The sequence below is a fragment of the Terrirhizobium terrae genome (assembly GCF_030323265.1).
Taxonomy (GTDB): Bacteria; Pseudomonadota; Alphaproteobacteria; order Rhizobiales; family Rhizobiaceae; genus Neorhizobium.
The window spans coordinates 567,907-625,577 of the sequence record NZ_CP104991.1; the positions used below are offsets into that span (position 1 = coordinate 567,907).

53 protein-coding genes and 8 pseudogenes (2 of these 61 only partly in view) are annotated in these 57,671 nt (G+C 56.8%); 34 read left to right on the top strand and 27 right to left on the bottom strand.

Annotated features, from left to right (window positions below; translation table 11 throughout):
• From N7E02_RS30010 to N7E02_RS06700, 3 genes and pseudogenes are all read right to left on the bottom strand, one after another.
• Positions 1–281, bottom strand: a pseudogene (locus N7E02_RS30010) (PAS domain-containing protein); it reaches 846 nt to the left of the window's first position.
• Between the two features lie 61 nt (positions 282–342).
• A complete protein-coding gene (locus N7E02_RS06695; RefSeq protein WP_286578555.1) occupies positions 343–2,160 on the bottom strand; it encodes a PAS domain S-box protein in 1,818 nt (605 codons plus the stop codon).
• Between the two features lie 568 nt (positions 2,161–2,728).
• Entirely contained in the window at positions 2,729–3,244 is a 516-nt protein-coding gene (locus N7E02_RS06700; protein ID WP_286578556.1) for a DUF6428 family protein, read from the bottom strand.
• Between the two features lie 42 nt (positions 3,245–3,286).
• Here N7E02_RS06700 and N7E02_RS06705 point away from each other — a divergent pair, with 42 nt between their 5' ends.
• Together N7E02_RS06705 and arsK are read left to right on the top strand one after the other, a co-directional pair.
• Positions 3,287–3,646 carry an ArsR/SmtB family transcription factor gene (locus tag N7E02_RS06705; RefSeq protein WP_286578557.1) on the top strand — a complete coding sequence of 120 codons (360 nt, stop codon included), beginning with the start codon at positions 3,287–3,289 and terminating at the stop codon, positions 3,644–3,646.
• Positions 3,630–4,841, top strand: coding sequence for an arsenite efflux MFS transporter ArsK (arsK, locus tag N7E02_RS06710; RefSeq protein ID WP_286578558.1), 1,212 nt, complete (start codon positions 3,630–3,632; stop codon positions 4,839–4,841). Before N7E02_RS06705 ends, arsK begins: the two co-directional genes overlap by 17 nt.
• A gap of 4 nt (positions 4,842–4,845) precedes the next feature.
• On the opposite strand, the gene arsH is transcribed toward arsK, so the two are convergent.
• From arsH to N7E02_RS06750, 8 genes are all read right to left on the bottom strand, one after another.
• A complete protein-coding gene (gene arsH / locus N7E02_RS06715; RefSeq protein ID WP_286578559.1) occupies positions 4,846–5,556 on the bottom strand; it encodes an arsenical resistance protein ArsH in 711 nt (236 codons plus the stop codon).
• A complete protein-coding gene (gene arsC / locus N7E02_RS06720) occupies positions 5,549–5,974 on the bottom strand; it encodes an arsenate reductase (glutaredoxin) (RefSeq protein ID WP_286578560.1) in 426 nt (141 codons plus the stop codon). Before arsC ends, arsH begins: the two co-directional genes overlap by 8 nt.
• Positions 5,975–5,976: 2 nt before the next feature.
• A complete protein-coding gene (arsB, locus tag N7E02_RS06725; protein WP_286578561.1) occupies positions 5,977–7,035 on the bottom strand; it encodes an ACR3 family arsenite efflux transporter in 1,059 nt (352 codons plus the stop codon).
• The gene (locus N7E02_RS06730) at positions 7,035–7,562 is read right to left on the bottom strand and encodes an arsenate reductase ArsC (protein ID WP_286578562.1); all 528 of its coding nucleotides are present in this window, start codon (positions 7,560–7,562) and stop codon (positions 7,035–7,037) included. Before N7E02_RS06730 ends, arsB begins: the two co-directional genes overlap by 1 nt.
• 14 nt (positions 7,563–7,576) lie before the next feature.
• Positions 7,577–8,014, bottom strand: coding sequence for an arsenic resistance N-acetyltransferase ArsN2 (gene arsN2, locus N7E02_RS06735; RefSeq protein WP_286578563.1), 438 nt, complete (start codon positions 8,012–8,014; stop codon positions 7,577–7,579).
• On the bottom strand, positions 8,008–8,361 hold the full coding sequence (locus N7E02_RS06740) for an ArsR/SmtB family transcription factor (RefSeq protein ID WP_286578564.1): 354 nt from the start codon (positions 8,359–8,361) through the stop codon (positions 8,008–8,010). Before N7E02_RS06740 ends, arsN2 begins: the two co-directional genes overlap by 7 nt.
• A gap of 96 nt (positions 8,362–8,457) precedes the next feature.
• Positions 8,458–10,314, bottom strand: a complete 1,857-nt coding sequence (locus N7E02_RS06745; protein WP_374730624.1) for a heavy metal translocating P-type ATPase — start codon at positions 10,312–10,314, stop codon at positions 8,458–8,460.
• Between the two features lie 142 nt (positions 10,315–10,456).
• Positions 10,457–11,131, bottom strand: coding sequence for a universal stress protein (locus N7E02_RS06750; RefSeq protein ID WP_286578566.1), 675 nt, complete (start codon positions 11,129–11,131; stop codon positions 10,457–10,459).
• Between the two features lie 855 nt (positions 11,132–11,986).
• Between N7E02_RS06750 and N7E02_RS06755 the strand changes: the two genes are divergently transcribed.
• The 3 genes and pseudogenes from N7E02_RS06755 (at position 11,987) to N7E02_RS06765 (ending at position 14,634) form a co-directional block, all read left to right on the top strand.
• A complete protein-coding gene (locus N7E02_RS06755; RefSeq protein ID WP_286578567.1) occupies positions 11,987–12,391 on the top strand; it encodes a response regulator in 405 nt (134 codons plus the stop codon).
• Between the two features lie 112 nt (positions 12,392–12,503).
• Entirely contained in the window at positions 12,504–13,235 is a 732-nt protein-coding gene (locus tag N7E02_RS06760) for a CHASE4 domain-containing protein (RefSeq protein WP_286578568.1), read from the top strand.
• Positions 13,236–13,240: 5 nt separating this feature from the next.
• A pseudogene (locus tag N7E02_RS06765) lies at positions 13,241–14,634 on the top strand (putative bifunctional diguanylate cyclase/phosphodiesterase).
• Between the two features lie 570 nt (positions 14,635–15,204).
• On the opposite strand, the gene N7E02_RS06775 reads toward N7E02_RS06765, so the two are convergent.
• Positions 15,205–15,522 (bottom strand): ArsR/SmtB family transcription factor, encoded by a 318-nt coding sequence (locus N7E02_RS06775; RefSeq protein WP_286578570.1) that lies wholly within the window; start codon positions 15,520–15,522, stop codon positions 15,205–15,207.
• Positions 15,523–15,673: 151 nt separating this feature from the next.
• Positions 15,674–16,069 carry a DUF1236 domain-containing protein gene (locus tag N7E02_RS06780; protein ID WP_286578571.1) on the bottom strand — a complete coding sequence of 132 codons (396 nt, stop codon included), beginning with the start codon at positions 16,067–16,069 and terminating at the stop codon, positions 15,674–15,676.
• A 288-nt stretch (positions 16,070–16,357) separates the two neighbouring features.
• Between N7E02_RS06780 and N7E02_RS06785 the strand changes: the two genes are divergently transcribed.
• Together N7E02_RS06785 and N7E02_RS06790 are read left to right on the top strand one after the other, a co-directional pair.
• Positions 16,358–18,619: a methyl-accepting chemotaxis protein gene (locus N7E02_RS06785; protein WP_286578572.1), complete on the top strand. Its 2,262-nt coding sequence runs from the start codon at positions 16,358–16,360 to the stop codon at positions 18,617–18,619.
• A gap of 511 nt (positions 18,620–19,130) precedes the next feature.
• Positions 19,131–19,370, top strand: a complete 240-nt coding sequence (locus N7E02_RS06790; protein WP_286578573.1) for a hypothetical protein — start codon at positions 19,131–19,133, stop codon at positions 19,368–19,370.
• Between the two features lie 651 nt (positions 19,371–20,021).
• Here the strand turns inward: N7E02_RS06790 and N7E02_RS06795 are convergent.
• Positions 20,022–22,640, bottom strand: coding sequence for an ATP-binding protein (locus N7E02_RS06795; RefSeq protein WP_286578574.1), 2,619 nt, complete (start codon positions 22,638–22,640; stop codon positions 20,022–20,024).
• Positions 22,641–22,787: 147 nt separating this feature from the next.
• Here N7E02_RS06795 and N7E02_RS06800 point away from each other — a divergent pair, with 147 nt between their 5' ends.
• From N7E02_RS06800 to N7E02_RS06855, 12 genes and pseudogenes are all read left to right on the top strand, one after another.
• On the top strand, positions 22,788–23,291 hold the full coding sequence (locus tag N7E02_RS06800) for a response regulator (protein ID WP_286578575.1): 504 nt from the start codon (positions 22,788–22,790) through the stop codon (positions 23,289–23,291).
• Positions 23,278–23,961 carry an EAL domain-containing protein gene (locus N7E02_RS06805; protein WP_286578576.1) on the top strand — a complete coding sequence of 228 codons (684 nt, stop codon included), beginning with the start codon at positions 23,278–23,280 and terminating at the stop codon, positions 23,959–23,961. Before N7E02_RS06800 ends, N7E02_RS06805 begins: the two co-directional genes overlap by 14 nt.
• Before the next feature lie 56 nt (positions 23,962–24,017).
• On the top strand, positions 24,018–25,220 hold the full coding sequence (locus N7E02_RS06810) for a pilus assembly protein TadG-related protein (RefSeq protein WP_286578577.1): 1,203 nt from the start codon (positions 24,018–24,020) through the stop codon (positions 25,218–25,220).
• Positions 25,221–25,247: 27 nt separating this feature from the next.
• Positions 25,248–25,586: pseudogene (locus tag N7E02_RS06815) on the top strand (siroheme synthase CysG); the annotation flags it as partial.
• 534 nt (positions 25,587–26,120) lie between these two features.
• Complete coding sequence (locus N7E02_RS06820) at positions 26,121–26,780, top strand: hypothetical protein (protein WP_286578578.1); 660 nt, start codon at positions 26,121–26,123, stop codon at positions 26,778–26,780.
• A complete protein-coding gene (locus N7E02_RS06825; RefSeq protein ID WP_445344459.1) occupies positions 26,726–27,232 on the top strand; it encodes a phosphoribosyltransferase-like protein in 507 nt (168 codons plus the stop codon). Before N7E02_RS06820 ends, N7E02_RS06825 begins: the two co-directional genes overlap by 55 nt.
• Positions 27,233–27,235: 3 nt before the next feature.
• Positions 27,236–29,137: a hypothetical protein gene (locus tag N7E02_RS06830; protein ID WP_286578580.1), complete on the top strand. Its 1,902-nt coding sequence runs from the start codon at positions 27,236–27,238 to the stop codon at positions 29,135–29,137.
• Between the two features lie 171 nt (positions 29,138–29,308).
• Positions 29,309–29,779, top strand: a complete 471-nt coding sequence (locus N7E02_RS06835) for a hypothetical protein (RefSeq protein ID WP_286578581.1) — start codon at positions 29,309–29,311, stop codon at positions 29,777–29,779.
• On the top strand, positions 29,740–30,243 hold the full coding sequence (locus N7E02_RS06840; RefSeq protein WP_286578582.1) for a hypothetical protein: 504 nt from the start codon (positions 29,740–29,742) through the stop codon (positions 30,241–30,243). The genes N7E02_RS06835 and N7E02_RS06840 overlap by 40 nt, the downstream gene beginning before the upstream one ends.
• Positions 30,240–31,217 carry a hypothetical protein gene (locus N7E02_RS06845; RefSeq protein WP_286578583.1) on the top strand — a complete coding sequence of 326 codons (978 nt, stop codon included), beginning with the start codon at positions 30,240–30,242 and terminating at the stop codon, positions 31,215–31,217. The genes N7E02_RS06840 and N7E02_RS06845 overlap by 4 nt, the downstream gene beginning before the upstream one ends.
• A gap of 485 nt (positions 31,218–31,702) precedes the next feature.
• A complete protein-coding gene (locus N7E02_RS06850; RefSeq protein ID WP_286578584.1) occupies positions 31,703–32,176 on the top strand; it encodes a hypothetical protein in 474 nt (157 codons plus the stop codon).
• 148 nt (positions 32,177–32,324) lie between these two features.
• Entirely contained in the window at positions 32,325–33,107 is a 783-nt protein-coding gene (locus tag N7E02_RS06855; protein ID WP_286578585.1) for a PfkB family carbohydrate kinase, read from the top strand.
• Here the strand turns inward: N7E02_RS06855 and ybiA are convergent.
• Positions 33,058–33,609, bottom strand: coding sequence for a riboflavin biosynthesis intermediates N-glycosidase (ybiA, locus tag N7E02_RS06860; RefSeq protein ID WP_286578586.1), 552 nt, complete (start codon positions 33,607–33,609; stop codon positions 33,058–33,060). The two genes, N7E02_RS06855 and ybiA, sit on opposite strands and share 50 nt — an antisense overlap.
• A 49-nt stretch (positions 33,610–33,658) precedes the next feature.
• Between ybiA and N7E02_RS06865 the strand changes: the two genes are divergently transcribed.
• The gene (locus tag N7E02_RS06865; protein ID WP_286578587.1) at positions 33,659–33,988 is read left to right on the top strand and encodes a hypothetical protein; all 330 of its coding nucleotides are present in this window, start codon (positions 33,659–33,661) and stop codon (positions 33,986–33,988) included.
• Positions 33,989–34,250: 262 nt separating this feature from the next.
• Here N7E02_RS06865 and N7E02_RS06870 read toward each other — a convergent pair whose 3' ends face one another.
• The 5 genes and pseudogenes from N7E02_RS06870 to N7E02_RS06890 all read right to left on the bottom strand — a co-directional run bounded on the left by N7E02_RS06870 (position 34,251) and on the right by N7E02_RS06890 (position 40,471).
• Positions 34,251–35,138 (bottom strand): 3'-5' exonuclease, encoded by an 888-nt coding sequence (locus N7E02_RS06870; protein WP_286578588.1) that lies wholly within the window; start codon positions 35,136–35,138, stop codon positions 34,251–34,253.
• Entirely contained in the window at positions 35,135–36,118 is a 984-nt protein-coding gene (locus tag N7E02_RS06875) for a UvrD-helicase domain-containing protein (RefSeq protein WP_286578589.1), read from the bottom strand. Before N7E02_RS06875 ends, N7E02_RS06870 begins: the two co-directional genes overlap by 4 nt.
• A gap of 33 nt (positions 36,119–36,151) precedes the next feature.
• A complete protein-coding gene (locus N7E02_RS06880; protein ID WP_353622798.1) occupies positions 36,152–38,125 on the bottom strand; it encodes an ATP-dependent nuclease in 1,974 nt (657 codons plus the stop codon).
• A 325-nt stretch (positions 38,126–38,450) separates the two neighbouring features.
• A pseudogene (locus N7E02_RS06885) lies at positions 38,451–39,597 on the bottom strand (RHE_PE00001 family protein).
• 130 nt (positions 39,598–39,727) lie between these two features.
• Entirely contained in the window at positions 39,728–40,471 is a 744-nt protein-coding gene (locus tag N7E02_RS06890) for an ABC transporter substrate-binding protein (protein WP_374730634.1), read from the bottom strand.
• A 148-nt stretch (positions 40,472–40,619) separates the two neighbouring features.
• On the opposite strand from N7E02_RS06890, the gene N7E02_RS06895 reads away from it, so the two are divergent.
• The 3 genes from N7E02_RS06895 (at position 40,620) to N7E02_RS06905 (ending at position 43,952) form a co-directional block, all read left to right on the top strand.
• Positions 40,620–41,972, top strand: coding sequence for a diguanylate cyclase domain-containing protein (locus N7E02_RS06895; RefSeq protein ID WP_286578592.1), 1,353 nt, complete (start codon positions 40,620–40,622; stop codon positions 41,970–41,972).
• On the top strand, positions 41,969–42,970 hold the full coding sequence (locus tag N7E02_RS06900) for a putative bifunctional diguanylate cyclase/phosphodiesterase (protein WP_286578593.1): 1,002 nt from the start codon (positions 41,969–41,971) through the stop codon (positions 42,968–42,970). The genes N7E02_RS06895 and N7E02_RS06900 overlap by 4 nt, the downstream gene beginning before the upstream one ends.
• Positions 42,971–43,580: 610 nt before the next feature.
• Positions 43,581–43,952, top strand: coding sequence for an ArsR/SmtB family transcription factor (locus N7E02_RS06905; protein WP_286578594.1), 372 nt, complete (start codon positions 43,581–43,583; stop codon positions 43,950–43,952).
• Positions 43,953–44,301: 349 nt separating this feature from the next.
• Here N7E02_RS06905 and N7E02_RS06910 read toward each other — a convergent pair whose 3' ends face one another.
• The gene (locus N7E02_RS06910) at positions 44,302–44,580 is read right to left on the bottom strand and encodes an ArsR/SmtB family transcription factor (RefSeq protein WP_286578595.1); all 279 of its coding nucleotides are present in this window, start codon (positions 44,578–44,580) and stop codon (positions 44,302–44,304) included.
• 906 nt (positions 44,581–45,486) lie between these two features.
• Positions 45,487–45,696 carry a hypothetical protein gene (locus tag N7E02_RS06915; protein ID WP_286578596.1) on the bottom strand — a complete coding sequence of 70 codons (210 nt, stop codon included), beginning with the start codon at positions 45,694–45,696 and terminating at the stop codon, positions 45,487–45,489.
• A 241-nt stretch (positions 45,697–45,937) separates the two neighbouring features.
• Here N7E02_RS06915 and N7E02_RS06920 point away from each other — a divergent pair.
• From N7E02_RS06920 to N7E02_RS06925, 3 genes and pseudogenes are all read left to right on the top strand, one after another.
• Positions 45,938–46,136, top strand: a pseudogene (locus N7E02_RS06920) (transposase domain-containing protein); the annotation flags it as partial.
• A gap of 68 nt (positions 46,137–46,204) precedes the next feature.
• Positions 46,205–46,600, top strand: coding sequence for a VOC family protein (locus N7E02_RS29540; protein ID WP_353622824.1), 396 nt, complete (start codon positions 46,205–46,207; stop codon positions 46,598–46,600).
• A complete protein-coding gene (locus N7E02_RS06925) occupies positions 46,590–46,856 on the top strand; it encodes a hypothetical protein (protein WP_286578597.1) in 267 nt (88 codons plus the stop codon). Before N7E02_RS29540 ends, N7E02_RS06925 begins: the two co-directional genes overlap by 11 nt.
• A gap of 548 nt (positions 46,857–47,404) precedes the next feature.
• Here N7E02_RS06925 and N7E02_RS06930 read toward each other — a convergent pair.
• Both N7E02_RS06930 and N7E02_RS06935 read right to left on the bottom strand, forming a co-directional pair.
• On the bottom strand, positions 47,405–47,527 hold the full coding sequence (locus N7E02_RS06930; RefSeq protein ID WP_286578599.1) for a hypothetical protein: 123 nt from the start codon (positions 47,525–47,527) through the stop codon (positions 47,405–47,407).
• Positions 47,528–48,502: 975 nt separating this feature from the next.
• Positions 48,503–49,030, bottom strand: a complete 528-nt coding sequence (locus N7E02_RS06935; RefSeq protein WP_353622799.1) for an NUDIX hydrolase — start codon at positions 49,028–49,030, stop codon at positions 48,503–48,505.
• Between the two features lie 1,168 nt (positions 49,031–50,198).
• On the opposite strand from N7E02_RS06935, the pseudogene N7E02_RS06940 reads away from it, so the two are divergent.
• The 5 genes and pseudogenes from N7E02_RS06940 to N7E02_RS06960 all read left to right on the top strand — a co-directional run.
• Positions 50,199–51,383 (top strand): annotated as a pseudogene (locus N7E02_RS06940) (putative bifunctional diguanylate cyclase/phosphodiesterase); the annotation flags it as partial.
• A gap of 8 nt (positions 51,384–51,391) precedes the next feature.
• Entirely contained in the window at positions 51,392–51,829 is a 438-nt protein-coding gene (locus tag N7E02_RS06945) for a BLUF domain-containing protein (RefSeq protein WP_286578602.1), read from the top strand.
• Positions 51,830–52,275: 446 nt separating this feature from the next.
• On the top strand, positions 52,276–52,821 hold the full coding sequence (locus tag N7E02_RS06950; RefSeq protein WP_286578603.1) for a TetR/AcrR family transcriptional regulator: 546 nt from the start codon (positions 52,276–52,278) through the stop codon (positions 52,819–52,821).
• Positions 52,822–52,835: 14 nt separating this feature from the next.
• Positions 52,836–53,498: an MFS transporter gene (locus N7E02_RS06955; RefSeq protein WP_286578604.1), complete on the top strand. Its 663-nt coding sequence runs from the start codon at positions 52,836–52,838 to the stop codon at positions 53,496–53,498.
• A complete protein-coding gene (locus N7E02_RS06960) occupies positions 53,495–53,944 on the top strand; it encodes an MFS transporter (protein WP_286578605.1) in 450 nt (149 codons plus the stop codon). Before N7E02_RS06955 ends, N7E02_RS06960 begins: the two co-directional genes overlap by 4 nt.
• An 18-nt stretch (positions 53,945–53,962) precedes the next feature.
• On the opposite strand, the pseudogene N7E02_RS06965 reads toward N7E02_RS06960, so the two are convergent.
• Positions 53,963–55,040, bottom strand: a pseudogene (locus N7E02_RS06965) (DNA topoisomerase IB).
• Between the two features lie 126 nt (positions 55,041–55,166).
• Entirely contained in the window at positions 55,167–55,862 is a 696-nt protein-coding gene (locus N7E02_RS06970; RefSeq protein ID WP_286578606.1) for a DUF72 domain-containing protein, read from the bottom strand.
• A 128-nt stretch (positions 55,863–55,990) separates the two neighbouring features.
• Between N7E02_RS06970 and N7E02_RS06975 the strand changes: the two genes are divergently transcribed.
• The 3 genes from N7E02_RS06975 to N7E02_RS06985 all read left to right on the top strand — a co-directional run bounded on the left by N7E02_RS06975 (position 55,991) and on the right by N7E02_RS06985 (position 57,385).
• On the top strand, positions 55,991–56,206 hold the full coding sequence (locus N7E02_RS06975; protein ID WP_286578607.1) for a DUF3072 domain-containing protein: 216 nt from the start codon (positions 55,991–55,993) through the stop codon (positions 56,204–56,206).
• 146 nt (positions 56,207–56,352) lie between these two features.
• A complete protein-coding gene (locus N7E02_RS06980; RefSeq protein WP_286578608.1) occupies positions 56,353–56,817 on the top strand; it encodes a DNA-binding protein in 465 nt (154 codons plus the stop codon).
• Positions 56,807–57,385 carry a PIN domain-containing protein gene (locus N7E02_RS06985; protein WP_286578609.1) on the top strand — a complete coding sequence of 193 codons (579 nt, stop codon included), beginning with the start codon at positions 56,807–56,809 and terminating at the stop codon, positions 57,383–57,385. The genes N7E02_RS06980 and N7E02_RS06985 overlap by 11 nt, the downstream gene beginning before the upstream one ends.
• A 59-nt stretch (positions 57,386–57,444) precedes the next feature.
• On the opposite strand, the pseudogene scpB reads toward N7E02_RS06985, so the two are convergent.
• Positions 57,445–57,671: pseudogene (scpB, locus tag N7E02_RS06990) on the bottom strand (SMC-Scp complex subunit ScpB) (it continues 459 nt past the right edge of the window).

Below are 57,671 nucleotides of genomic sequence, written 5' to 3' on the forward strand. Positions count from 1 at the left end.
GATGCTGTCGCGGATTTTGCTGACCGTCTCCCGGTCCGTCTCGGCCCCTGCAGGAAGCGACAATTCCGTCCGATGATTTCCTCGTCGCTGTAACCGGTCAGCTTTCTGAATGCCTCGTTGCAGAAGATGATTGGATTATCGGCCTGGCTCGGATCCGTGACAATCATCGGCATGCGCGTGGCTTTGAACGCTGCCGCAAATGGGTCTTCGCTCACATGCCCGGCGACCAGACGGTCTCCTGCACTGCGCGCATCCCGCCGGTTTTGATCCTTTTCCTGCATCATAATCCTGATTGTGTTGCCCGATGACAGAAGTCGTGGCGGATGAATTCGTTCCTGTCGGCTATTTCGTAGCGTGCTGTGTAAGGGCGGCCTCGATTACACAGACGACGCCGGCAGCGTCATAGACGATTGCCGACGTACCGTTAAGCTCCGCCGCCAACAAGCGCTCGACCAGGCGAGATCCAAAACCCTTCCTGGTCGGTTGAGCGACCGTCGGCCCGTCTTTTTCCTGCCAGCGGAGGCTGAGAGCCGAGGTTTTGGGGTCATAGGTCCAGATGATCGACACCCGTCCTGTCGGAACGGACAGCGCCCCGTATTTGGCGGCATTGATTCCAAGTTCGTGAAGGGCGAGCGACAGTGTGGCGACAGCCTTTTGTGGCAGGAGAACCGACGGCCCCGAAATCTCGAAGCGCTCCGGCGGGTACGGCGCAACGGCTTGTTCGACCACCGCCGTGAGATCGGCACTCTGCCAGTCCCCTTCGGCAAGCAAATCATGGGCGTGCGCCATCGCGGAAAGGCGTGCTTCGTAAGCCGCGACAGCATCCTGGGTGTCTGTTGCCTTGGCCAGTGTTTGGCGCGCGATGGCGATGACAGTCGCAAAGACGTTTTTCACCCGGTGATGCAGCTCGCCGATCAGCACAGCCTGAAGCCGCTCCGCCTCCTTCTTCGCGGAGATGTCATGCGCGATTTTCGAGGCGCCAACAATCCTGCCGGCCGAGTCATAGATCGGTGAGACGCTGAGCAGAACGTCGACCAAACGTCCGTCCTTACGCCTGCGCTTCGTCTCATATGCATCAACCGGGTACCCTGCCCTGATCTGCTGTAAAAGTGCCGGCTCTTCATCGAGCCTGTCTTCCGGCACGAGCATCAGGACGGATTGACCGAGGACCTCCTCAGCCTTGTAGCCATAGAGGCGTTCAGCCCCGCCGTTCCAGGCCGTGATGTTCATGGCCAGATCGACGCCGAGGATGGCGTCGTTGGAGGACGCGATGATCGAGGCCAGTCTGCGTTCGGCTTCCTGAGCCTGCTTGCGCTCGGTGATATCGACCGAGATGACGGCAACTTGTTGGATCCGCCCTTTGTCATCGCGCAAAGCAGAGACCGTATTATTCACCCAGACGAGGCTACCGTCTTTCCGAACATAGCGCTTCTCCATGTCGAAGCTTTCGCCGGTCGTGGCGAGCCGGTTGAACAGGCGGGTCTGCTCGGGCATGTCATCGGCATAGGTGATGTCGGCAATGTTTTTCCCGAGAAGTTCGCCCTCCTCATACCCGACGATCTCGCAGAACCGCCGGTTGATGTGCAGGATCTTGCCCTCCAGGCTGCCCTGGCCAATGCCGGCGGCCGACTGGGAGATGACCGCTCGAAGCCGTTCCTCGCTTGCCTGCAATGCCTGATCGGCGCGGACGCGATCGGTTGTTTCGTTGACGATGCAGAAGACGCCGCGGACCGCGCCATTTTCGTCGCGAATGGCTGAATAGGAGATATCGAAATAGACGGTTTCCGGGTAGCCGTGCCGCTCGATGTAGAAGGGACGATCCTTTGCCGCCACCGTCTCGCCGGTCTCCATCACCCGGCGCAGGAGCGGCTCGAGATCATCCCAGAGCTCGGCCCAGTTCTCTCGCGCCGGTCGGCCGAAGGCTTTGGGGTGTCGTTGGCCGATCGTCGGAGCGTAAGGTTCGTTGTAGAGCGCGACCAGGTCTGGTCCCCAGAACATCACGATCTGGGCCATTGCCGGTAGCATGATATCGACAGCGGATCTGAGACAGAGGGGCCATGTCGACGGCGGGCCGAGGATGGAATCGTCCCAGTTTCCGCTCTCGATAAGTCGAGAGATCTCGTCCGTCCCGTTGAAAGTCTTCCCCGCTTCGCTCCGCATTGGTACCCGCTCTACATTTCCATTGCGTGACCGCGCCTCGATCCCGATCTGTCGGTGGCAGATTTATGGCGCAGGCACGGCTCTGCAAGGCCTTTCCGTAATGAAATCAGCGTGAGATGCCAGCGGGGCTCGTAAATCCCTCCTCAGTTGATCGACTGTAATTCGGTCTTGACCCCGCACGCCCGATTTCCCATATCGGCGCCGCAAAGAAGGGAGGGCTATGCGCGCGTTTCTGGAAAAGCCATTCGGCCCGACTGAGTTGTAGTTCATCGAGGAGGCGTTCGACGACTGGCTTGTTGCGAACCGCGTTCACAAGGACGGCCCGGAAGCCGAGCTCGTCGCAGCAATCATCATAAATCTTTATCGCGAGGGCCATGATACTCAGGCGGCGCTAGAAGCTGCTATGTCCAGGCATCGCGGCCTGAGGGATTTGGCTGAGTTTGCATCGGGGTCTTGAGCGGGATCGAACCGTCGACCCGTTATTCTGAAGAGTGAAATCTGATACAACTCAGCAGCTTAATCCGCTGCGGATCGACTAGAAGCTCACGTCATCACTCAACGAGCATAGTTACGAGCAGCACCTTGATTCTTTGGCTGTCGGTGCGCAGCAAGATGATTTGGCCTGTTCCTCCGCCAGCCACCGATCCCGTGGCTTGCAACTCCCCGGCCGAGGGGAAAGGGCGACCTCGAAGGTGCCGGCGACGAGCCGCGGCGCGGATGCGCAGTACAGGGCCATCGGCCGCTCTCCGTCGCTGACCTCGAACGTGAGTTTTGCCGTCGGCTCAAGCTGCACATGGTCGGAGACTTTGCGGATGATCGCCGCGAACTTGCCGGCCGGCATGTGCGTGCGGCCATCCTCGTCGATATCCCAGAGCTGCACGAAGATCTCTGCCCAGGCTTCCGGGTTCGCACCGCAGTCGAGCGCCGAAAACTGCCCAGCCTTCACCTCGGTGACATGATATCCAGGCCGGACGGAACTGCCATCATAACTGAACACCAGCGGGGCATCCGGCGCCACCGCAAGGACATCGAGGAGATGGCCGAGACTGATGTCGGTCGAAACTGACTTGTCGATCGCGTTCATGTGGGTTATCCCTCCATCCAATAATTCAAGGATTGTTGAAGTATGGATGAACGTCAAGCCCTTTCCTCATTCGCTGCACTCTCTCAGGAGACCCGCCTTGCCATCGTTCGGGCACTGGTTGTCGCCGGACCGGAGGGACTGGCCGCAGGCGTGATCGCCGAGCGCATGGGCGTCTCCGCCACGAACGTGTCCTTTCACCTGAAGGAGCTGGAGCGGTCGGGGTTGATCTCCCAGCGAAGAGAATCCCGCTCGATCATCTACAGCGCCAGCTACGAGGCGCTCGCCGATCTCGTCAAATTCCTGATGGAAGACTGCTGCGCCGGTCATCCGGCGATCAGGGAGAACGTCGAGCGTGCCGACGACTGCTGCAGCCCGGCCGACAAGGATGACGTCGTTGCATAGTTCGAAAATCCCGGCCGGGCTCGTCTCGGCTCTCGGCCTGACGCAGATCATCGGTTACGGCACCCTCTATTACAGCTTCAGCATCCTCGCCCCCGGCATGGCAGAAGATCTCGGTTTGTCGCTGGCGGAAGTTTTTGGCGTATTCTCCATCTCGCTGTTCATCGGTGGCCTGTCGGCGACTTACATCGGCAAGCAGATGGACCGGATCGGCGCTGCAACGATCATGACCATCGGCTCGGCCCTCGCTGCACTAACGCTTGCGCTCTGCGCCTGGTCACCATCAATCGCGATCTTCGCCATCGCCATCATCCTGCTCGAAGTGTCGTCCGGCATGGTTCAATATCAGGCGGCATTCGCGGCGCTGGTCGAGAGCGATCCCCGCACAGCCTCCCGCAGCATTACCTATCTGACGCTGATCGGCGGCTTCGCCTCGACGATCTTCTGGCCGATCTCGGCGACGCTCACCGGCTATATGTCCTGGCGGGAGATCTACCTCGTGTTTGCAGCGCTGAACCTGTTCCTCTGCATGCCGCTGCACTTCTGGATCCGAAGCCTCGGAAAGAAAGCCGGGACCGAGACGATCCGGCCACGCGAGACGGTGATCGGCGCGATCCCGCCGCATGCCCGGCGCCGCGCGATGGTGATCGTCTCCTTTGCCTTCGCGCTTCTTGGCTTCACGCTTGCCGCGATCCTTGCCCATATGGTGCCGATGCTGGGATCGATCGGGTTGGGCGCCGCAGCCGTCGTGATCGGCTCGCTGTTCGGCCCGGCGCAGGTTCTAAGCCGTCTGATCAATATGATCTTCGGCAAGAACCTGTCGCCGCCTGGGCTTGCGGTCCTGTCGGCCGTGCTCATCGTCTTCGGCGTCCTGATCCTGCTGACGACGGGCAACTGGCTGCCGGGTGCGGTCGCCTTCGCCATTTGCCTCGGGCTCGGTTCCGGCATCAACAGCATCGCGCAGGGGAGCCTGCCGCTTTTTCTGTTTGGATCGGACGGATATGGCGCGATCACCGGCAAGATGGCTGCCGGCCGTCTGGCGGTTGGCGCCGGCGCGCCCTTCGTGTTCGCGGCGGCCATGGAGAGTATCGGTCTGAGCTTCGCACTCGTCGCAAACGCATGCCTCGGCGCGATCAGTATCGCGGCATTCGTCGCGGTGTCTGCATCCTGCCGGCAGCCTGCAACCGCGACGGTTTGATCCGTCAGATCGACTTGAGCGAAACCCGCTTCTCCAGCTCAGCCGCCTCTTCCCTCCGCTCGCTATATCGGTCGGTGAGGTAGGACGAGGCATCACGGGTCAGAACGGTGAACTTCACCAGTTCCTCGCAGACATCGACGACGCGATCATAGTAGGATGACGGCTTCATCCGGCCATCGGTGTCGAATTCCTGAAACGCCTTCGCAACGCTGCTCTGGTTTGGGATGGTGATCATCCGCATCCAGCGGCCGAGGATGCGCAATTGGTTCACAGCGTTGAAGGACTGGCTACCGCCGGAAACCTCCATTACCGCCAGCGTCTTGCCCTGGGTCGGGCGGACGGAGCCGAGCGACAGCGGGATCCAGTCGATCTGCGACTTCATGATCCCGGTCATGGCCCCGTGCCTCTCCGGGCTGATCCAGACCTGGCCCTCCGACCACTGGGTCGCTTCGCGCAGCTCCTGAACCTTGGGATGGCTGACGGGTGCCTCGTCCGGGAGCGGCAATCCGGCCGGATCGAATATCCGCACCTCGCATCCGAGGCGTTCGAGCAGCCGGCGGACTTCAAAGGCAAGGAGACGGCTATACGACACTTCCCGGAGCGATCCATAGAGGATCAGGATTCTGGGCCTGTGCGTCGAGAATGCCGGGCGAAGGGATTCTGGCGAGATCGGCAGAAGATGGTCGTCATGCAGTGCGGGAAATGTGTCAGACAATGCGCTTTCCTTCCTCGTCGAGGACCTGCTCGCCGTCTTCCTTGGTGAACGGTCCTTTGAAGGCGTCGACCGGCAGGATGTCGAGCACGACCTCCGAAGGGCGGGCCAGCCTGGTGCCGAGCGGCGTAACGACGAGCGGCCGGTTGATTAGGATTGGGGTGGCGATCATCGCGTGCAGCAACTGCTCATCCGTCAGGCCCGGATTGTCGAGGCCGAGTTCCACATAGGACGTGCCCTTCTCACGGATCGCTTCCCGGACCGTCAGGCCGGCATCTGCGATCATCTTCGAGAGCTGTTCGCGCGATGGCGGGTTCTGCAGGTACTCGATGACGGTGGGTTCGATCCCGGCGGCGCGGATCAGTGCCAACGTGTTGCGAGACGTGCCGCAGGCGGGATTGTGATAGATGGTGGCGTCCATGGTCAGGTCCTTTCGATGATGGTGTTGCGTGAGACGGCCGGTGATGCCTCATACCAACCCTTCGATCGGTTCACGATCCAGACGACCGAGAGCATCACGGGCACCTCGATCAGGACACCGACGACGGTCGCAAGTGCTGCGCCCGACTGGAACCCGAAGAGGCTTATGGCGGCGGCAACCGCGAGCTCGAAGAAATTGCTGGCACCGATGAGGGCGGACGGCCCGGCGACGCAGTGGCGCTCGCCTGCCATGCGGTTCAGAAGATAGGCAAGCCCCGAGTTCAGGTAGACCTGGATCAGGATCGGTACGGCCAGCAATGCGATGATGGCCGGTTGGGCGATGATCTGCTCGCCCTGGAAGGCGAATAGAAGCACGAGCGTGGCGAGCAGCGCGACGAGCGATACCGGCTGCAGCTTCGCAAGCAAGCGGTCGAGCGCGCCCGTCGTGCCATCGACCGTCAGGTAGCTCCGAAGCACCTGGGCGATGATGACGGGAACCACGATGTAAAGCACGACCGACAGGGCAAGCGTCGCCCAAGGGACGGTGATGGCCGAGAGGCCGAGCAGCAGACCAACGATCGGTGCAAAGGCGACGACCATGATCGCGTCATTCAAGGCCACCTGCGAGAGCGTGAACAGCGGCTCGCCCCGCGTCAGGTTCGACCAGACGAAGACCATGGCCGTGCAGGGTGCCGCAGCAAGAATGATCAGGCCTGCGATATAGGAGTCGATCTGGTCCGCCGGTAGATAGGGCCGAAAGAGCCACCCGACGAACAGCCATCCCAGCAATGCCATCGAGAACGGCTTGATCGCCCAGTTGATGATCAGCGTGACGCCGATCCCACGCCAGTAGGAGCCGACCTGCGCCAACGACCGGAAATCGATCTTCAGCAGCATGGGAATGATCATCAGCCAGATCAGGATCGCAACGGGGATATTGACCTTGGCGATCTCGGCGCCGCCGATGACTTGGAAGATGCCCGGCATCAGGTGGCCGAGGGCAACGCCGACGGCGATGCAGAGGAAGACCCAGATGGTCAGGTATCGTTCGAAGGTGGACATCAGGCCGACTTTCCCTGTGGCGACGTCGAACCTTCCATCGCACCGATCTGGCGAAGCTTTGTCTCCAGCGCCAGCCGATCGATGGACGCCAGCGGCAGGTTTACGAATGCGAGGATCCGGTTCTTGAGGAAGCGGGCCGCCTGCGCGAAGGCGCGCTGCTTGTCGATATCCAGGCCGGAAACCGCGGCCGGATCCTCGACGCCCCAGTGGGCTGTCATCGGATGGCCGATCCACACGGGGCATGCTTCGCCGGCGGCGCTGTCGCAGACCGTGAAGATGAAATCCATCTCAGGTGCGCCGGGTGCGGCGAACACATCCCAGCTCTTCGAGGAGAAGCCGGTCGATCTATAGCCCAGCGTCTCCAGTTCCTTCAGGGCATAGGGATTGACCTCGTCCTTCGGCTGGCTGCCGGCGGAGTATGCCCTGAAGAGACCATCTCCCTCCTTGTTGAGGATAGCTTCGGCGAGAATAGAACGAGCGGAATTGCCCGTGCAGAGGAACAGCACGTTGTAGGTCTTGTCAGTCATGGTCGTGGTCCGTGTTAGGTCGGAGGCCTGTTGAGCTTCATGATGGTCGCCGACGATGGGCAGATGGAGGAAAGCTGGCGGGTTGCAAGAACGGCTGCCGGCACTTCGGCCCGCGGCACCTCTGAAAACCCGATGGTCGAAAAGAACGTTGCGGCGCTTGTCGTAGCGAGGAAGACATCGCCACCGACGCCTCGCAGCGTTGCCTCGACGATAGCTCGTCCGAACCCATAACGCCGATGTTCCGGCAGAACGACAACAGACCGCAGCAAGTAATCGCCGGCGCAGCGTTCGAGGCCGGCATATCCGATCGTTTGGCTGTCGCCTGAGACGGCTTGGAAGAAGGCGCGGCCATCGTCTTCAATGTCATCGGTCGGGAGATCCGCGGCACGGAGCGCCTCGCGGAGGCGAGCGTCGCTACCGGCCACTTCGTGCAATGCGATCGCGCTCAACATGGCTTCGCTCCCGGCGCGCAGCATGGCGTCAGTTCTGCGATCAGGGGAGCGCAAAGCTCCGTCGAACCGCCACAGCAGTCCTTCAGCAGGAATAGTGTCAGGTCGCGCAGGCCGTCGAGGTCGGCCCGGTAGATGATCGATCGGCTCTGGCGCTCGCTCTTGACCAACCCCGCGCGAGACAGCGTCGCAAGATGCGCCGACATCGTGTTCTGCGGGACATCGAGGAGCCGGGCGAGTTCGCCAGCCGGAATGCCATCCGGCTCGTGACGGACGAGGAGCCGAAATGTCTCGAGGCGGGTATTTTGTGCCAAGGCCGAGAGGGCCGAAATCGCGCTACTGCTTTCCATATATCCAGAATAATGGATATAATAGATGTGTCAAGACGTCTGTCACTGTGTGTCTGATACTTACACCTAGGATCAGCGAGCAACATCGGTCGCGGTTTACCGTAGCGCCCTCAGGGCATTCAGGATTACGGCCAGGTCGATACCTTCCTGTAAGAGCGCTCCCTGCACCGGTGAAAGATATCCGAACGCGGCGACGATCATCGCCGTAATGGATAGTCCCAGCCCTGCGACTGCACTTTCGAGCGCAATCCTCCTGCTCCGACGCGCAATTGTCATTGCTTTGGCAAGTGCCTTGAGTTCGTCGACCATGAGAACGACACTCGCAACCTCAGACGAGGACGCGCTGCCTCGAGCTCCCATCGCGACGCCCACATCGGCGGCTGCGAGCGCTGGAGCGTCGTTGATTCCATCACCCACCATCATCACAGGACCGCGGTGCCGCTCGCCCCGCACAATCTTCACCTTGGCCTCAGGCGACAAGTCCCCGAGGGCCAAATCAGCTCCGACAGCTTTTCCCATGCTTTCTGCAACGATGCTGTGGTCGCCGGACGCCAATATGATCCTGTCGATTCCTGAGGCCCGTAAACTTTCGAGGACGCTGACTGCATCCGGCCGCAATTGGTCCGCAAAACTCAGGACGCCGGCAAATTTACCGTCCATACCAACGGCTACTGTCATCGTGTTCGGTAGATCGCCAGCTTCCCCCATCTCGTCCATGTTGTCACCATCCGAGACAGAGCAACGCTCGCGCACAAAACCGGTGCTACCAACGATCACGCTTCGGCCCGCCACGCGCCCCTCCAAACCTGAGCCCGGTGTCTCATCGACATTGCTCGGAGGGACGAGAGCCAGTCCTTGATCCGTCGCTTCACGGATCAGCGCGGTCGCCGTCACATGGGCGGAGGCCTGGTCGAGACTCGCAGCATATGTGAGCAGGTCTTGTTCAGTCACACCATTCCGTGCCTTTGTTCCCATTAATTTCGCCTGACCGGAGGTTATCGTGCCGGTCTTATCCAGTACGACGGTGCGAACGCCTGCCAGCGTCTCTAAAGCCTCGCTGCCCTTGATCAGCACACCGATCCGAGATGCGCGCGACATTCCAGCGATAAATGCGATCGGGACGGCAAGGATGAGGGGACACGGCGTTGCCACGACAAGCACTGCGACAACCCGCGTTGTGTCCTCGCTCCACCACCACGTCGCGGAGGCAGTTGCGAGCGTGAGCATCAAGAAGCCGATTGCATATCTGTCGGCCAGACGCGACATGGGCGCCTTGCTGTCCTGTGCCGATCGCACGAGGCGCAGGATGGTGGCATAAGCACTCTCGGATGCCTGCCTGCTCGCGATCAGATCGAAGGCCGGGCCGACGCAGGTCGATCCGCTTAGTGCCTCCTCACCCCTGCCCAAGTTTTGGGGTAGCGACTCGCCCGTGAGCGCAGACAGATCCAGAACGGCAACATCGCTCGCGATGCGGCCATCGAGCGGCAGCACTTCACCCTCCCGGATTAACAGCCTGTCCCCCGGATGGACGTCGCCGAGTGCCACCTCCTCAAGCGTATCGCCTCGATATCGCATTCCGGTTCGCGCGACCCGCCTCAAGAGGGCGCTCATCTCCCGTCTGGCCCGTTGTTGGGCAAGATCCTCCAGCCACTGGCCGCCTGCATACATTAAAGCCACAACGTTTGCGGCCAGATATTCGCCAAAGACAAGAGCAGCGGACATAGAGATCAGGGCTACAACATCGAGGCCGAACTTTCCGTCCCGTAACGCCTGAATTACCTGTGCCGCAAGCGCAGCGATCACCACACCAGATGCCAAAGACCATGCAACAGGGGGCAAGTCAGAGAGACGAAAATAGTGGCCGAGAAGCCCGATAACCAAGCCCGCAGCCGCCACCGTCACTAGGAACGCGACGCGATATCCTTCCATCGCAACACCGGGCAACGCTCTCATCCGAAACCTCGATCAACGCCACTATCGTCCTGACTTCAGCGATCTTGCTCAATGGCCCGCCGCAATTTGCGCACCGAAACGGCCTTTGATCGTAGGCCAAGTGGTGGGCAAAAATCCCTTTTCACAGCAGCTTTGCATCCAGCTACCGCGCTAGCAACACTGGGATCAAAGGTTGTCGGAGTATCGTTTCCGTCGTGCCTCCCAAAATGCGTTCCCCCAAGCGTGAATGACCGTAGGCTCCCATCACGATCAGATCTGCATCGATGCTTTCTGCATGCCGCTGCAGGACAATGGCCGGATCGCTGTGTTCACTCAGCAGCCGATCGATAACGAACCCCACGCCATGACGTGACAGGAAGGCCCCGACATCACCCCCATCTTCCTCCACGGCTTCACCATCAAGCCCAGCAATTGCCAAATGAACCTGGTGCGCGTCTTGAAGGAAGTTGATTGATGACCGCACTGCGATCCAAGCCTCGCGCCGGCCATCCCAACCGACGACGATCCGTTTTGGTCGAAGGGTGCCATCCTTTCTTTTGGGAAGAAGCATCAAGGGTGATGAAGAACGAAACAACACACCGTCGACTATTCGCCTAGTAAGTTGAGGATCGCTTGTCATGGCGCCACCGATAACTGTGATATCCGCGGAATTGGCATGGATGGCGACTTGGCGCGAAATATCCCCCGAGGTACAGAAAACCGGCTTAATATCCCCGTCCAAACCGCGAGCTTTCAGCACTGGTTTCAGAGCGCTGGCTTGACGCTCCAGGCGGTTATATTCCTCCCAGATTAAGGTGAAGGGACTGTCACCGGCCAACCCTGGGCCTCCGATCAAGGGAGGTGGGATAACGGAAACCAGGATGGCCCCTAGTTCCGCCCCGGCATCGCTTGCCATTCTCGAGACGGCGACCAAATCGTCGTCGCCTTGATCCAGCCCAATTATAGCCAGGACGCATTTTTTTGACATGTCTGCCCTCCCTTTGCTCTGATCCCGCCTGTAGCAATCAACTTACTGGATAGATCTAACGGCTAAATTAGAAGCGCGAGATGATGTATGTCATGTCGTCGAGATGCTTATTGTGCATCGGGTGGCCGTTTCCTTTCGATCGCCATCCGGATCGTAATTGTCTAACGTCACCTCGAGGTAGATCTGGTCACGGGTTCAGATCTAAAGAGCCGGAGCGATCTCCTGCAAAGCGGCATTCTTCCGAGCCTCGGCGTTTGTCTGCGAGCAACTGAGCCCGATGACCCCTACACATCGGCTCCATAGCAGAGCCTCCACATACCGAGTCGCGATTTTTAACAGCGCATTTAGTCGGTTTAGAAGAGCAAACACCCGCCGACCTCAATTGGGGCCCTCGAAATACATTCGGGAGGCACAGTCCTGTGCTGCGTAAAGATCACGATCATCGTCCCCAGTGCCCGGAACATGTCCACCCCTGCGGTCAGCAAGCAACATCCAATTCCATTGCTCGACCTGATTCCCAACAATACCATCCGGCCAAACGTGAGCCACCTCGACGCTTGAATTCAGGCCGATCCACCGGTCGCTATTCGGTGGCAGTAGCCACCTGAGTGATTGCCGTCTCATGATGTGCCCTAAAAAACGCCGCCAGCAGCGTGATGGCATGCTTTTAGATTGATTCCAATCTTGAATTTGGTACGCAGTTTCATGGCTAGAGACAATAAAACAACAGCGCTGATTTTAGAGGACGAGCTCTTCATCGTCCTCGACATTGAAGAGGTGCTTTTGTCCCTTGGCTTTTCTGAGATTGTCAGCTTTTCCACGGCATCCGAAGCTATCGCCTGGCTGGAAGGCAATGAACCGGCAGTTGCTATAATCGACTTGAGGCTCAAGACTATGACCAGTGAGGTCGTCGCTGCCAAATTGAAAGCCAGCAACACGCCGACAATCGTCTATTCCGGGAATGATTTCACCCCCGGTGTCGATCATGAGCTATTTGCCGACCTTGAATGGGTGTCTAAACCCGCCTCATCCTGCGCGCTACGCGTGGCCATTCACCGCGCAGCGCTGACAACCTCCGCAGACTGTGTGTCGCCGCGACATTCACCTTAATACCGACGTAACCATCTCCTTTCCGGTCATTTTAACAGTCGCTATTTTATAGTGTGCCGAAATAAAGCAGGTTCGGCAGCATGAAATATCTTCAGTCACAGTGGTTCCTACGTTGGGCACTCCCTCCTTCCTTTCTGTTCTGATCTGCGGATTGCTTTTCTTCACATTGCAATGGGCAGCTGAAAAAGCCGACACCATCGCCGCTGGACGTCAAAAGGACCTCGTCCTCCTCACGGTCGGCAAGCTCAGGGCGTCGGTGGCCCACGATCAGGAAAGTGCGACTGTATGGGATGATGCGGTTCGCAACTCAGTGCAGCGCGATGTCCCCTGGCTGGATGCTAATCTGGGCGTCTGGATGCACACCTATTTTCAGCATGACGCCGCAATCGTACTCGGCAAGGATCTAAAACCACTATACCAGTTTGTTGCCGGGGAAGATCATCCGCCGCGTACGGACGAGCTTGCAACAGCTTACCTACCACTAGCTCGCCGACTTCAGCAGCGCCTTATCTTAAGCGATGCTGCAGGCACCAGCGACAGTGTGTTATCGATCGGTGAGGCGGACCTCGTTTACGTCGGCGTTAGGCCGGCAATTGTGAGCGTAAAACCAATCGTCTCTGACACCGGTGAGATTGAGCAGCAACCGGGGAAGAAAATCTCCATGTTGCTGTTCGTTTCCTTGATGGAGACTTGCCGGCTTCAATCGGCATGGAGTATCAATTCGCCTCGCTTGCATTCAGCCTGCAGCAACCAACGCAAAAAGATCTTTCTTTTGTACCTCTCCGTGCGCGGGATGGTGCCGTCATTGGCTACTTCCATTGGGAGCCGTTCCGCCCTGGATTAAGTGTGGTGAGATCTACATCTCCCGCACTTGGCGTAGCGCTGATTGTTGTCTTTGCTGCTTCAAGTCTGGCGGGCGGAGCCATTACCCGGCGAACGGCTTACCTGGCGTCTAGCCAGGCCGCTTTGAGGCACCAGGCTCGCCATGACAGTCTAACCGGCCTAGCCAACCGAGCCTTTTTCAATGAGGAGTTGGAAGCACGAATACGGTCCGCGCCGGCAAGTGAGCAACACTGCGTGCTGTTTGTTGACCTCGATCGTTTCAAGCAAGTCAACGACACCTTTGGACATCCGGTGGGCGACAAATTGATCGCTATGGCTGCCTCAAGGATGAAGAGCCTCCTACCCTCCGCTATGATTGCCCGGATCGGCGGAGATGAGTTCACCATCCATCTCCAGGGAAAATACACCGACGAAGCAGCACAAATTTCCGACGACATAATCGCCTGCCTCAAAAGTCCGTTCGAGATTGACGGCATCCATGTAGCAATTGGAGCAAGCATCGGGGTGGCATGCTCGTCTGGCACAGTCGAACACATAGAACTTACTCGGCAAGCGGACATCGCGCTATACCATGCCAAAGCTGCTGGCAGAAACAGATATGCCATCTTCGGCGACCACATGGACCAACTTCTCCGCGACCGCCGAGCGCTCGAGCAGGATCTCCGCGTCGCTCTTGAAGCTCGTGACCAGATGGAGGTCTATTACCAGCCTGTCTACACAGCGGATGGCGCCGGACCATGCTCACTCGAAGCACTTGTTCGGTGGAAGCATCCCCTGCGAGGACACATCTGCCCCGATGAGTTTATTCCCATCGCAGAAGAGACAGGACTTATTCAGGAAATCGGCGCAGTCGTCCTTCAGGATGCGTGCAGCGTTCTTGCGGAACTCCCTCCATCACAGTTTCCATCAATGCTTCGGCACGTGAGCTTGAATCAGCGTCGTATCCGTTGCGCGTTCTGAGCGCTCTTGCGAAGTGCCAGCTGAAGCCCGAGCGGCTAGAGATTGAGCTCACTGAGAGCTTGTCCATTGGTGACAATATTCAGCTCGACCGAAGCATCATGATGTTGCGCCGAGCTGGCGTCAAAATAGCGATCGACGATTTCGGTACCGGCTATTCAACCTTCTCCAGAGTCCAGAACTTCGATGTGGACCGAGTGAAAATCGACAAATCCTTCATTGATGACATGCATCGACCGGACAGCCGAGCCCTCGTCGCCGCCATCATCAAGATGGCACAGGCTAAAGGACTGCTGATTACGGCTGAGGGAGTTGAAACCGCCGAACAGCAAGAGCAACTCAGGTCACTCGGCTGCGATAACCTCCAAGGCTTTCACCTCTCGATGCCTCTGCCTCGTCACGTCGTCATGGCTCGTTTGAAAACAGCGTCCCAGACAGGTTGATCGCTCACCTGCCTTATGTATTTTTACGTGATCGCCAATAGAAGACCGATCATGTAGGCCGTCAGGAGGAGGACCCTGAGGATGCCCGAAGTGTTCGGTCGTTTTGTTAAAGACAGGGGCCTTTGTCCGCAGAACCGGTTCCACAGACCGTGGCCATGCGTTCAACATCTCTTCACGCCGCCCAGTTTCGAAAAATATCGATGCTTGCTGTGCACCATAAGTTGGGGAGAGAAGCGACTAAATGCTCAAACCCTATATCTTAGCCCTCGGGTTCCCCGTAGGCTTGCGGCGTTGAGGTGTCGCGCCATGAATCATATTCTTCCGCACCAACTTTATTGGGCTCGTTCCGACAGATATGACCACGGGCGGATCACTGTCGTGGAAGTTTCAACTGTGTTCGGTGAGAGCCAGGAAAACTGGACACTGGCAGTCCCTGGCTCCGATCAGCATTTCATGATAGACGATTTCGAACTACTCTCTCTTATAGAGCGGCCCGCGACAATTGTGCGCCTCCATGCTGCGGAGTAGGACGCGTCACTGCCCATATAGGTCGACAGTCGTACGTCGACGTTACGATATCATCTCTTCGACAGTTCCCGTTTTTGCGAACAACTCAATTAGGGCACGCAGGACAACCGCTACCGCGGCCGATGAACACGAATAGTAGACCGTCTGGGCCTCACGTCGCGTCATGACAAGTTTGCCATCGCGTAACTTCTTCAAGTGCTGTGACAATGCGGACTGGCTTAGACTCACTTTTTCCGCCAACGACGTCACATCCCATTCGCGTTGGGTAACGAGCTCGAGCACCTGAAGGCGCTTGGGATGAGCAAGAAGCGCAATAAAATCGGCAGCAGAGCTGGGCGAGAAGGAAAACTGAGCGTTCATAGGATCCCGTCGACATTTGCGCTGGATAGATTCGAGCGTCAGAAAACCTATATATATGGAATTTCGAATATCTAAATGATGACTTTGTGCCCGAAAGCGTACAGTCTAATGGAATGGGCCGACTGGCTGGCTTGCCGGCCACTTCGCTCACTCACTCGATGACCTGAACTACACGGCGGGACTGCGGTTCAACAATGACCCGGCGGTCGTTGACGAGAGCATATCCATAGTTTGGATTTTCTGGGACCTGCTGTACCACGACGGTCTGAGGCAGCGGCTCGCCCACAACCACCCGTTCCTGAACGATGACGCGCTCCGTCGGCACTGGCGCTTCGCGAACGTAGGTCACGACGCGCTGCGGGGGCGGGTCAATCGCGGTTCCGGCAATTGCTCCAACTACACCCCCTACAGCAGCACCAACAGGTCCGCCGACGATGGCGCCCGTAACCGCGCCGCCGGCGGCACCGTTGACTGTGGAATTCTGAGCGAGCGCGGAGCTCGCCATGACCAGACAGGAGCCGACCAGTACTGCATGTTTGATTGACATTTGAACCTCCCATTGCGTCTAATTACGCGCGTCAAGAACGCGGACAGACCGCATTCGTTCCGGACTGAAGATGTCGCCCCATCCGGCGGAGGAGGCCCTGACTCAACTGCGCAAAATCCCACCCTCTTTGGCCGCGATTCCAAAGCCCGCACGGCTACATCGTTGCTCGCCAAATAGTTGCGGCATCACGGATGAAAGTAAAAACTGCGGCGCCCGCGGATCGCATTTAGCTAAAATTCAGCTTTCTCATTTAACACTCATTGCCAAAGCAACGCGAGCAAATGAACCATGACTGCGACCTCGACCGTAACCAAGCCCCTTTGGCGCAAGATTACACTTTACGGATGCGGCGCGGTGCTGTTCACCAGCGCTGCCATTGGCGGGGTGGCTTGGTACGAGCAGCGAACAATAAACGATAAGGCGCTCTACAGCAAAGCAGCTAGCGACTTGCAAGTCATCCAGACGGACATGGATGCTATTCAAAGGTCTGCATCGGCATTGGCTCTGGTCCTCGCAGGTGAACCTGATATGCCTGGACTGATCGCTAGCAGTGACCGCCAGGGTTTGGTCAACAAGCTGTCGAAGAATCTTACTCTGATGGCACAGGCCGGCGGTTTGCAGCTCGTCACAATCGCGGATGCGAAAGGCAACGTTGTCGCCCGCATGCACGCACCCGACAAGTTTGGGGACAACTATCTGGGTCGCCGCAAGACGGTCGCATCTGCCATTGCATCCGGCAAACTATCGGCGGGTATTGAATCTGGCAGGACTGGAATCGGTATGTATGCGGTCGCCCCCGTCGTTGTTGATAGCCGGGTCGTTGGCGTAATTGATATTGGAACCGAATTGTCAAACCCCTATTTCGCACCTTTGGCAGAGCGGCTGGGCGCGGAGATATCGGTCAACGTGCTTCAGGATGGCAACATCGTCAATCAGTCTTCTACCGACGGTAACCAAGCTTTTCTTGAAACCTCCTTGCTGCAAAAGGCTCTCGACGACAAACCGGTTTTCGAACCAGACATTCTTGACGGTCGTGAAATGTTTATCAAAGCGGTTCCATTGAGCTCGTTCGCCGGTGAGAAAATCGGGGTAATCGAAGTGGGAACGGATGCGACTGACATTCTTGCGGCTGCCCGTGCCTCGCTTTGGACCATGCTCGGCATCACCCTCGTCATTTCGCTACTTGCTCTGACTGCGTTCTTTCTGTTCGCCAAATCGCTCGGTAATGCTATCGGCCGACTGACGTCGACGATGGGGCGCCTGGCTTCAGGCGACCTTACTACCAAGATTGAGGGTGAAGACCGCCTGGATGAAACCGGAGCCATGGCGCGCGCTGTACAGGTGTTCAAGGAAAACGCGCTTAAAACGAAGGAACTAGAGCGCCAGGCCGACGAGCAGCGCAACCTGACCGAGGAACAGCGCCGCCTCAACACCGAGGAAGCGCGTACCCGCACCGAGCAGATGGCGGAAGCTACTAACGGTCTCGCAACCGGTCTCAAACACTTGTCTTCTGGTGACCTAACCTTCCAGCTCAACCGTCCGTTCGCCACCGATTTCGAAAACCTTCGCGCAGATTTCAATTCCACCGTAGAACAACTGCGCGACACTTTGGGCTCAGTTTCGCAGGCTACAAACTCGATCGACAGCGGTTCGCGCGAAGTCAGCCAGAGCGCCGATGACCTTTCCAAGCGTACCGAACAGCAGGCCGCCTCTCTGGAAGAAACAGCTGCCGCCCTCGATCAGATCACTGTCAACGTCTCCAATTCCTCAAAGCGCGCCGAAGAGGCACGCACGGTGGCAATCCAGGCCAATGAAAGCGCTCGCCAGTCGGGTGCCGTCGTTGCCAATGCTGTGCAGGCCATGGGCCGTATCGAGGAATCGTCAGGCCAGATTACAAACATAATCGGCGTTATCGATGACATCGCCTTCCAGACCAACCTGCTTGCTCTCAACGCCGGTGTCGAGGCCGCCCGCGCTGGCGAGGCCGGCAAGGGTTTTGCAGTTGTGGCCCAGGAAGTGCGCGAGCTCGCTCAGCGTTCCGCTAAGGCTGCCAAAGAAATCAAGGAACTGATCGGCAAGTCCTCTGTCGAAGTCGGAACTGGCGTCAAGCTGGTCAAGGATACCGGCGAGTCACTGCGTATGATCGAAGCGCACATCATCACAATCAACCAGCATATGGACTCGATCGCCACATCTTCACGCGAGCAATCGGTCGGCTTGTCGGAAGTCAACACCGCCGTCAACCAGATGGATCAGGTGACCCAGCAGAACGCGGCTATGGTGGAAGAAGCCAATGCAGCCGGCGCAACGCTGGCAACTGAGGCTGGACGCCTGCGCGAACTGATCAGCCAGTTCCAGCTCGGCCAAAATGCCGCCTCGACAAATCCGGCATCGGCCCTGCGCCAGACCGCCGCCGTTATGGCCGCTTCTTCTCGCTCCACACCAAAAGCCTCGCCGTCGCGCGGCATGGTCGGCAAGATCGCAAAGGCCTTCACCGGTGGCGGCGGTGCGGCCACGGCAGCCGCCGCCGATAGCTGGGAAGAATTTTGACCATCTTCGAATAGAACTGAGGTTTCCAATGGCTGGAAGACGTTCCGTCCCCATCGGTCAAGGCAGAAGAGCTGTTCTCTACCCGTCATCAGTCTTAGTTGGATGCGAACCACCCACCATGCGATCTCACACCAATTCCGGTGGCAGCGGTTGGCAAGGCTCCCGGAAAGACTTCGGCCCGGCGCACATCTCTGCGCCTAGCGCGCAGTTTCCTCATCGCAAGAGACTAACATTCGTCGAAGTGCGGTCTGAACGGACAGAGAATAAAAATACATCGACGGGCGCTGTGATGCCGCTGTTCGGGACGATTGATCGCAGACCGGGCCGCCCCCTAGGCTCTCCTCCGAGCGTTTTATCCGATGATGCCCCCAACTTTCTGGTAATCGCGACGAGGGATCGGCACACTGCGCGCAGAATCACGCGCTCAATTTGCTTCGTAGACTGCAAAAGCACCACCAAATTCACTTTTTACCAAACTGTTTCCGGCATGGATAGGGCCGGAGGTACCCAAATGGTGTGGAGCATGGTTTATCTTATTGCTATCAGCGGAATGTTGTTGGTCGGGTTAAGAGCAGGGGCCACGGTCGCGGTTCTTTCCGCCCTGCTTGGATCATTTGTCGGGCCACTTGTCGCCGCATTCCTCGGCGCGACAGAAACCGGTATGTGGGTTGCCGTTGTCGCAGTTCCCGCGATGCTTCTGCTCGGAATGCTGGCCGCAGCCATGATTGATCGCGCCGCTCGAAGGGCTTAGTAGGCGGCTAACAAAGGTCGCATCTCTCCGCGGATATGGAACAAACATTGGATCGATCCGCCTTAAACATGGCCATGATCAAAATCCCTACGGCCACGCATGGAATTCCGAGGCTTGATCGTCGCGCTGTAGGACACCCCCGATATTCCGCTTTGTCCTCGTCGCAATAGTGCCTGCTTCGAACGCTGAGAGAAGGTGGATTACATCGAACTGCCCAGGTCAGTCAGGAGCGTTGCTCGCTGAAAACTCATTTGTAAGTGGCGAGCAAACAAGATCTCACGGACGAATTACGCGAGAGCAACCGGTATCGGCCACGCAGCTGATTTTATCCGAACGATCCATTGCTGGCCGACTGGCTGACGAGCCCTTGGAAATGCGCGATTGCATCCCCTCGCCCTCGAGTAACGGCCCCAGCGCCTCGTTCGAACGATGTTCGGGATCAACCGGCTGGGCGCAGAGCCCGCAACACACGCAGCCAAGAGCTTGATATGTGTTGAGTTAGGGACAAGCTCGGCGAAGAAGCTACCTTGGTCAACCATCAGTACTACTCGCGTCATGCGAGCCATCACCCTCGGAAATCGAGTCAGTTGGGCATGCAACCCAACGCTGCACCAAGAAGGAAACAAGCTTAAAGATGTGTCTCATCCGCAATCACGCGGCAGAGACTTCCATAGTGCTCCCGATACTTTGCATCGCAACCAAGGTCGCTAAGAGAACTCTTTCGAGTTCCTCCAAGCGAGCTTGTGGTGGTGTGTCCCCTAATGCCAGGGTCGTCTCGATTTCCTGGCAGATCGAGCCCGCCTTAGCTGCGCCAGCACTGGTGCAGTTGGACTTCAACACGTGGACCAAACGTTTGGCATCGTCTCCGTGACTTTGGATTTCCGCAATAGCCAGTCGGTATGCGTCTAAAGCTTCGGCGCTGAACATGGTGAAGACCTTACTGCGGATATCTGTCCCGGTGCTTGCATGGATGCTGTCGAACATAGTTAAGGTCTCGCTCGAGAGGAGTGGCTCGTCGTCCGCAGCCTCGTCCTCCGGCCCAAGGTCCACGTTATCGAGATCACGCAATATCGCCGTCAGCTGTCCAATGCTGAAAGGTTTCGAGAGAAAGCCATTCATTCCTGCATCTTTCCACTCGCCGCCATCTCGTCCCATGACGTGACCTGTCAACGCCACGACAACGGCGGGCCGACGACCTACATCCATCTCAAGATCACGAATTGCACGAGTGGCCTCAAACCCGTCCATGCCGGGCATCGAGCAATCCATGAAAATTACGTCATAAGTTTTGGAGCGGACCTGCGCGATCGCTTCGGAGCCGGTTTCGGCAAGATCGCATTGAATATTGAATGTTCTCAGGGCTTCGGCAAGAACCTCGCGATTGACTGCGACGTCATCGACCGCAAGCGCCTTTAGGTGCCGAAGATCAGGAACCGTGCTCAATGTGCTGCTGTGAGATGCAAGATTGAGGCTCGAAAGGTTGCGCTCCTCCATAGCGCGACATAGATGATCAATCAACATTCGGGAGACCGGAAGTGGAACCTCGGCGACTACCTTCAGGCCACTCGGCATTGGAACAGAGGTGGCTGCAAACGGGCGTAGTAGCACAACCGGCGCTGCTGAGGAGATATCGGACAGGTCACAGGAGCCGCCTGAGCGGATCAAGATCGCGTCGCAATCTTCGCTCGCCGTGTTGACCACGCGCACGCCCCGTGCTTCCAGCGCCTGCGTAACAGCTCTGCGCGATACTCCATCGTCATCATAAAGAGCAACGGATAAGGCTCGGTGTGACATGACTGGGCTTGCTTGTTCGATGGTTTCGACAGGAATTGTGACGATGAACTCTGAGCCTCTTCCGACTTGGCTCTCCACGTGAATCGCGCCACCCATCAGTTCGGTAAGTTGCTTGGATATCGACAGGCCTAAGCCCGTACCACCAAACTTGCGGGTGATGCTGGAATCCGCTTGAGAAAAGCGCGTGAAGATCCTGCCGACCTGGTCTGGATCTACGCCGATCCCTGTGTCCGCGACCGCTATAGTCAGGCGGTCGCTCTCTGTATCCATTTTCACCGAAATTGAGACACCCCCAGCTTCGGTAAACTTCAACCCATTATTCACGAGATTGCTGACGACCTGGGTCAGGCGAACAGGGTCACCAAGCACGGTGATCGGCACGTCAGGTGAGATGTATATGCCAAGTGATAAGTCTTTTTCGCGCGCCCGTTCCGCAAACAGGCTAGCAACATCCTCGATCACGGCGTCGAGAGAGAACGCAATCTCCTCGAGCTCGATCCTGCCGGATTCGATTTTCGAGAAATCCAGGATATCGTTGATGATATGCACAAGGTTCTTGCCGGACCGTGTGATGATCTCGGCATACCGCTGATGGCGTGGCGACAATGGCGCGGCCGACAACATCTCGGCCATCACCATCATACCGTTCATCGGAGTGCGGATCTCGTGGCTCATCGTTGCAAGGAAGGTCGACTTGGCCGCATTTGCCGCGTCCGCCTCATCTTTGGCGACGCGGAGCTCAACAGTTCGTGCCTCGACCGTTTCTTCTAGGGTTTCCCGGTGACGTTGCAATTGACGATCGCGCTCATCAATGTGGCCAAACATCTTGTTAAACGCGTCGACCAGCACACCGACCTCGTCATTGCGCTCCTTCTTCAATCGACGTCTGAGATCGGAGCGCTTACCGATGTCGATAAATTGCTCGGACAATTCCTGCAGCGGCCGAACAACTTTCCCAACTTGTCTTCTCGCAATGATCGCCGTTGTCCCGACGAGGACGACACCCAGCAAGGCGGCATAGAATGCGGCGCTTAAGTAGCGGTCCACCACTCCGTGAGCGTCCGCACGCATGACGACTGAACCCACCCGCGCGCCTGACTTCTGTACGTCGGCCAAGACCTCGATCGTTGTCGGCACTGTCCACCAGAAGTCGGATTGCTTCACTAACCGAGCGCCTGCACCTATTTCTGCAATGACGCGATCCTCTTGATCCGATGCCGCGATATAGGTCACCTCTGGCAGATTGCGGACGCCCCGGATGACCTCAAGCACTTTACGGACATCACGCTCAGCCACGCCATCGCTCGATGCGGCGGCAAATGCGAACGCCGCGCTTTGATATCGAGATGCTTCCGCCCTCATCGCCTGCCGAAAATCTGATACCAGAAACACGCCGACGCTCACGCTGATGCCGGTAGCCACAGCGGAAAGAACAATACGGGTGATGCGCGCAGCGATTGGACGTTCAAGCTTCATGGTATCCTCTTTTTAGGAATATCGCATCCATTCCTTGACTAAGGTCAACATGAGCAACCACTTACGGGTGATTAGTGCGGGTTCGTAGGGGCCAATGTAACGACTCCTTATCGTTTCTCCTGTCTGTTCGGGCACAGGAGGCTTATCATGCCACACGAGATAAATTGCCTGATTGTTGACGACGATCCAATGTACGCTGTCGTGGCGACCAGCATCCTGTCGACCTTGACATCGGGAACGGTGCGGACAGCGTCGTCTGGCAGTGTAGGGCTTGAAGCTCTCGCGAGCGACGCACGCGACACGCAACTCGTTTTTCTGGATCTGAACATGCCTGATGTCGACGGGCTTGCTTTTATGCGCGGCGCACATGAAACCGGGTTTGCCGGCAACATCGTCATATCCAGCGGCGAGAGCCCGTCAGTTCTTCGGTCTGCAGAAGCGATGGGAAAGATGCTGGGCATCTCTATTCTAGGAGCTTTGCGGAAGCCTCTAACACTAGACGGTGTTTCCCAGATGTTGATGAAGGCGAAATCGGCAGCTACAAAACCCGTCGCGTCGCGACTGGGAACTCTGGTTGACGCTGACTTCGAGTTGACACCGTATTTTCAGCCTCAATATGACTTGACGACAGAATCGGTTGGCAGGGTTTGAATCGCTCATTCGTCTCACCGCGCGCGACGGTCGCGTCCACGGCCCGGCGCAACTATTCACTTCCATCAAAAGCCTAGAGGATCTGACGGCAGTGTCCCTGGAGATATCGGGGAAGGTGATGAGGAATTTTCAAAATTGGCCCACAAGCCAGCTCAGCCCGGACGTCTCTATCAACTTCGATGCGTCGGTGGTCGAACAGCCGCAAGTCGTCGCGCAGCTTCAGGAAGCAGTTGTCGACCTCGGGCTCGATCCGCGTAACCTCTGCTTTGAGGTGACCGAGAAGTCGCTCCCTAAAGATCCCTCACGCCTAGTCGAAGCTCTCACCCGATTGAGAATGGCCGGCTTCAAGCTGTCGCTTGATGATTACGGTATGGGCGCATCAAGCTTCGAACTCCTGCGGCTCTGTCCGTTTTCCGAAATCAAGGTGGACCGCTCGATCATTGAAGCCGCTCCACGTGATCAGGTGACCCGCAAGTTCTTGCACGCCGTGGCAGGGCTCGCACGTGACCTAGAACTGATCTCTGTCGCTGAAGGCGTCGAAACCCTTGAGGAACTCAGCGAGGTTCGTCGCGCCGGCATCGACCGGGTGCAGGGATTCCTGTTCTCTCGCCCAGTACCGGCGGACGCGGTTGCAGCCCTTCTTGCCCACCCCGAGGCGCAGGTCGCATGATGCTTGTCCCGGTTCGGCTCCGCTTAGGCTGCTTTCTGCAGTGCACACGTGGTCATATGGCGATGATGACCGGGATCCTCGCTCCCATGCTGATCGGCATTGCTGGCGGAGCGATCGATGTGAGCGCGTTCATGGGGCATAAGACCGATCTTCAAGCCATCGCCGACTCGGCAGCGCTTGGAGCAGCCAAGGAAGCAGCATTGAATGGCTGGTCGATTGCAGCTGCAGTTTCTATCGTGAATGGGTACGTTGAGGCACACAAACGATCCGGAGCGGAAGGCACCGTCAAAGCGAACGTCGAGGTAAATTCGACAAACAAGCAGGTTACGGTGACGCTCGAGCAGGACCACCATCCCTATTTCGTGGTTGGATATTTCGCCGGCAGCCCGCAGATCCGAGTATCTTCGGCAGCACGAACCAACAACGCCACGAACATCTGCGTCATCGGGCTCCACAGAGCCGACAACGCTACCGTTTCGTTAGAGACAAATGCTGTGGTCTCTGCTCCGAAATGTTCGGTCTATTCCAATTCTGTTAGCGCTAGTGGTCTTACCTCGACCGGAAACGCCAGCCTTATTGCACAACTGTCATGCTCAGCAGGCGGCTTTGCGGGGATGTCCAGAAACTACAACTATCAAAAACCGTTGACAGACTGTCCTGAAGTCGCCGATCCGTTGGCGGCGCGCTCGGCGCCTTCTATCGGACCTTGCCGTGAAACCGACGCGGCATACCAGCACTACATCGGCACCCTTCAACCCGGCACTTATTGCGGAGGCCTTAGCATAACAGCCGCTTCGCAGGTTTCCTTGAAGCCCGGGGTCTATATTATCAAAGATGGTCCGTTGGTGATCGAGTCAAGCTCAATCGTCGAAGGCAAGGGCGTCGGGTTTTATTTCACGGGCAAAAACGCCGGAATGATTTTCGGCAGCAGTTCTCAGGTTGATATCGAAGCTCCTGTGACTGGTCCTCTTGCAGGGCTCGTTACCTTTCAAGATAGATCATCTGCGGAAACCGACTTCGTCATCACTAGCAACAAGGCCCGAAAGCTCCTCGGAACAATCTATCTTGCCAACGGGAACCTCATTGTAGACGCCAATAATAAGGTCGCAGATGCATCCGCCTATACCGCAATAGTCGTAAGGCGCTTGCGTCTGTCCAAAGGGCCGAATTTGGTCCTCAACACCGATTACAACAAAACGCTTGTCCCAGTTCCAGAGGGCGTGGGGCCGCAAGCAACGAGCGTTCAGCTGGTTTTTTGATCGCATCAAGGGGTGGAACTCGGCTGAATCGAAACGCTGCTGCCGCTTTCCCTGAAGGGCTGGGCGGAAATGGCTCAACGACTGCGTAAAACGATCAACGATCGACTTTCGACCGGTCCGCAACGGCGGACCTTCTGGGAACGGTTTGTTGACCGCGCCTTCCAGTCGCCGGCGGATGCGAAAAGCGAGGCCGTCACCTTGAAGAAGCCGCGCACCTTGCGACATCCGCGCAGGACCGCTGCCCTAGGTGACGCCGCACTGCTGACGCTGAAGGCCGTCCGCGTCTTTCAGGCTGCCGATGTCATTCTGTTCGACGACCTTGTTTCAGACGAGATCCTGGAACTTGCGCGCCGCGAGGCCAAGCGCGAAATGACGAAAGGCGATGGGCCGGCAGCTTGAGCAAGCTGGGCGAAGCAAGTATAATATCGGATTTGATCGGCCCGTTCTTGTCGGGGTCGGCGCCGTATTCACCAGTAAGACGAGAGCTGCTGATTTGCAGGCGGCCATGTCGTACGCCTTGAACGGATACGAACCGACGACCCTGCTATGAAGAAAAACTAACGCTTTGAAATTCTTCGAGCAACGTCAACGCTGCCCGTTCATTCTTCCCTTGGTCCTAGCTTTGCCCGTAGAGGGCGGGAAGCTGACGGCCCACTGCGCGAGATCGCCGATGCGAAGTTCTTTGTTCCGAGGCGAGGAATCGTGCTTGCAGAAGGATGACAGCGACGATCGAGTGCAGTAACGCCCCGTAAGTCCACCTTAAAAAACCAAAAAGGGTTCTGGTATCCGCAACTTGCACTAGAGCCCGTCGCGAATTTGTGTAAGCTTTCCGTCGGGTGGGAACAATCGCAGATCAACGCAACGTGCGCAGCGTTCTCAAGATGAGGTGAGCGCATACGAATGATCAGCACACTTGGCTTGAACTTGATTGCAGAACTTATGCAGTGGGACAATGATGAAGCAACAGCAGAGTATGGCTGGCTGCAATTGATGTCCTCGATCAAATATGACGGCTATGCGGACTTTAGAGCAGGCGCCAGGTTCTTCGAAAGCCTTGCAACATGGCTTCGACAGTTCGACCAGAATGACCGCAGAACAGCCTACGAATTCGTCCGCCACCGGCTCGTCTACATTTCGGCAGCCGAAATGCAGCGGGTCATCGAAATTTTTGTTCCGGAAACTGTCACGCCATTCCTGCGCAAGGCCGCGGCAAACGAGGCAGGCATAAAACCGTACGAGGTATGGGGGCGCAAGGAGGGCGTCGAAGCATTCAACCGCGTGCTCCGGCGCTCCCTATTCATCGGTCTCAGCGACGGTAGCCGTATTGATGTGCTTCGGCGCGCCAATGCTGGCCGCCTTTCCCAAGAACAAATCGTTCCCATGATGAATATCGGCCGTGAGAAGTGGGAAGAACTTGGCAAGGAGTTGCGCAAAGAGCAGGGGAGGACGCCCGCTTCGACAATGTTTACCTCATTGACGACTTTACGGCATCGGGTACGACATTCATCCGCCAGATTGATGGTGTATGGAAAGGGAAGCTTACGAAGTTCAACGACATGATTTGCAAAGCGCGAGAAGAAAAAGGCTTTCCGATCGCTGACGATTACAAGCTTCATATTCATCACTACATCTCGACGGACCAAGCGCGTCTGGCATTGAGGGAACGGGTCGCCGATGCCAGCATAAACTGGGGCGCGAAGTCATTTGCCGAGGTCGATATTACCGAAGGATGCCTTCTGCCAAATCGCCTGAAACTCACCCAGCCCGACGACGCATCAATGCTCTCCCTTTGTGAAGATTATTATGACGACCAGCTCTACCAGCGCCTCAAGAAACATTGTGACGAGGCTGGGCAGAGCCACATGAAGTTCGGTTATGCCGATTGCGCCATTCCGCTCGTTCTTGAGCACAACACGCCAAACAACAGCCTTTCCATTCTGTGGGCTGAGACAAGCGGCAAGCTTGGCCGCCCGATGGAGCCCCTGTTTCGTCGCAGGGACCGTCACGGATAACACATGGCTAATCCATTCCTTCGCCGAGCTACGGAATATGTACGCGACGACGCCTCGTTCCTGGCGATCGTCAGTCCCGCTCCGCTGACAACATTTCTCGCAAAGAGCGAACATAAGGAGGCGATGTTCGAGCTTCCGGTCCGGATCATTGGCGAGCCTGGAAGCGGCAAGACGATGCTGGCAACGCTCGCGGAATTCAAAATGGTGGAGGCGATCATGCGCGATCTGTCCACCGAAAATCACCGGGGCCTCGCCAGAGCGCTCGCGGACGCGGGCTTCCTCGAGGATGGCAAGCCACGCGTAGCGGCCGTGCGCGTTCCTATGGAGTCCGACTACCGCGACTTTTGGGAACTACCGTATGAACCCGCCGTCAAAACAAAGCTTGCGCTATGGCTTGTCCAGGCGCGCGCCATGCTTGGCCTTCTCCGCAATCTTACGGCCAACCGGCGCCGTGGCCTCGACGACATCCGCTTCATTGCCCGTGAAGCGTCAGAGGCTCAGATAGACCAGATTGGCGGTCTGACGGCGCAAGGTATCCGCGATCGGGCGCTCGAGGTTCAGAAGGCGATCTATTCGGTTGCCGCAGGCTTGCGGCCGCCGACCCTCGAGAATCTGCCGCTCGCAGCGACTTCGCCCTATCAGCCATTCGAGGCAATCAAGGCCATCGAGATCGAATGGCAGGGCGAGACTTTGTCGCTCAGCCCCCTCGTGATGCTGGACGACGTCCACGCGCTGCACCCCGACCAGAGGGACGACATATTCGCGGCGTTGTCACGCCGTGAGATCCGCTTTGGCCGCTGGCTGATGATGCGGCTTGATGCTTTAAGCCCCGGAGCAGTGCTTGGTGCACCAGGAAGCCAGGAGACGCACAATCTGGCGACGGGGAGAGACTTCGTCGATATTCGCATGCAAGGTCATTCGGAACGTGGCGCGGAACGTCGGCAGTTTCGAACCATGGCTCTTGACATGGCCAATCGCTACCTGCCGTTGGTGCAGTCTCTCAAAAACCGAAACGCCGATTTTGCCGCACTGCTCCCGAGCGAGCCCCCGTCGCTCCCCTCCGGTCGCTTGAAGGAACTGGCTTCCGTCATTGAGAAGGAACAGATCAAGCTTGGCATCACACCAACCAGACGGCAGGAGATAGACGCGCTTGTTTCCGAACATCTTGCTGGCTCGCAATCCTATGACAAGGGTGAGGAAGTCCATCTGTCCATGGCGCGCATCCTCATGCACCGTTATGCAAATCGTGTGCAGCATATGACGCCATCGCTTTTCGAAGACTTCGATCCGGATCCGAAATCGCCTTTGAAGGCAGATGCCGGCGTTGCCGAGGCTGCTCGATTTCAGCTCAGCGACAGCCTGAAGCGACCCTATCACTACGGAATTTCTGATCTTTGCGACGCGAGCAACGAGAATGCGGAGCTATTTCTCCAGTTTGCCGGAGCCCTAGTCGCACGGATGGAGACGCGGGTAATCCGTGGCAAAAACCCGGGGCTCAACGCTGCAGCGCAGGAGAGCGCCCTGGTAGAAAAAGCGAAGTCAATTATGGACGGATGGTCCTTCGCCTTCGCAAGACGCGTGCGGCTTCTAGTCGACGCTATCGCCAACGAGTGCCTCGAGGTTTCGCGGGCACCCAACGCCCGGCTTGGCGCGGGTGCTAACGCGATCGGCATACCGGAAGAAGAAATCCAGGAACTTTTACGAAACGAAAGCGACCTCGCTATTGTCTTGAAGCATGCCCTCGCCAACGGAGCAATCATCGTCCGGCGTGGCTATGGCCAGGGTGGCAGATCCTGGTGCCTCATCGAGCTTTCCGGCACGGTCTGCCTTGCTCATGGGCTGACCTTCAAACGCGGTGGCTTCCTTGAGAAGCGGATCGGCTACCTTTACGAAGCGAGTAACTGAATGAGAAGCCATTGGAGCAATTGCATCACGCATTTCGACGGCGAGGTCGAAGGCTTCATAAAATCCTATTTTGGCGAGGAGGAACGCCGTTGCCTGTTGGTCGGCGCGGCTGGTTTCGATCCCCGATCGCGACGCATCGCGACCATGCTTTCTGAGGTGCTTGGACCGAGGTTGAGCGGTATCTTCGTTCGCGAGGAGCGCGGCCAACCTGACGCAGCCCTGGTCGCGCGCGCGGACGAAAATGCCGAGGCGCTAAAAGCTCTGGTCCCGAATTGCGAGTTCCTCCGCATCGACGTCTTTGGCGACGACGGAGCAGCCGTTGGAGGACCGCGCATCGCCAAAGAGCTTCGCGACTATGTCATTGACCCCGAGGTAACCGATATAGTCTTGGACATGAGCGCGCTTTCAATCGGTATCGGTTTTCCGGCCGCCAAGATGTTGCTCTCGGAATGCGAAGATGCTGGCCGTGCGTTTCATTTACTGATCGTGTCGAACCCAGAGCTTGATGACAATATCGTCGCCGAGCCGGCCGAACGGCCAATGCCCGTCAAGGGGTTTTCCGGCTCGGAGAGGCTGGAGGGCGTTCTGGAACCGGCGCAGATTTGGATCCTCAACTTGCCAAAGGCCGCAAGGCGGCTTTGACGAAAATCGGCCTGTCTGTCGGTGAATGCTACAAAATCTGCCCCGTTGTGCCTTTCCCGGCTCGCGATCCGCGGCGAGCCGACGGCCTCATCGGCGAGTACGAGAACGAGCTCGTCAATGAATGGCAGGTTGATCCGCGCGATCTTGTCTATGTCTCAGAACGCAATCCGCTTGATTGCTACAGAACCCTCTCCACCCTTAAGGAGCGCTATGACAAGACGGTCAAGGGTACTTTCGAACCACGGGTCATCCTGTCACCGATAGGGAGTAAGGTAATGGCCGCGGGTGCATTGATGGCGGCCATCGAACACGAGCTTACAGTCCAGTACCTTGAGACGGTCCGCTATGAATTCAACACGCCTGAGAGCTCCGGCGATGAGAGTGAGGACATGATGGTTCATGTTCTTCTTTCGGGACCGGCCTACGGCGATTATGGCGATCTTGTTCGAACGGAAGAGATATGAGCGGCCGCTTCAGCGAGAAATTGGACGGCGTCATCGGAACGGTGGCGCTTGGCCTCGCCTCTGACGCGATGGCGCTGGCCAGAGGGCTCGAGGACGGTCGCGACCGTCCGACGATCGCCGTTGGATCGGGTGGCTCGGCGATCGCCGCCGACTATTTCGCGCGTTGCCGCGAAACGTTGTTTAGCGCCCGAACCTCAGTCGAGACACCTATGCAATTCGTGCTGGGAGCGGCGAACATAGCCGACTTTGACATCTGGCTTTTCTCCGCAAGCAGCGATAATGCCGACGTACTGGCAGCCGTCGAAACCGCCATCAAGCGGCGTGCACGCTCCATCCAGCTGGTCACACGAAACCCGGAAGGCTTGGCTGTCACGAAATCGCGCGCCGCGGGCGGCCAGATCCACGTTGTGCCCGTTGCGGACGCAAAGGATGGTTACCTGGCAACCCACTCCCTTGTCGCCACGACAACGGCGCTCCTATTGGCAAGCGACCTTGCAAGCGGTGAGCCGGTTGGCCAAGCTCTTAGGGAAAGCTACCGCGCCGGCGTGGAGGAAAGGCTCTCTGACGATAGTCGCACCTTACTACGCAATCGTTTCGGGTCGCTTTCCGGCTCAGATACGGTGCTGGTTTTTGCCGACCCGCAGGTCAAAACAGTCGCAACGCTGATCGACACCTCGTTGTGGGAATCCGGAATTTGCCCAGTCCAAACGACCGATTTTCGAAATTTCGCGCATGGTCGGCATGCCTGGATCCATCAGCGCAGCGCCTCGTCGATCGCGCTTGCCCTGACAGGGCAGGACAGTCGGGCGGTCTGGGGGCACTCAAATGCCTGCTACCCGATGACCTCAGGATCGTTGAGGTCGACTTTGGCCGGTCGGGCCGGCTTGCCAATGCGCTTGGCATTATCGACGCTCTCGTCATCATCGAGGCTATGGGGCAGGCCGTCGGTATTGATCCTGGCCGACCACCGATAGGATCCTATGCGAAGGAGATTTATGACGACCCGGCGCTTCTTTCGCTATCGGCCGATCTTCAGCCGCCGATCGACCACAAGAGGGCAGCGGTGTTTAGGCATGACGACCCCACGTCACAGCATCTTTTGCTCGACGAGGCTCGGCGGGCCTGGCTCAACGGTCTCTCGGAGGCCACCTTCGGTGGGGTTGTCCTCGACTATGATGGTACGATCGTGCGCACCGCGGATCGTTACTCTCTTCCGGCAGATGATCTCATCCGTGAGCTTGAGAGATTGTTGTCCGGGGTATGAAAGTCGCGATTGCGACAGGTCGAGGCAGCTCCGCTGGTAAGGATTTGAGACAAGTCTTGCGGCCAGAGTTCCATTCGGCCGTTACCGTCGCCTACTATAACGGCGGATATACCCGCCCGCTTGATATCGACATAAGAGCGGAGCGCCCACCGGCTGACCCCGCGATCGACGAGGCCATTGCTTGGCTGAAAGCCAATGAAGGTCTTTTCATCACCCCCGTCACTGGATGCCGGCGTTCAAATAACTGTTCAGAAGGACACTTTGGAGGATGCACAGACCTTCGCGGTTGAGGTGCAGGCCTGCCCGCCTATTGCCGACGGACGGCTGCGCCTGACAAGTTCGGCGCATAGTTTCGATGTTATACCTTCATCCACGACCAAACTGACGGCCATACATGCGATCGCCGCAGAGATCGACGACGGGTTTGCCGTTCTTTGTGTCGGGGATAGCGGGTCGCGAAGCGGAAATGACTATGCGATTTTGGCAACGCCCCATGGTATAAGTGTGGGAGACGTCTGCGGCCTGGCCAATGGATGCTGGTCTTTTTTCGGAGATCATCTATTAGGCCCGGACGCACTTCTGGAACTGTTGCGTGCCTTGAAGCCTTACGGATCCAAAGGGATGAAAATCGATGTCGCATCGCTCATATTGGACAGAAACTGGAGCTAGACCCACATCGCACTCGGGCGCAAGCCACGAGCGTCGAGCGCAGGTTGTCGGCACAGGGTTCACCGTCCTCGACAGATTGTACCAGGATGGTCATTTTGCCGAGGAGAGCCTTGGCGGCTCATGTGGGAATGTTCTCGTATCGCTTGCCATGCTACAGAGGGATGTCGCGCCAGTTTTGCGCCTTGGGCTCGACCTTGCCGGTGAGAGGCTGATGACGGAGTTCTGCGAGGCGGGTGCGATCGTGGAGCACATCCATCGCCGTCCCGAGCTAAGGTCTCCAATTCTCGCGGAAAAACTAGACACCGTTTCTGGTGTCCATGGGTTTTCGTTCATATGCCCCGAAACGGATACCGATCTTCCCCGCTATGAACCGATCGGTGAACCCGAACTCGCCGAAGCATTGCCTCTTCTACATGACTGTACGGTATTTTATGCCGACCGCCTTTCCGACAGCATTTTCAAGGCCATGCAGGCCGCTCGATCAGGTGGCGCGGTCGTATTCTTCGAGCCGTCGGAAATCGGCGACGGCTATCTGTTCGAACAGGCATTGGCACTCGTAACCATCCTAAAATACTCCAGCGATCGTCTGGACGACGAGCTCGACGGGATGGCAGTGGATTGTATCGAGATCGTTACGCATGGTGCATCGGGTTTGGAGGTCCGTGACGGGTCATCGCGGATCTGGTGTGGCGCAGTAGACGCGAGCGAGGTGCGCGACACCTGCGGGTCCGGCGACATGGTCAGCGTCGGAATCATCGACTGGCTTCTTCATGAGGACGTTTGTTTTGACGAGTTGAATGGCAGCCAGATCGTTGCAGGTGTTGTTGCGGGCCAGCGTCTTGCGGCCGCAAATTGCGCTTATGCAGGTGCGCGCGGCCTGTTCAAGCAGCGCGGCGCGTCCTACGTCCGCTCGCTTCTTCACACGAAGTAATTCCCGGACTACTCAGCGGCGACCAAGCACACCTCTCCTTTTCGTCGCGAAGCTTTTCTCGAAGCTCCATGAGCAGGACGCCAAGCATGTTCTTGCCCACACCGTTCACTTCGCCCCAAAGCCGGTTGACCTCATTGTCGACGGTCGCAGTCTCCACCAGCCGAGCATCCCCGGTGGACAACAACAGCGCCTTCAGATCTGGATGCTGGGTGAACTTGGCATAGAGAACGCCACGCATCCTGTCGAACTTGGTCTTCGACCATCCCGGACTGACGTCCCAGTAGTAAAGACCGTGAGCTGCCATGGCGAGAAGTGCCGGGCTCGGTGCCTCCATGAGCCATTTGCGTACAGCGGGCTTACGGGCCTTGCCGGCCTGATAGGCATGTTCTGAGGTTACGAAAACCTCTCCCTCGAAAGAAATGCTGCGGCGATAAAGATTGCTCAGCGGCCCAAAGGGCTTTTCGTTGGCTCGATAGAAGCAGATTTCCGTTTGATCAACCATGTACCCAGCTTCCTTGAAAAACCCTACGATTAAGTATATGTGATTTTACATGAAACTCAATCCCGTAGCGCAGAAGAGGCTCACTGGCGCGATCAAATCGCGACGGATTGAAATGGGCCTTTCTATCGCTGCATTAGCTGAAATGGCGTGCGTCGAGCAGAGCCAAACAAGCCGGATTTGCATGGGGCAATTCTCATCCATCAACTCAAATGTCATGCAAATTTGCATCACTTTGGGACTTCAGCCACATCCGGGCGGCTTGTTGCTTAGCGATGCGCTTGCGAAAAGTCTCGCTACACTTTGGGATGGAAGCAAAGAAGACGAGCGAAGGCTCCTAGAGCTTTTGGGTGCCATCGCGACGATAAAGAGTTCAGGCTAAAGACTTTTCAAATGTGCGTTCGATTCCGTTGTCAACTGACCCCGTCGGAAGTGCAAGTCATTGAGGAGGCTCTGCACGCTAAACGCTTGCGTACGCCCGATCGGTAGCGGGTTGTGGTATTGGCATCCAGCACCTGCCCCTGTGGCAGTGCAAACTAGCTTACCTATAATGCGGCGCCTTGATGAGCTCGTTGAGGAGGCGTTCAACGTAGAGCTCAGTAGTGGCTTCAACCTGTTCTGGACGCAATCGCATGCGCAGAGCCTCAAGCAATGTCAGTCGTTCGGACGCCGGCCTCAGTAAGGAGGTCGTAGAGCGGTGCGATCAGATCTTTGGGGCCCCGTTCAGCGCAATAAGTGAAAACGACGCGCTGCTTGGCGCGCGTGAACGCAACGAAGAAGCCAGCTGTCGCCTCCTTTGCATCCTTATCGAAGCTCCACCAGGCGCTATCATCGAGACCGACGAAAATGACTGTATGATACTCGAGACCCTTGCTCTTGTGGATCGTCAGGAGCGGGACCGCATCAGTACCTTCGAAGACGTCGAGCGCGGCTCGCCAATCGTCTGCATCCCCAGACGACCGCGAGAGGTGAAAGGCAAAGGCATCAAGGATCTTGTCCAGCCATCCGCCCTGACCATAAGCCGGATAGCGCGCAACGAGGCGGTCCCTGCCCGCGAAATCAACCACCCGGTCGATAAGACCGCGTGCTTTCGACCGGATGCGGAGCGGCTCGGGGTTGTCGATTCCAAGCTTGACAACAAACCTGTCGAGTTCGCTTGCCAGCTGCGCCTGGCGACGGTCGTCGTCGAAAGGGATGCCGCGGAGCGCAGCCAGCGCCTTGAGGCAGCAGGTCCAATGACGCCCGGCCCGGCCAGTCGCGGCAAGCCGAAGCAGCGAGATGACGATCCCCGTCACTTCTTCCGCAAGTAGTTCCTGAAGGGCGACGGGGCCTTTATCAAGATATTCTGCCTCGTTCCGGAGTGGTATACCGGTACCAAAAGCCCGTGCCATGCTTGCAGCATAGTTTTCCGGCTTCTGGCGCACGATCACCGCGATATCGCGCGGTTTCAATCTGTGTGTTGTCATTTCACCAGCGACAAAACGTGCCAGATGATGCGCCTCGCGCTCTGGCGAGCGAAAATTCCAGATCACACAGCTATCCGCGCTGACGGTGCCTTTCGCCTTGGAGACTGGAGGGGCGCGTCCGCATCAATTGCTTTGGCAAGCCTTGTCTGGATACGAACGAGCTCTGGCGAAGAGCGGTAGTTGTTGAAAAGGGGCACACGCAGAGCTGCGAACCTTTTTTCAAATGTTTTGAATGGATCCTCCATGGCCATCGCCCAACGCATGATCTGCTGCTTGTTGTCGCCAACGGCCGTGAGGACCGTCGTTGATCCCCAAAATATAGTCTCGAGCAGATCATACTGTACCTGGGTCGTATCTTGGAACTCGTCGAGGAAGACATGCGAATAGGTAAGTTGTAGCGCGTTGCGTGCTACGGGCGTGCTTCTCAGCAGCAGCTCGACCAGGCGTCCTATCATCGGAAAGGAAAGAGCGGTCTTCTTTCCGCTATACTGTTTTGCCCAGTATTCGCTCACAAGCCATTCTATAATGTTGGCCGGCTGGGCGGGCGTCTCTTCAAGCCGGTTTGCGAACAAGCGATGGCGGACAAAGGCGTCGGCCGAGAGGGCTTGGATGTCCCGGTAGCGACCAATACTGTCGGGCGGCGCGCCAACGTCGCGCTGCAGAAATTCCCTGTAATCTCCCGATAGCGGAAATATCAGTTTGTAGTCCGGATCTGGCCGCCAGCTTGCTGGAAGGACCTGGCCGAAGCGATCGATTAGCCCCTTGGAAAAGGCATCGAATGTAAGGGAATCGAAGCGGGCGGCATGTTCGGGTAGGCAGCGTTGCCGAACGCGCGCGGCCAGGTTGGTTGCAGCATCTTTTTTGAAAGAGATGGCGAGGATGCGGCGGGGGATTGCGATGCGCCGGTCTGCAGGAGGAACGCGGCGCGTTGGGCAAGAAGCTCCGTCTTGCCGGCACCTGGCCCCGCGATGACAGACCGGTTTTCGGTCGATCGAACGACCTTCAGGGCATTGGCCTCCAGAGACTCCAACCCTGCGGGGATCCAATCCTTTGCCGAAATACGTCTTGGCGACATCGTCTCAGTCCCGACGCAGGTTATTGGATACGTGTTTCAGAAGATCACGCAACACGGGCGGCATGTTCTTGCTCAAGTCCCTGTCGTTCATTCTGCTCAGCGCATCGAGATGAGTTGCCGGTTTGCTCTTGGTCAGAAAGTGGTAGCGGTAGTCGGCAAACAGTGCCGGGTAATCCTTATAGCCCTGAACGTAGGCGGCACTGCCCTCCCCAGCTGTCCCAAGGACAGTAGCAGATGCAGGATGTTTCGGCGTTTCCTTCGGACCGCCGCCTGCGGGAATTATTGCCTCGTAGGCGGCAGGAAAAGCCTGAAGCATTGAAAGGTCGAGGTCGAGTGGGGCGGAGAAAAAGACATTATGTACGGCAAGGGAATTAACCCAGGCGATGAGATTTTCATGCTCGGTTTCTGCAACCCATGTATGCATCCGCGCGAAACTTGGATCCGACAGCACGGAACCATCACGGAGCTTCAAAAGCTTTGCTTTCGGGACGCCGACACCAATCAAATTTTCTATCGCTGTCTTTACACGCCCAAACCCGCCACCACCGCGTCCGACGTCTAGGTCAAGAAGCGTCGCATAGGGAATCTTGAGGTCGCCGAGTAGCTTCCAGAAATGCTGAACGTGACGACCACCGAGCGGTATGATCGCCACGAATGAGGGGTCGATAAGGAGATCAAGCGCTTCCGCCAGCCTTGGAAGAACAATACGCTCGGAGTCCCCCTCCACGAGGATGACGAAACGGGCGAAATACACTTCCGGGTACGCAAGCACCGCTTCCCGCACGTATTTGCCTGCGTCAGTGCTCGGACGCGGAAGTTTCAATCGCTTGACGCCGGTCGTACCTGTCGATGGGGTTCGGCGGAAATAGCGAACTTCCTCGGGTTCGACTCGACTCAAAACCGCCGGGGAGTGACTGGACAGAATCGCCTGTGCATTGCCGCTGGCGATCAGGGAGCGTAACTGCCTCACGATCCTTGCGAGATAAAACGGTGAAAGGTGGTTTTCGGGCTCTTCCACTGCAAAGATCGTCAAGGCCGGAATGACAACATCCTCTGTCAAGAACCCCTCGACATCCTCTGCGACGACTTCGCGTTCAAGATCAAAGACCGCTGCGGCGAGAGCGAAGTAAAAGAGGGATTGCTGGCCATCGCTCAGCGCTTCGAGACCCCGCTCGCGACCGGCTGGCCCACTTTCGAAGATAACGGCAACCTTGCTAACGATTTGCTCGAACCTGCGGCTGATCAGGCTGATGCGCGGCTTGATATCGGTCTTTTCGTCGTGAAGATCGGACCAGCGGTTCGTTAGGGCTTTTGCTATGGCCTTGATGGCATCTTCAGCGTCGAAAGCGCTTGAGAGTTTCGCAGTCGCGTCGTTGATTTCCTTTCTGGCGTTCTCGGACCAGTCGATGGCGCGCAGCAGCCGCGCCGCCAATGCCCCGGTCGTTGCACGGATCTGGCTAGCCGCGTCGCGGGTCGCGGGCGTGTAATAGAGCTGAATAAGCCCGCGGTCGGAGGATGACACCGGATGCTTCATCTCATCAGTGAAGTCATCGTCGAGCGTGTCGATCCAGAAAAGACTTTGAGAGATATCGCCGTCGGCCGAACCATCCCGTTCCCATCCCGCCTCCAGCCGTATCCTGCAGGCGGGATGCTCGTCATCTCGTGAAATCAGCATATGCCTGAAGCACGGCGCTATCGTTTCCGGCGTCGCATCACCGTTAGTCAGTTCGGGAAACTCGATGACGACATCGATCGACAAGGCCCGGCTCTTCTTGTCGTCGACATCCTCGTCAGGCGCAATATGAAAATCGGACGGTTCGATGGTCCGCTGGGCCCGAGTGACACCGAATATCTTGGACAGCGCCTGAAGAAAGGCGGTCTTGCCCGCTGCGTTTGGCCCGACGAGAGCAGTGAGATCGCAATAGATTGGTACGAAGCTTGCTTTTTGTCCAAAACTTCGAAAGCCGGCGATCTCCACATAATCTATCCTCATCGGCATCCCTCCACAAAGGCCCCTATAGCGAGTTCCAGCGGAATCGCCTCGCTAGATAACTCTGTGTTGTTCCACCGTTATCCCGCAACAATTTAAATCTGAAACTCATGGGAAATTCCCCGTCCATACGTCACCTCAAACGACAAGTTCATCTATTCAGATGGCCTATGGTGAAGCAGGGAGACGCCGGACAACGTCTATAGAATAGAGGGCGACCGGGAGAAGCCCGCATAGGTTGACCCTGCGGACCCACGGCAGCTTTCGCATTTGGCGCCGCGGATAGAACAGCAACCTGAACAGAACACGCAAATCAGATCATTCCCCACGCCCGAAACCTCCCCTCCCCGTCATCTCCCTGAGGCCGAGTTCCGCCACGATCCGCCGCGCCGCCTGCGGCGTCACCTCGAGCGTCTTCGCCACCATCCCGGCCGACACAAGCGGACGTGCCATCACAAGCTCGACCAGTTTTGGCAGTTTTGACGACGTCCGCCGCCCCTCCAGTTTTCGGTCCATCATCGTCTTCGCGAGCGCCAGCCGGTCATGCTCTTTCATGCCGACCTCGGCGGCCGCCAAAAACCCGTGGGCGATGGCGAGCAGCCGGCTTTCCCGGTCGCGGTGGCGGCGCCGATCGACCGGGATTGTTTTGAGGCCGAGATTGATAGCGGCGAGATGGGCGCCGGTGGTGATGCCGGCTTCCCGCAGGATCGAGGCGCAAAACAGCCGGCCGAGCCAGGGCGCGTGCTGAAGCACGGAAATCTCGTTCCAGGCGTCGAGGGCGACAATCGCCCGAAACACCGCCGGCAGGCTTTCGGCCTGGCGCAACACACGGCGCCATTCGTCGAGCCGGGCATCTTCGTCCCAGTCGAGATCATAGATCATCGGGTCTTTTTCCGGACGGCTGGCCGTTGTGCGGCCTCTGGCCCCGCCAGGCCGGGTTGCGTCGTCGATTGCGGCCGACGATCGGGCCAGCGTTGCATCAATGGCGGCATAGTCGATGCCCGGCAGATCTTTTTCGCCATCATCATCATCCCCTCCCCTTCCGGTTCAATCGGGGCTGCGCGCCGAATGACACCGGCCGTCTCCGCCTCACCCGCGCCGGCCGACGTGATCTCTGATGTCTGTCGCAAAACCCGAATACCGTCTGCGGAAAGAGCCCAGTCGGGTGACTGCCCAGAGATCCGCCGGCGGGTGCGAAGAACGTCGTGGGCGATGGTGAGTTCGTGGGTGGGGGTGCGCGTATCGCGAAGTGCGTCGTGGAGGACGAGGTCTTCGAGATGGACGAGTTCGCCGTCGATCCAGAGGGAAGCACAGGCGTCGGCGAAATTTTGCCGCTCGAGAAAACCGGCGCCGACCGGCGAGCGGGCAATGCGCTCATCGAGACGGGTCAACGCGACCGCCGCGTCAAAAGCGGGCCGAACCAAGTTTGAAATGTGCAATTTCGCGAGATCGTAAGCCATTGATACTATGGTAAATGATTTCCTAAACGAACGCCATTCAATAGTTACTGTTCGTCACATCCTATAAAGCTGCCCGCGGAGGCTCACCGCCGATAAGTATCGCTTATCGGCTTTAATCTAATCTCGTGCCTCAACGGATGCTGAAAGGAAAATACTTCGCATTGATGCGATCGTATGTCCCGTCAGCCTGGATTTTCTTCAAAGCCTCGTTCAATTGCGCGAGAAGCTTGGCGTCGTCAGGCCGCACCGCGACGCCTGCGCCTTCCCCAAAATATTTCGGGTCTTTTACATCATCGCCGCGGAACTCGCAGCAACTACCTGCCTTGGTATTGGTTAGCCAGTCGTAGATTGCTAGCTTGTCCTCGAGAATGACATCGACCTCACCGGCCGCCAACGCTTTATAGAGGTCGGGCGACGACGGATAAACGACACGTTCGACTTGACCGTAGTGATCCTCGGCGAAGCTCGCCTGCGCTGTCGAGGATGTCACGCCAAGCTTCATGCCAGATAGGTCGCTGGGCTGCATATGCCTGAGCGGCGACGCCTTTTGGACGATGAAAACGGAGGGGCTGTCATAGTAGCGGTCGGTGAACTTGACCTTTTCCTTGCGCTCCGCGCTCATCGACATTGACGAGATTATAGTATCGTATTTTTCTGCCAAGAGATTAGGGATCATACCATCCCAATCTTGAACGACAAACTCACAATTCAGTTGTGCCGCATTGCAGAGTGCATCGGCGATCTCGATGTCGAAGCCCTGCAGATCTTTGTTAGAATCAAGATAGTTGAATGGAGGAAAAATGCCCTCGACCGCGACCTTGGTCGGCGCCACCGCTTGGGACGCTGCCGGATGCGAAATCCCAGAGAGGCACATTACGATTGTCACACCTGAGACCAGTTGCTTCCAGCTGCTATAGACTAACATGATCACCCCCGTCTTCCCCATTGTGGCTTAGCTATCCAGCCACAGAGACGTTAATATACGTTACTCAGCGCCTGCTTAATTTCGTTTGTGTTTATAAGTGTTTCGCAATCTTTTTGCTGAATTCTACCCCAAAAAGGTGGGGGCGGAATTGCTTGCATATTTATCCGGCGTACTGTCAGAAAGCTTAATCCGCGGCAAGAACTCCCGGCTGGTCTTCGTTCCTATCGCAGTCATTGGCCTTGCTGCGATTTCGCTTGCTGTGCTGGCCACTATCTGGGCGGGTGAGGAAAGCGATCTCGCGGCCCTTGAGCGCCAGAAGGATTTGGTGACGACGAAGCTTGCGGGCCAGGTCAACCAGATTGCTGCCGATGTGGCCATAGTAGCCAGCGGTTACGTATCCCTTCTGCTTGGCAAAGGAGACATTGGTGCCGACGGTCCCGAAATAAGAAGATTTGGTGAAACTATTGCCGCAGTATTCGGCTTTGAGCAAATGTTGCTGGTCAATGGTCAAGGCGACCTTTTGTATGAAGGCAAAGCCGCGATAGCACAACGCTACGAGTGGATAAGACCTCTTCTCGCCGACCTGTTCGCCAAGGTCCGGCACACCCATTCTCAAACTGGAACAGGTGGAGACGACGCTGGATCGTCCATCTCAGCACGCGCGGAAATTCAGCGTCTTGAAGGTCGCGCAGCTATTGTCGGCATATCGCCGGTTCTACTCCCGGACGGGCGGTACACGGCTGGTGTCGCGATAGCTCCACAAACACGCTATTACCTCATCGCATTCCGGTTCGTGGACGGCACCATTCTCGATGAGCTCAGCCGTGAGATGGGATTGAAGGGTGCACGATATGCCCGGACCGTAGACGCGGAGGCCGGAGAGGTTGCTTTCCAGGTAGAAGCGAGCGCGACCAGGGATCCTATTGGTGTGATCATCTGGACGCCGGACCTTCCCGGTTCCAGAGTGATCGAAAGACTGGCGCCTTATCTCGCAGCTGCAATCGTCGTGATTGGCAGTCTTTTCTCACTGCTGGTGCTACGGCTTAATCGAAGCTGGAAGGAGTTGCGGCGCAACGAGCAGCATGCGCGGGAAGTCGCTCTGCAGGACGTGCTGACGCGTCTTCCCAACCGAGGATTTTTTGCGAGGCGTCTCGATGAATATTTCGCATCCGCCTCCTTGAATACCAGCATCACCGTTGGTCTCATCGATCTCGACCGCTTCAAGGCAGTTAACGACTCCTTCGGTCATGCAGTCGGTGACGAGTTGATCATCGAGGCGGCTCACCGTATGGGCGAGGTGCTGGCGGGTCGCGGCACCCTCGCTCGTCTTGGCGGTGACGAATTCGCCCTAATTCTTTTGTCAGGTCAAGACGAGCATGCTGATATCGGAATTTTTGATCAATTCATCTCAGCTCTCCATCAACCTTTCGCCTTGAACCAGGGGAGTTGACAGCGCATATCGGCTGCTCGATCGGGATCGCTTCGAGTGCCGAAGAATTTTGCCCGCCCAAGGAGCTACTTCGTCGTGCAGATGTCGCGCTCTATCAGGCAAAAGCCGCAGGGCGTGGTTGCCACGTGACCTACGACTCCGAGTTTGAGGCCAGCCAACGGGAGCGCCAAAGACTGGCAGATGAGTTGCGCGAGGAGCTCGCGAAGATAGAGGCCGCGTACCGGTCCGACACTGTACCCACGGCGTCATACCTCCCTGCCCTCGAAGTTCATTTTCAGACCATCCACCGGGCGGGAGACCAAAGCACTGTCTCGGGTGCCGAAGCGCTTGTTCGCTGGCGTCACCCTCGGCTTGGCCTACTTTCGCCAGACAAGTTCATTCCGCTTGCGGAGAGTACAGGGTTGATTGACGAGCTAGGCGGTTTCATCCTGGAGCAGGCGTGCCGTGTGGGGCAATCGAGGCTGCCTAACAAGATCATGTCCGTAAACGTCTCGCCGATACAGCTGAAGGATAAAGGATTTGCCGAAAAGGTGATTACAGTCCTGGACCGAACAGGGTTTTCCCCATCGTGTCTCGAATTGGAGCTGACGGAAACCGCGCTCGTGGACAACCCAGAGCAAGCGAAGGAGAGTCTCGCAGCCTTGAGATGTCATGGGATAAGGATCGCGCTTGATGATTTCGGCACGGGATACTCCTCTTTGAGTCATCTGATCGATTTTGGCATTGATCGCATCAAGATCGACCGGTCATTCGTGCGGCTTTTGGGCACGCAGAGCAACGGAGCCGCAATCGTCGCGGGTGTGACGAGCCTGGCAAGAAACCTGGGAATTGAGACCACCGCAGAGGGCGTGGAAACGAGTGGTCAGAGAGATTTCCTTGTCGCGATCGGATGCACCGACCTCCAAGGCTACCTATTTTCGAGGCCCGTCATCGGTCAGAATCTCCAATCAAACCTTTACGCGTCAAGAGCTATGAGAGCCAGTGAGCAGGCTGACTAACGCGTCCACCTTGCCTGCGAGATCGTATCCCCTTATGCATCGAGCGGCGCTCATGGGCCTCACCGTTGCCGACGCCACCGTGTTCGACCACGGGCTCCGGATACGGCTCATACATGGCCCTTATCAGGCTACATGAAGATATATCATCACTGTCCTTGCTCACGCGCCTCTAGCAGCGCATAGGCTCAACAGGGAACGTGTTCCGCTTCCCGCACTGCTACAAGGCGGACGTGAGGCGCCGACTTCAGCGCATACGAGCCGATGCACCGGACTATGCCTTTAACAATGCGCCGTTTTGCCCATTGAAAGCGATGTGCTCGATATCATCCCGTTGCTGGAGATCTGCCGGAAGCGCAACGGCTCTTGCAACCCGCTCGACTTCACCAATTCGCTTTCACGGATCTAGGCCGAAATTTACAGGTTAAGCGTCCTACAACATCACATCGGAAATAAATCCCGCAAGTTGCAAGCGCCGCACCGGAGCTACCTTTCCTTGATAGACCGCTCTTTTAGAAAAGCCTATTGAAGGCAATCGTTAGTAAGCAGCCCGTAGGCGCTAACGGCTGAGAGCCCTGCGCTCTCGCCTACAGTGTGCGGCGAGGTTATAACGATGCTTCCTGTTGTTGAACGCGAGTTCCATTTCGACTTCAAAACGGCAGCAGTGTTCCTTAGTGCCTTCGCCAACCCCTCAAGATTGGCCGTCATGCGGCGGCTGCTTGTCAGGGAATGGGATGTTGGCAGCCTGGCCATTGAGGTCAACCTTAGCCAGTCCGCGCTTTCACAGCACTTGAAGAAGCTCCGCGACGCGCGGGTGGTGACCACCCGCCGTGAGGCGCAAACCGTTTACTACTCGGCGGTCGGGCAGGCTGCGATCCTAATCGCCAGCCTTGATTCCTCCCAGCTTGAGGAAGACCGCAGTTACGTTTGTTCTTTGTATATCAGTGAAGCCGTATTGAGACTGCCGCGTAGTACGGACAAATGAAAGCGCCGACGCCATTGAGTGCGGCTCTTGTGCCAGCTTGCATAAGGTCATTTTCTTCATTCGTCGCAAGCTTCATCGTCTCACCCCCGTCCTAAGTCATTCCGTCAAATGACGACCTTAAACCACGTGGCAACTATCTCCATACTCCTTCGTCCACCCCAACCGTCCGTTACCGTACAGATAGTCGTACATTGTTGCCAACCGACAGCTAGCGATGGATCATGATTTAGTCGCAGCTGTTTTCCTAGTCAGGCTCTCAGAATGATGGCGCGACTTGGCGAACGGTGAAGATTGGGAGGTCTCTTACCGTTCGCCTTGCTTCTTAACTACCCAGCCGCATACAGGATGCTTACCCGCGAGCGGGAAATTCCCTCTCAAGCCAGATCAAGAGCTTTTCAGTCATGCCGGGTGCAAGGCTGTAGAAGCGCTGAGTTTGCTTGCGTTGATTTGTCACGATTCCAGCCTTCCGCAACCGTTTTAAATGCTGCGATATCGCTGATTGCCTCACACCGACCGCATCCACGATCTCAGCCACTGATTTTGGCTCATGACGGATGAATATAAGAATTCGAAGACGCACCTCATTGCCGGTCAAGACAAGAAAATCCGAAGCTTCCTTATAGTGCATAATCGTTCCTCCCGACTTCTTAGATCGCTATTCCACACGCATCGAAGCGGCTCAACATGTCAGGGATTGAATAAGGTGGCGCTCATGTGAGCCAACCGGAGGCGAGTCCGGCTGGGTCTGGCGGGAAGGTAGCCGATCCGATGAGGTTGGGAGTAGATCAGATCAGCATCGACCAAATTCGCCGTTGCGAGAAAAGTTCCGCACCGCACAAGTTAAAATAGAAAAACCCCGACGCGAGGGGGTGAGTGAGGGTTTCGGCTTGCAGAGACACGAGTGTGACTTCTCGCTTCAATCGAACTGTGCCGATTGCAATTTGTTCCTGACTATTAGTCACCATTGTTTTCGGCTACAAACACCATAAACATGACATATCGTCGGAATCATCCCCCATGACATGACGAAGAGGAAGGCTTTTGCGCACCCCAGTGTGTGGGCCTTCCTCACTCAACTGATATATGCCCTGGTGTGGTGGAATACTACCGCTTTCGAGCCAGAGTTCTCCGGCAGGTAGAGGTCGTCTTGATGGGTATCGGGATTGCTTCCACCCATTACCATCCCGCCACATTCTGAACACTAAATCAGCGCAAATCCTGAATTTGGAAGTACCCCCGTTGTTTCGACAACGCTTCCATAGAGCGGCTGTTTCACCATTGTGTTGAGCAGCCGCCTTCCTCTATAGACAAATGGCCGAGAGCTCTTGCCAAGGAAGCTTCCCGGCATGCGGAAGGCAATTCATTTGAAGCTGGGATGCCTTCCGCTTCAATTGTGTGTTCGGTTGATATTCGCGGTTTAGACTTCTCTTGTTCGCGGAATGTGGGCGCCCATCATTCAAATCTTACGGTAGAACAAAAGAGAAACCCGAGATGAAAGCCGCGTCAGCTTAAGAACCCGCATCTCCTGAAAATATTAGCCAACTATGTTCATCGGCTGAAGCATGTTTTTTAGCTCATCGGTGGAGCGGAAACCCGCGTGCCAAAGAATTATCAGCTCTTGAGCGATCTCACCTGCGCCTTTGCCGTTAGCGGTGATCTCGCTCTCGCGACAGACTTCTTCCAAAGCAGTCCGCAACAGCGTCAGGTCGTCAGGCGCTAAGGCCTCTTCAGTCGTAAAATACATGTTTTCAGCCCCGTTAAAGCCACGGCTTAGCCCATGTCCGACGGCTGAGGGAAGATGCAAGATTTCGTAGGGCCCATTTTGGCGAGCATTGATTCAGCGGCACATGGACATGTCCGAGATCATCATCGAAAAGCTAAGTTTTTCCTCAACGCGGCGTATGGGAATCTTTTTGTCGAGAGAGGGATGCCACCGATAATAAACCTCGTCACCATCATCGAAAGGGGCAGAATGACCGGGCACTGCTCTTAACCGCAAGGACGCTCTGTTTGTGGGACACGATCCGGGGCCGGTCGACCATAGCTTCGCTCATTGAGACGCGCAAACTCAATAACATCGATCCGATCGGTTGTCTGGCAGCCACGCTAAAAGCTATTGCCAATGGCCATAAGCGGAAAAGGATCGATGAATTGCTGCCGCGGAATTGTTCCGTCAGGGTATGATCCTGCACCGCAGGATGAGGTTCAAGATGTTCAGCCACGTAATGATTGGTGCAAATGACGTTGAGGCCATGGTGGCTTTCTATGATGTAGTCCTTGGCACGCTCGGATTGGCGCGTGAGCCCGTTCAGACGGCCGATAGCCCAGCAGGCTTCATCTGGCAGCGGTGCGGACAAAGATGGCCCCAGTTTGCTCTAAGATCTCCGTTCGACGGTCGACCGGCAACCGTAGGGAACGGTGTACAAGTCAGTTTTGCAGCGGCATCGCGGCAGAACGTCGTCGTTGCTTGGCAAACTGCGATTGATAACGGCACATCGCGTACTGCCTTCCAAGGAGAGCCAACCATAACGTTTTGGTATTGCGCCGCGCATCAGCCTCGGCTCTATCGTGGGTCACCGCGACATGGCGAGGCGCGTCTTGCTCTCAGAAATCGCCGATTTGCCAAAGTGAGGGACCATGGACAATAAAGCCGATGACATAATCGAACTGGTTACGAAGGTCATTGTCGCAGCTCGCAACTTCACTCCAAGAGAAACGGTCGAGCTTGGTGTGGTCCACGGTCTATGTATGGATGCAGCGACAAAGAACGCTCCGCACCTGATCGAATTCCTTTCCAGCGTCAGAGGATTGGTGGCGATCACAGCTACTCTTTTGCAGTTGCCCCATGTTGTTACGCCCAATGATGCGGGAGGTTGGACGTGGACCTTTGTCCGAACCCATTAGGCTCTCGACAGATATAGCCTGGCAGATGACATATGAATGGCGGATAAACCGACCTGGTGGAGGCCGGAGACTTAGTCAAGTTGTGACGGTGAAATCTACATCGGCCGTACAATGCGTGATCGAACCACAAATATCAACACGGACTGTTTCATGTGTTCAGGTGGTGCTGATGGGAAATTCGGCTCAAAAAGTACGGTGTCATGCCGAATTGCGGACGGGAGATGGAACACTGGCAAGCCGCGAAAGCCGTTAAAGACTGGTGTGATCGGGAGCGCGAAGCTGACGCTTTGCTGACCCGTTTGTATGTCGGCACGCGCTGGACAAATTATTAACCACGCTAAGGTAGTCTGCCTCTATGGGACGCCCGCCAACTCAACCTCACGCGTCTGCACCTGTACCTCGCGCCGGAGGATCTCAGGCGTATCGATGACGTGGTCGGAACGTACGGCCGATTGAAGTTCTTTCGCGATGCTATCTCGCCTGCAGCTCCAACATGCCGCTCCGGGGGACGAGAAGGCTGGGCCTCCCTATCTCGAAAGCGACGGACATCATGAGCCACGATTGTCAGCATTTAGCAGAGCGGCTGTTTCGACATTTTCCGCAAACATCGCCGAAGTCTTCATGACATGCAGCGAGCCTTCGGCGTCGATAACCTGATAGAATTCCTTCACGCCCCGCTCGGGCGTAGGCATCCCGAAACCAAGCAATCGGACTGGTTGTTAGCGAGTTGCTGGGCAAACTCTACAAAGGAGAATGACATGCGCGCATCGAACGATAACGCCTCAGCCGAGACTGTCGAGCAGGCTAAATCAGAGCTTCTTAGTAACGTCCGCGCGGCAATCGCGAGCATCAATGAACTGACTGAAAACCTCGAAAGGATTAGGGAATCCGTAAACGAGAAGTATCGCTCCGTCCGGCAAAAAAAGCGAGGTTAAGCGGAAAGTTTAATGCAATCTCTGCGTGAGAGCACTTCGCACAAGCTTCGGGAGCTATGGTGTTGTTGGCGTCCTTTTTGAGACATGGGGGACGCCTAGGGAAGCACGGTTGCGCTTTCGCCGCCTGCTTCCCAGCCATTCGCTGCTGATCACAATGCGCCGCTGGTCCGGTACTCACGGGCCGGGCTAATGCTGACATTTGGATCTCAGAAATTTCATGGTGTGGAGACCTGACCACCGCGGGATACTGACCCTGTGGCGCAACAACAAGGCGATCGCCGCTATCTCATCCATTAACGACGACAGTAAGATGTCTTGGTACTGGTATACCTACATCAATGCTCAGAACGGCTTCTGCGACAATCTGTGGGATGCCCAGGCAGAGGCCGAACGATCGACCCTACCTCACTCCCTAAATGAGTAAGCGGCCCCGAGACGATGTGAGGGAGCGGGGCGACCACCCCCAGAGGTGAGCATCTTCGCGAGCGTACGCTTATGGTGTACTAGCATACGATCATATCCGAGCCAGTGACTCGAGACTATCCCATGCGCTGACTGACCGGATCGCAGCCAAAGGCAGCTTCTTTTCTCGGAATATCTTGTTGACGTATTCCTTGAAGCGGCGAAAACTCTTCATGCGTCACAATGAATTTTTGCTCCCGGCATAGAAAATAATCGAGACTTGATGTTGGGACGGTGGGCGCGAATTTGTCACGTAACGCTCCCGCGCACTCCGAGCAGCAACCCTTTGAGCTCCGGTTCGACGACAAGCACGGAGGCCTCCTCAAGGCTGACCCATGATCTCGACCTCTGTCCCTTCTCACGAAAATTATTTCGCTCTGCTTTTACTTGAAGAGTGAACACCGAAACGAAAAGAGGAAGCCCCTTTCCATCTTTGACATACGTGTAAAAACCCACGGGACGCTTTGAGACTTTTCCGGTAATGCCGGCCTCCTCCAACGCTTCACGTCTAGCGCACTCCCTCGGGGTCTCATAGCGTTCGACGGTCCCTTTCGGAATCACCCATTTTCCTGTTCCGCGGCTCGATAGTAGGAGGACTTGTTGCTCACCTGACTGATCGACGCGGAGGCATAGAGCGGCCGACTGACGGACGACCTGTCCGCTTAGTAGTTCTGTGGCCTTGGTCGCCAAACGGGAAAGATATGATTCTATAGCCATTGGGCTAGTGTCAGTGAACTGCACAGCTTTGCAAGACTGCAACAATGATTCCCAAAGCATTGGCGGGAATTGGACATCCAGCAGTTCCCAATGCGGCTCTCCTTGGCATCAAGTTTCTGCATTTCTCAAGCCAGCATAGGCTTTACATAATTTGGCTCTGACTCAGTTTTGCTGCTGCTCGGATGAAGATCCTGTTGATTCACTGAAGAATCAGCTCATACAACAGCGGTTTTCGACCGCGAGCCTCGCGCCATCTGGCTTTGCAGTCGATGAAGTTGAAATCATCGCGGACAGTGTTCGAGTTCGGCTGCGACCATGCCATCTCTCAGCAGTTTGTCCGGACTGCGAGCGTACTAGCCGAAGAATTCAAAGTCGGTATATGCGCCCGCCTTCGGACCTTCCCTTAGCGTTGAACTGAGGATTGTGGCGCGCCGCTTCGGGTGCGCTGCAGTTCTTTGTGGAGTGCGCATCTTTTGCGAGCAGTTCGACAAGGACGTTCTAGCTCGCTATGGCCATCGCACTCTCAAGCTGCTGACGTACGCCGTGAAGCTCCAGTATGAGGGATATTAGTTCGCGGCACCGCTGTCGAGGGAGCGAGCGGAGCCAGAAGGAAAATCAACGACTTAGGAGAATGTCCGCTGATCGGTGAAGAGTAGCGGCCTTAGGTCAAGTTGCCGCTCAGCTGCCACCTTGTTTTCCGCTCTCCTTCATTGATCAATAACTGTCTTGCGAAAAACACCCGGTCTTTTCTTAGACTAGCCGTTGTTGGGTAACCTTTGACGCCTACCTTTCGGTTAACTCGCACCGGTAGGCCACCATGAATGTCGTAACGCCTTTTTTGCCGCCGAACCACCTAGCACTCCCGACCTCTGAACAGGTTCTCGAGCTTCTCCCCCACCCTGTTTTAATTGTCCAACCCGACAGCGTCGTGGTTTATGCCAACGGGGCGAGCAAAGCCGCGATAGGCGCGCTCGAAGGGCTGGATCTATATGAGCTGTTTCCTGGCTTCACATCGAACCTGTTGAGCATGCCGAAGACCTCCTCCGCAGTACTCACCTCGAGAGATGATGAACATTTCGAGGCTGCGTTTTCCGCCTTCGACGGGGGACGCTTCCTCATCGATCTTAGACGTCGCTCTCATGCACCGATCGTCGACACCGCCGGTGACCTCGATGACCTGACAGGCCTCGTGAAGCGAAACGCCTTGCTATCGCACGTTTCGGCGGCGCTGGCTCTCGCCACTTCCACCGTTGCTGTCCACTGTCTTGATCTCGATCGCTTCAAGATGGTCAACGACACCCTCGGCCATGCCGTAGGTGACATTCTCCTGAAAAAGTTGCGGACCGGCTGACAGCGGCATGCCGTAAGGGTGACATCGTTGCCCGCCTCGGTGGCGATGAGTTCGTCGTCCTGCAGCGGGACGTAGAAGAGGATGAAGCAGCCGAGACGCTTGCTTCCCGTATCGTCGACCTCATTGGTCGTACCTACGTGATCAATGGCCATACCATCAATATCGGAGCCAGCGTCGGCGTGGCCATCGGAGCAAATCCGATCCAGGCGCGCGACTTGCTTCGCAACGGCGACCTGGCCCTCTATGAAGCCAAGAAGGCGGGGCGTGGTCGTCACCGCGTGTTTGAGAGCGGGATGGATGCCATTATTCTCCAGCGCCGAGAAATGGAGATCGATCTGCGCCGAGCTCTGGCGTTGAAACAGTTCAAGCTAAACTATCAGCCATTTTTCAACGTCGACACAAATAAGGTGGATGGTTTCGAAGCCCTTTTGCGCTGGGAGCATCCAGTTAAAGGAAACATACCGCCTCTCTCCTTCGTTCCACTTGCCGAGGAGAACGGCTTGATCGTGAAGATCGGTGAATGGGTAGTTCGTACCGCGTGTATCGAAGCCATGTCCTGGCCTAGCGAGATGGTCGTTGCTGTCAACGTCTCCCCCTGCAATTCAAGGCAGACACCCTGCTCGAAACGGTCTCGTCCGCGCTCCAGCGATCAGGATTACCCGCTCATCGACTGGAGATCGAAATCACCGAAGGCGCGCTTCTTGATGACACGGATAATGTCATTCAGACCCTGACTGCTCTGCGCGACCTCGGTGTCAAAATTTCGATGGACGATTTTGGTACCGGCTATTCGTCCTTGAGCTACCTCCAGAAGTTCCCTTCAACAAGATAAAGATCGACCGGTCCTTTGTCGCCGGCAAGGGCGCTGACAACGAGGCAATACTTCGCTCCATTGCGAGCCTCGGCACGAGCCTTGGGATGGCCATTACCGCCGAGGGCGTCGAGACTGCCGAGCAATTGGCTCTCATCCGCGGAGAGCGCTGTACGCATGTACAGGGATATCTCACCGGCCGACCGATGGGCCGGGAACTCATTCCTGCATTTCTGGCGCAAAACTTGTAAGGCTGTCAATGTCCAATACCATGTACCGGCTCGTCTATTACAGCCGCAACCACCTCGCCTCTGACGAAGCGTTGTTCGCCTCAAACGTCGAGGAGATCCTGGCCAAGAGCCGGGTCAACAACCAACGCGATGAGATCACTGGGGCACTGCTGTTCAACGCAGGGTGTTTCGCCCAGGTACTCGAAGGCCCCCTTGGAAGAGTGGAAGCTGCGTTCGAGCGTATCCAGCAGGACGAGCGGCATGGCGACGTGTCGTTACTTGCGCTGGAGCCAATCGATCGGCGCTCGTTCCCAAACTGGGCAATGGGATTTATCGGCGCATCTGACATTCATGCAAAGCGTTTTGCTGAGATCGGCTCCGTGAGCGGGTTCGATCCGTCGACGCTGAGAGGCGATGAAATCCATTCGCTACTTATGGAACTGGCAATGGAGGAAGAGCAAACCTAAGCTGCGGGACCTTCCGGCTTATCATCGTCAAACCGATGGCGGTTCAAAGAGTTTTTTCAGCGTGCTCGAGGTTACACTAGTCTTTGATTTTGGGGACTTCGACCGAACACCACCAGCGAACGCAATACTGAATACAGGGTTGTTGAAATCGACAACGGTAATGAACCGGCTTGTCTTGAGGCCGATCATTATGGGATGTGGGTTCTTGCCATCTGACCATTTGCTTGCGTTGCCAGAAAGTCTGCCGGCCCCAGCCTAACAAATAGTGCAACCTTCCTCATCGGACTGACCAATCTTTTAACAGCAGACCGGCTGCCGCGCCGTGGCCGACCTGGAGGTTGGGAGAGACGGGCAACTAGCTCCCCGCATCGAAAGCCCTCCTGTCCGCATACGACATTCATCCTCACGATGCTTGACATGTACAACGATCGCTTTACATCGCAGGTATGGACAAACACGAAGACATTCTCGCGGGGGCAGAGCGAGCTTTCGAAACCGAAGGGTTTCGGGGCATCGGCGTTGACAAGATACTTTCGCAGTCAGGTGCATCCACGCGCACTCTGTACAAGCATTTCGGATCACGCGACGGTCTCGTCATCGAAGTTCTTCGGCGTCGACATCACGTTTATATGAAGCGGCTTGACGAGGCGGACCATGCAGACCCTGTCGGAGAGCTATTTGAGGTACAGCGGCAATGGATGAACGAACATACAAATTCCGGATGTATGTTCTTGCGAGCCCACGGCGAATACGCCGCCGTCAGTGCGGATGTCACCACGGTCGTGATCGAACACAAGAAACAATTCGAGACTGAAATAGAACGGCGGGTAGAGATCGCGCTCGGCCACCCTGACCCGGTTCTGGCAATGCAGATCTGGCTTTTGTTCGAAGGTGCAACAGCGCTTGCGAGCTTGAGAGGCACGCTGGCGCTAGAAACTGCGAAGGACACGGCGAAATTTTTGCTCCAGTCAAGTATGGAGGATGCGCCGTGACGCGAACAAGCAGCATGGTGGCGGCGGCCTTTTCACTCACAGCCCTTACCTACGGATTGGCGAGGTTTGCCTATGGTCTTCTCCTTCCTTCGATCCGAGCTGATCTGAACTTAAGTGCAACAGCATCCGGGTGGATCGGTAGCGTAGCGTTCGCATCATATTGTCTGGGCGTCATTCTGGCATTCACCCTGGTTGAACGTTTAGGCGAACGACGCATCTGCGTTTTTGCAGGGCTGTCCGCCGCAGGCGCAATGACAATAGCTGCGGTATCATCGTCCGGCTGGCACATTGGCTTTGCCATGGCGATTGGAGGCCTGAGCACAGGACTTACGTCACCTCCGTTAGCATCAGCAGTGGAAAGAGCCATGCAGCAATCCGCTCAGGCAAGAGCCAATGGCGTTATCAACGCTGGAACGGCTGTCGGCATCGTCATTTCAGGCGCTGCGGCGATTGCCTTTGCAGGAAACTGGCGCGAGCTGTACGCAGGATTTGCCTGTCTCGGACTCCTTACAGCTTTTTGGCTCTGGTGGGCTATGCCCCTCACGACAGTAGAAGACACGCTGTGCTTTTTAGTTGGCGTGACATTCGCGCAACCGGCGCGATCGGCCTCATCGCGAGCGCGTTTCTTGTTGGGGTTGGCAGCACGGCTGTGTGGACGTTTGGCGCTAACATCATGACAGACGAGCTCGGCTTTTCCGTTGACCAAATCGCAGTCGGTTGGATTGTTCTTGGGTCAGTCGGCATCGCGGGTTCGATAACGGGGTTGTTGTCTCAGCGTTTCGGCATGGATCGCGTCCACCGCATCTCGATTGCAATGATGAGCCTTGCTATTTTAACGCTTGCTGCAGCAAAGTTGTACACTCCTCTCGCCTTTATCGCCCTCGGCTTGTTTGGTGTTGCCTACATCATAGCCACCGGGACGCTGCTGCTGTGGGGTATCGTCATTTATACGAGCCGCCCAGCGCTAGGATTAGGCGTGCCTTTTCTTGTCGTGGCCGTCGGTCAAACGGCCGGGGCACAGTTCTTTGGAATGGTTTGGGAGATTCACGGTGTCGTATTGGGGCTCATAGTTTTTGCCGCCATCATGGCGGGCGGTGCAAGGTTTTCTGTGGCGAGGCTATAACAGCGAACCCAACATCGATTATGTCGCGCTCGCAGCCGCAGAACGCTGTTTGAGCCAACGCAGGACGCGGGTCTCCTCGTCGTCGAGCCACTGCTGAAGCCGTTCGCTCTTCGTCTTTAACTTCAGCACGCCGCGAAGCATTCCAGCTTCAAAGTCCTCAAATACCGCGGGATGAATATACGACGAGCGACAGACCGAGCGAGTGTTGACGAGCTTCGCGGCTACCGTATCGATCGCCTCATTAAGCTGACGCGCAAGTTCGCGCTTGGACGTAGCGACCTCAAGCGGCGCCAGGGCTTCAACCGCCATGCAGGTTGCGCCCCAGGTCCGAAACTGCTTGGAACTGAAGTCGTCGCCGGTGATTTCGCGAATGTAGGCGTTGACGTCATGCGAGGAAATCGGCCTGCATCCGCCGTCATCGCAAACGTACTGAAACAAATGCTGGCCGGGCAGTTCCTGTAGTTTTCGGACCACGTTGGCGATCTCGACGGTCGCTGTGAGCAAGGTTCCACTCCTTGCCTGACTTTCCCTTGAAGCGGAACTTCAGGCTGCCACCCTCGACCTTCACATGGCGACTGCGTAGCGTCGTTAGCCCATACGACTTATTTGCCTCCGCATAGGCGGCGTTTCCAACGCGGATGTAAAGGTTGTCGAGCATCCAAACCACGGTGGCCAAGGCCTTATCCATCGTCAGGCTGCGTGAGCGCAAATCGGTCTCAACCCGCTCACGGAGGTCCGGCAAGCGATCCGCAAAGTCGACGAGCCTCTCGAACTTGGCTTTTCCACGCTCCGCATGCCAGTCGGAGTGGTAGCGATACTGGCGACGACCGCGCGCGTCTTTGCCGATCGCCTGGAGATGGGAAAACGGATTGGTGGAGATAATGACATCGGTATAGGCGGGCGGTATCGCGAGGGCGTTCAATCGCGAGATTTCGTCAGCTTCCGTGATCCGCCGCCCATCCGGCCGGTAGTAAAGGAAGCCTTTAGCGCCCAGCTTGCGCGTAATGCCGGTCTCTAAGCCAGGAACGTAGACCAAGCCAGATGCCAGCTTGGCTTCCGCGGTGATCGTGTAGATGTCAGTGATGGTCTGGTTCATCCCGCCATAACTCGCGGGGAATTGTGCTGTTCCTTCGCATCAGCTTTGTCTCGATGATTATCGTTAGCCTGAAGGTGCGTCACATCGAACTTTCCCAAAGAGGCCCTCTTGCTCTGCGGCTACATGCTACTGCTTCGGAGCTGAACCGATCATCGTCAGTGCGTTTTCGATGGCGGCTCCGGAAGCCGTATTATCAAACACGCACCAGCCATCCGGCGCCATCAGTTTTGAGAATGCGCTTATCCCCTCGTCCGGGTAACTCGAATAGTAGATCTTCGGTTTTCCGTGCAGACGCATATAACGCGGAGGAGCATCAAAACTCTCTGCCGGCCATACTGGCGACGGATCTGCAAGAACGCGGTCGATGGCGTAGCTCTCCAGCAGATCCAGAGCCTCGCTCGACGCCCGGCTCTTGTGCCGCGCCTCGATGACCACCGCTCCGTCGTCCATGTCTCGTATCGCCTTAAACGCGATATCGAGTACAGTAGCATCAAACGTTAGCGATGGCGGTAGCTGGCAAAGCAACGGGCCTCTTTTATCTGCGAGCGGCGCGACGTCAGCGCAGAAGGTTTCGAACGGCTGCGCTATGTCCTTCATCGCTTGCGTTATTTCCTTGGGTATTTTTACCGAAAAGCGAAAGCTGTTCGGTACGGACGCCGCCCACCGGGCGAATGTCGACGTTTTGTGCCGACGGTAAAAAGTCGAGTTGATTTCGACGCCATCGAAGACCGAGGCATATCGGATCAGGCCGCTCCCCTGCTGCGCAAATCGGTCGGCCAGCTTTTTCGGAATAGACCAGGCGGCGGTAGCGATGGTTGGCATTCTCGAATCCTCCAGTTTGCGAGCGTCAGCGAAACGGAGGGCTAGATTGCAGGGTTCCAGGCCTCGATTGGCAAAGTTCGGAACAAGGCCACGATCGAGAACGTTGGGAGAACAAACAGGAGATCATCATGAGTAACAATTCAAAAGCAGATACCTCGTCCAACACCCAGAAAGACCCCGATGATTGGGTCAGTGGCGATGAGCCAATGACTGGAGCGCAGCGCTCTTACCTTAAAACCTTGTCAGAGCAGGCGCACCAGCCCGATGTTTACGTCGAAGACCTGACGAAGGCGGACGCGTCGAAGCGCATCGATGAACTTAAGCAGGCACTTGATCTAGAGTAATCGGTCATCGTCGGATGACTGCGATACTGAACGCTCGTCGGAGTTGGCGATGAAAAGTATTCCGAAGGTGATACGACTATAAAATCGGCCCAGCTCGGCGAGCCCGAGTTTCAGTTATTGCAGTTATGGGCGTCCCGCAGTATATTGTGGCCAAGGAGATTTCTATGGCCAGCCAACTCGTCCATTACGCCGGATTATCCGATCGCGATCGCAAGGCAGTTTCGCCTCTGCCGAAACTCGCTGCAGGGGACAGGCTTGAACTTCGCGTACGCCACGAAGGCGGTGAAGGACAGACGCTTACAATCCCACCAACCGCCGCCGCGGCAGTTGAAGCGCTTCTGGCGCATATGCTCCGCGGCGAACGCGTCGCCGTTCTCGCCGAAGATCAGGAATTGAGCCCAACCGAGGCTTCTGCCGTTCTGGGCATCTCGCGTCCTCTTGTTGTTCTCCGCATGGACCGGGGCGATCTGCCGTTCCGCTATGTCGGTAAACACCGCCGCGCCTTGCTCAAAGATGTGCTCTCGCTCAAAACCAAGCTGGATACCCGGCAGGCTGCGATGAACTTGCTGGCCGAAGACACCGAGGATCTCGTTCAGACCCATGGCATCTAGACCGCCTGTCGCGGTCTATGATGCCTGCGTCCTTTATCCATTCCACCTTCGCAACGTCCTCATTCAGTGCGCCTTTGACGGTCTGGTCGAGGCGCGCTGGAGCGATGATATCCATGACGAGTGGATCCGCAATCTTGCCGCCAATACCCCTTCCTTGCCTGTCGAGCGTCTGATAGCCACGCGGGACAGGATGAAAGCCGTACTGCCACACGCGGACGTGACACATTACAGTCCTTTAGTAGATGATGTTAAGCTACCAGACCCAGGCGACCGGCATGTCCTTGCGGCCGCCATCGCCGCGAAAGCGACCTTCATCGTCACCTGGGACCTGAAGGAATTTCCAGCAAACAATCTCAGCCCCTACGGTGTGATCAGCCAGTCGCCAGACGATTTTCTCTTCGATCTTCGCGCGGCGTTTCCCGACGCATTGATCGCAAGTGTCGCAAGTGCGCGGCGCAACCTGCGCAAAACAGTGTCATCGGTCGAAGGATTTCTGGAGGTGCTTGAGCAGAGCGGACTGATGAAATTTTCGGCCGTTCTTCGTCGCAACATTTCGAAGCTGCGATGATCGAGACGAGCCGAGCCGATGCAAAAAGATAACTGCACATCCTGCACGAGGTAGCGAGCTTACTCTTCCTCGTCACCTGCCTCGGCAGTCAGCGGCTCATTCTGAATGGCTTGCCGGCTGAGCAATCCCGCATCTTCGAGTGCCTCAACGTTCGGCAGATCGCGTAGCGTCTCCATCCCGAAAGCCGAGAGGAAATGCAGCGTGGTCACGTAGGTGTAAGGTGCGCCAGGTGTCGGGCTGCGCGGCCCCGAGCCGATGAATTGCGCGCCGCGCAAATTGCCGATCG

Bases quoted from the DNA above. Each gene is read 5' to 3' on its own strand.
- N7E02_RS06695 (WP_286578555.1), bottom strand. From the start codon at position 2,160: ATGCGGAGCGAAGCGGGGAAGACTTTCAACGGGACGGACGAGATCTCT.
- N7E02_RS06700 (WP_286578556.1), bottom strand. From the start codon at position 3,244: ATGAACGCGATCGACAAGTCAGTTTCGACCGACATCAGTCTCGGCCAT.
- N7E02_RS06705 (WP_286578557.1), top strand. From the start codon at position 3,287: ATGGATGAACGTCAAGCCCTTTCCTCATTCGCTGCACTCTCTCAGGAG.
- arsK (WP_286578558.1), top strand. From the start codon at position 3,630: ATGACGTCGTTGCATAGTTCGAAAATCCCGGCCGGGCTCGTCTCGGCT.
- arsC (WP_286578560.1), bottom strand. From the start codon at position 5,974: ATGGACGCCACCATCTATCACAATCCCGCCTGCGGCACGTCTCGCAAC.
- arsB (WP_286578561.1), bottom strand. From the start codon at position 7,035: ATGTCCACCTTCGAACGATACCTGACCATCTGGGTCTTCCTCTGCATC.
- N7E02_RS06730 (WP_286578562.1), bottom strand. From the start codon at position 7,562: ATGACTGACAAGACCTACAACGTGCTGTTCCTCTGCACGGGCAATTCC.
- arsN2 (WP_286578563.1), bottom strand. From the start codon at position 8,014: ATGTTGAGCGCGATCGCATTGCACGAAGTGGCCGGTAGCGACGCTCGC.
- N7E02_RS06740 (WP_286578564.1), bottom strand. From the start codon at position 8,361: ATGGAAAGCAGTAGCGCGATTTCGGCCCTCTCGGCCTTGGCACAAAAT.
- N7E02_RS06745 (WP_374730624.1), bottom strand. From the start codon at position 10,314: ATGAGAGCGTTGCCCGGTGTTGCGATGGAAGGATATCGCGTCGCGTTC.
- N7E02_RS06755 (WP_286578567.1), top strand. From the start codon at position 11,987: ATGGCTAGAGACAATAAAACAACAGCGCTGATTTTAGAGGACGAGCTC.
- N7E02_RS06775 (WP_286578570.1), bottom strand. From the start codon at position 15,522: ATGAACGCTCAGTTTTCCTTCTCGCCCAGCTCTGCTGCCGATTTTATT.
- N7E02_RS06780 (WP_286578571.1), bottom strand. From the start codon at position 16,069: ATGTCAATCAAACATGCAGTACTGGTCGGCTCCTGTCTGGTCATGGCG.
- N7E02_RS06785 (WP_286578572.1), top strand. From the start codon at position 16,358: ATGACTGCGACCTCGACCGTAACCAAGCCCCTTTGGCGCAAGATTACA.
- N7E02_RS06790 (WP_286578573.1), top strand. From the start codon at position 19,131: ATGGTGTGGAGCATGGTTTATCTTATTGCTATCAGCGGAATGTTGTTG.
- N7E02_RS06795 (WP_286578574.1), bottom strand. From the start codon at position 22,640: ATGAAGCTTGAACGTCCAATCGCTGCGCGCATCACCCGTATTGTTCTT.
- N7E02_RS06800 (WP_286578575.1), top strand. From the start codon at position 22,788: ATGCCACACGAGATAAATTGCCTGATTGTTGACGACGATCCAATGTAC.
- N7E02_RS06810 (WP_286578577.1), top strand. From the start codon at position 24,018: ATGGCGATGATGACCGGGATCCTCGCTCCCATGCTGATCGGCATTGCT.
- N7E02_RS06820 (WP_286578578.1), top strand. From the start codon at position 26,121: ATGATCAGCACACTTGGCTTGAACTTGATTGCAGAACTTATGCAGTGG.
- N7E02_RS06830 (WP_286578580.1), top strand. From the start codon at position 27,236: ATGGCTAATCCATTCCTTCGCCGAGCTACGGAATATGTACGCGACGAC.
- N7E02_RS06845 (WP_286578583.1), top strand. From the start codon at position 30,240: ATGAGCGGCCGCTTCAGCGAGAAATTGGACGGCGTCATCGGAACGGTG.
- N7E02_RS06850 (WP_286578584.1), top strand. From the start codon at position 31,703: ATGAAGGTCTTTTCATCACCCCCGTCACTGGATGCCGGCGTTCAAATA.
- N7E02_RS06855 (WP_286578585.1), top strand. From the start codon at position 32,325: ATGCTACAGAGGGATGTCGCGCCAGTTTTGCGCCTTGGGCTCGACCTT.
- ybiA (WP_286578586.1), bottom strand. From the start codon at position 33,609: ATGGTTGATCAAACGGAAATCTGCTTCTATCGAGCCAACGAAAAGCCC.
- N7E02_RS06865 (WP_286578587.1), top strand. From the start codon at position 33,659: ATGAAACTCAATCCCGTAGCGCAGAAGAGGCTCACTGGCGCGATCAAA.
- N7E02_RS06890 (WP_374730634.1), bottom strand. From the start codon at position 40,471: ATGTGCCTCTCTGGGATTTCGCATCCGGCAGCGTCCCAAGCGGTGGCG.
- N7E02_RS06905 (WP_286578594.1), top strand. From the start codon at position 43,581: ATGCTTCCTGTTGTTGAACGCGAGTTCCATTTCGACTTCAAAACGGCA.
- N7E02_RS06910 (WP_286578595.1), bottom strand. From the start codon at position 44,580: ATGCACTATAAGGAAGCTTCGGATTTTCTTGTCTTGACCGGCAATGAG.
- N7E02_RS06915 (WP_286578596.1), bottom strand. From the start codon at position 45,696: ATGTATTTTACGACTGAAGAGGCCTTAGCGCCTGACGACCTGACGCTG.
- N7E02_RS29540 (WP_353622824.1), top strand. From the start codon at position 46,205: ATGGTGGCTTTCTATGATGTAGTCCTTGGCACGCTCGGATTGGCGCGT.
- N7E02_RS06925 (WP_286578597.1), top strand. From the start codon at position 46,590: ATGGACAATAAAGCCGATGACATAATCGAACTGGTTACGAAGGTCATT.
- N7E02_RS06935 (WP_353622799.1), bottom strand. From the start codon at position 49,030: ATGCTTTGGGAATCATTGTTGCAGTCTTGCAAAGCTGTGCAGTTCACT.
- N7E02_RS06945 (WP_286578602.1), top strand. From the start codon at position 51,392: ATGTCCAATACCATGTACCGGCTCGTCTATTACAGCCGCAACCACCTC.
- N7E02_RS06950 (WP_286578603.1), top strand. From the start codon at position 52,276: ATGGACAAACACGAAGACATTCTCGCGGGGGCAGAGCGAGCTTTCGAA.
- N7E02_RS06955 (WP_286578604.1), top strand. From the start codon at position 52,836: ATGGTGGCGGCGGCCTTTTCACTCACAGCCCTTACCTACGGATTGGCG.
- N7E02_RS06960 (WP_286578605.1), top strand. From the start codon at position 53,495: ATGACAGACGAGCTCGGCTTTTCCGTTGACCAAATCGCAGTCGGTTGG.
- N7E02_RS06970 (WP_286578606.1), bottom strand. From the start codon at position 55,862: ATGCCAACCATCGCTACCGCCGCCTGGTCTATTCCGAAAAAGCTGGCC.
- N7E02_RS06975 (WP_286578607.1), top strand. From the start codon at position 55,991: ATGAGTAACAATTCAAAAGCAGATACCTCGTCCAACACCCAGAAAGAC.
- N7E02_RS06985 (WP_286578609.1), top strand. From the start codon at position 56,807: ATGGCATCTAGACCGCCTGTCGCGGTCTATGATGCCTGCGTCCTTTAT.